Origin of the sequence: Streptosporangium sp. NPDC000239 (genome assembly GCF_040300765.1) — a bacterium.
Lineage (GTDB): Bacteria > Actinomycetota > Actinomycetes > Streptosporangiales > Streptosporangiaceae > Streptosporangium.
In genome coordinates this window covers 114,852-170,783 of sequence record NZ_JBEPEI010000003.1, presented here as the reverse complement: position 1 = coordinate 170,783, position 55,932 = coordinate 114,852, and the positions used below count along the sequence as shown (strand labels likewise).

Here is a 55,932-nt window from a genome sequence, read left to right as displayed (position 1 = left end):
GCGTGTCACCGAGACGCGCACGGGCCGGCTGGAGCAGCTCCTCCATCCGCGCGCCGAACCCGGACGGCATGGCACTGCCGCTCATCGCGTTCCTGATCGCGGCGGAGGCCCCCGCCAGGCGCACCGCCCGGTGGTCGTCCTCCTCGGCGAGGGCGAGCTGGGCGAGCGTCTCGATCCGCCGGGCGACGCCGAGCCGCTGACCGGTCCTGCGACACAGGCGCAGGCTCTCGGTCAGCCTGGCGCGGGCGGTCGTGAGGTCTCCCTGGGCCAGGGCTATCCGCCCCAGGCCGGACAGACAGGTGATGGTCTGCCAGTGGGCGGTGATGTCCTTGAGCTGGTCGAGGGCCTGTTCGTAGTGGGTACGGGCCTCCAGCAGGTCGCCCCGCGTCCAGGCGACCTGGGCCAGGCCGATGAGCGCCACCGGGGTGGCCCAGTGGTTGTCGAGACCGCGGGCGATGGCCAGCGCGGCCTCGAAGGAGCGCTGCGACTCCTTGGCCCGCCCCTCCGACAGCGCGAACGTCCCCTCCATCGAGCGGATCACCATCTCGTGCCAGGGGTCGTCGACCTTGCGCACCGCCTCCAGGGCCTCATCCAGCAGGCGCCGGGCCTTGTCGGGGCGCCGCTGGTAGATGGCGACCCAGGCCAGGATGGCCAGCGCCCCGCTGAGCGGCCCGTGCAACGCCGTCGCCCGGCACAGGTCGGCCGCCTCGGAACAGGCCTCGTACGCCTTGGCGGGGTCGCCCTGCCCGAAGGCCACCTGCCCGCGCAGGACCAGGGCGTCGCCGCGCACCTTGGGAGGGAGCGCCGCGGACTTGTCGGCGGACAGCAGGCGCTCAAGCCACTCGTCGGCGGGGGTGAACCGGCCGCCCGCGATGGTGGGCCAGCGCAGCAGCACCAGCAGCCGCAGCGCGTTCTCCGGCTCCTCCACCTCGGCCGACCAGCGGACCGCGGCCCACAGGTTGCTCTGCAGTTCGTCCAGCAGCACCAGCACCGGGCAGATCTCGGTCCAGGTCGGGCGGGGAGACCTGACGATCAGCTGGTGCACGCGGCCGGCGATCACGGCCATGTGGTCACGGTGCCGCCGCCTCAGCTCGTGCTCCTCGCCCGCGATCTCCAGCTGTTCGGCGGCGTACTGGCGGATCGTCTCCAGCATCCGGTAGCGCGTCTCGCCCGCGACCTCGGCGTCCGCCAGCACCAGGGACTTGTCCACCAGGCCGCACAGGACGCTCAGGACGTCCTCGGCCCACAGACCGTCACCGTCGCAGACCTTCTCGGCCATCTCCAGCGTCCATCCGCCGGTGAACACGGCCAGGCGCCGCAGCAGGATCCGTTCCGGCTCCTTGAGCTGCTGGTAGCTCCAGTCGACGGTGGCCCTGAGCGTCTGGTGCCTGGCGGGAGCCGTACGGTCTCCCTCGGAGAGCAGCCGGAACCTGTCCCTGAGCCTGGCGTGGATCTGCTCGACCGTCAGCACCCGGCACAGCGCGGCGGCCAGCTCGATGGCGAGCGGCATCCCGTCGAGCGCCCCGCACAGGCTGGCGATCTCGTCGGCGTTGCCCGCGTCGAGGGTGAATCCGCGCACGGCGGCTCTGGCCCTCCTGACGAAGAGCTGCACGGCCTCGCTGTCCATGGCGTACTCGTGGCCGTCCGCCTCCGGCAGCGTGAGCGGCGGCACCCGCCACACGGTCTCCCCCGCGACCCGGAGCGGCTCCCGGCTGGTGGTGAGCACCCGCACCTCGGGACAGATCGTGAGCAACGTCCTGCAGAAACGGGCGCACTCGTCGATGAGCGACTCACAGTTGTCGATCACCAGCAGCATCTGCCGGTCGGCGAGCGCGTCGAACAACGTCTCGGAGAGCGAGCGGGACGGTTCGGCCTTGATGCCGAGCACGGAGGCGACCCGGGGAGCGATCAACTCGTCGCCGGCCGCCTCGGCCAGCTCGACCAGCCACACCCCGCCGGGGAACCCCGCGGCCAACCGGCCCGCGACGTTGATCGCCAGCCTGCTCTTGCCGATGCCTCCCGCCCCGCACAGGGTCACCAGGCGGGCGACGCCCAGCAGCTCGACGAGTTCCTCGGCGTCGACCTGACGTCCGACGAAGTCGTTGGGCTCCAGGGGGAGGTTCCCGCCGGTCGGAGAAATGTGCGCGGTGTCCTGTGTCATCGGCCCTTAACGAGATCGCGGGGCAGCAGTCACAGAAAGTGTGACACTAATTACCGTGTCGTGCCCAGGCTTAGCACCATTTCAGATGCTCGGATTTCCTGACTCTCCCTATTGGGACACCGTAATGAATTCACCATCGGGCCCGCCCGCCGTATCGCCACTACTGACCGTGACCGGTCAGCGGATGGCGGATCGACGGTCGGGCGATTCACACTGCAGGCATGCCGGACACTCCCTCGGACCACGATCCAGCCTCTCCCCCCTCTCCTCGGCTCGCCCCCGACTCCCTGCCCGTTCCGCCCGCCCCCGGCCCCGCCCCCGAACCTGACGCGGCGTCCGGTCCTGGCAGGACGGCCACGCCGGTGCTCGGCGAGCTCAACCTCTCCGACTGGTACGCCCACGCCGACACGATGACCGACGTCGGCTTCCTGGCCCTCTCCAGGCGGCTGCCCGCCCTCGTCGCGCAGGCCGTACGGCTCGGCTGGCTGGCCAGTCCCCGCGACATCGTCGTCACGATCGGGCTGAGCCTGCTCGGCGGCGCGTTCACCGCGTTCGGGCTGCTGGCCACGACCGGGGTGCTCTCCGCCCTGTTCGAGGCGGGCCCGACCCCGGAGCGGGTCGTCGCCGCCCTGCCCAGCCTCGTCCTGGTCGGCGTCGCGGGCATCCTGCGCACCCTGATGCAGGCGGGCTCCGGATGGGCGCAGTCCCGGCTCGACCCGCAGGTGAGCCGGGTCGCCGAGGAACGGCTCTACGGGCTGACCGGCCAGGTGAGCCTGGCCGCGTTCGACGACTCGGACTTCCACGACTCGCTCCAGCGCGCCTCCTCACGCGGCGTGACGACGGCGGGGACGATCGTCAGCACGACCATCAACGTACTGACCGCCTTCATCGGGATCGTCTCCGCGGCCGGGGTGCTCGGGGTGCTCCATCCGGTCCTCCTGCCGCTGCTGGTGCTCGCGGTGCTGCCGGACGCCTGGGCCGCGGTGCGCACCGCGCGCATGCGCTACACCACGATGTACGCGATCATTCCCGTCTCCCGGCGCAAGTGGATCATCTCGGAGCTGCTGGCCGAGCGTGCGGCCGCCGCCGAGGTGCGCTCCTTCACGATGCGGGACTTCCTGCTGCGGATGTACGACGCGGTCGCCACCGCCGAGCAGGACGTCAGGCTCGACCTCGCCCGGCGGCAGACCTTCGCCAAGGTGGTCGGCGAGGCCCTCGGCGGGCTCGGGGCGGCCCTGGTCTACGTGGCCCTCGGGCTGCTGCTGGCCTCGGGCGCGGTGGCGCTGGCCGTGGCGGGCACCGCCGTACTGGCGATCCGGTCGGGGCAGACCTATCTGTCGAACCTGATGTTCGCCACCAACCGGCTCTACGAGGAGGGGCTGTACTTCACCGACTTCCTCGACTTCTGCGCCGAGGCGGAAAGGCGTGTCGGCCCGGCACGGCCTGACGCGGCGCCGGAGACGTTCGAGCGGATCACCGCCGAGGACGTCGTGTTCACCTACCCCGGCGCCGAGACGCCCGCGCTGCGCGGGGTCTCCGTGCACATCGACCAGGGCGAGGTGATCGCCCTGGTCGGTGAGAACGGCTCGGGCAAGACCACGCTGGCCAAACTCCTGGCCGGTCTCTACGAGCCCGACGGCGGGCGTGTGCTGTGGGACGAGACCGACCTGGCGGGAGTGGACCAGGACGGGCTCAGGCGCAACATCGCCGTCATCGCCCAGGACCACACCCGCTGGCCGCTGACCGCCAGGCACAACATCGGCATGGGGACCGACAGGGGCGAGGAGACGCTGGCCGCCGCGGCGAAGGTCGCCGGGGCCGACCAGGTCGTGGCCGAGCTACGGCACGGCTACGACACGCTGCTCGACAGGAGGTTCAAGGACGGTCAGGAGCTGTCCGGCGGGCAGTGGCAGCGGATCGCCATCGCCCGCGGCTTCCACCGGGACGCCCCGCTGCTGATCTGCGACGAGCCGACCGCCGCCCTCGACGCCCGTGCCGAGCACGCCCTCTTCGAACAGGTCAGGCGGCACGCCGACGGCCGTACGGTGCTGCTGATCACCCACAGGCTGGCCAGTGTCCGCTACGCCGACCGGATCTACGTCCTGGACCACGGCCGGGTCGTCGAGCAGGGCACCCACGGCAAGCTGATGGCCCTCGGCGGTCTCTACGCCGATCTGTACGGCCTGCAGGCCGAGGCCTACTCGGCCTGAACCTCCCGCGGTTCCTCCCCGACCTCCCGCGGTTCCTCCCCAGGGGAGGAGGGCGCGAGTACGGCCCGCATGACGGCTCTGGCGATGGGGGCCGCGACCTCGCCGCCCGAGCCGCCGTGCTCGACGAGGACGCCGACCGCGACCCTGGGCGCGGTGGCCGGGGCGAATCCGGTGAAGACGGCGTGGTCCCCTCCCGGGACCCCGTTCTCCGCGGTGCCGGTCTTCGCGGCCACCTCGACGCCGGGGATGGCGGCGGCCTCCCCGGTGCCGCCGGGCCTGGTGACCGTGACCATCATCGCGGTGAGCCGGTTGGCCTCCTCGGCGTCCAGCGTCCTGCGGTACGGCGAGGGGGCCGCCCCGTCGACCAGCGCGCCGTCCGCGAGCCGGATCTCCTCGACCAGGTAGGGACGCATCAGCGAGCCGTCGTTCGCGACCGCCGCCGACATCATGGCGATCATGAGGGGAGTCGCCCTGGTGTCGAACTGACCGAGCGCGGACATGGCGGTCTGCGCCCGGTCCATGTCCTGCGGGTAGACGCTCCGCGCGACCGGCATGGGGACGGTCAGGTCGTCGGCGTCGAAACCGAACGCCCGGGCCTGATCACGCAGTGTCTCCTGCCCCAGGGCCATGCCCAGGTTCGCGAACGGGGTGTTGCAGGAGAGCTGGAAGGCGTAGGCCAGCGGTGCCCTGCCGTTCCCGCACGGAGCACCGCCCGCGTTGCGCAGGTAGGAGGCCGTCCCCGGCAGGCGCAGGACGGCCGGCGCGCGCAGGCCGGTCGTCGGGCGGTATCTCCCCGAGCCGAGTGCGGCGGCACTGGTGACGATCTTGAAGGTCGAGCCGGGCGGGTAGCCGCGCCGGATCGCCCGGTTCAGCAGGGGTTCGCGAGGGTCGTCCCGCAGCCGCCTGTCCGCCCGCTCCAGTCCCACGGCGTCGGGGTCGGTGTAGAGGTTCGGGTCGTAGGAGGGGTAGGAGGCCATGGCCAGGATCGCGCCGGTCCCCGGTTCGATGGCGACGACCGCCCCGGGCCGTCCCGTCGCGCGCAGCCCCTCATAGGCCGCCCGCTGCGTCACGGGGTCGATGGTGAGCCTGATCGTCGCCCCCGCCCGCGTGCCGTCCAGCAGCGCGCGCAGCTTGACCCGCGGGTCGGTGCCGGACAGCACGGCGTCCTGCGCGCGTTCGAGCCCGGTGGCGCCGTAGATCGACAGATGCCCGGTGACCGGCGCGTACGGCGGCCCGCCCGGGTAGAGGCGCCGGTACCTGTGTCCCGCGGTCTCGTTCTCGACGCTGGTCGCCACGACGGTGCCGTCGCGCAGCAGGATGTCTCCCCGGAGCCCGTCGAGACGCGTGATCACCACGCGGGGGTTGCGGGGGTCCTCAGAGAGTCTGTCGCTCCGGAAGGCCTGGAGATAGGTCACGTTGGCCAGCAGCGCGAACATCATGGCTCCGCACGTCAGGGTGACGTGCCGGAGCGGAATGTTGATCCGGCGCGCGCGCGGTGCGGCCATCGCCCCTCCCCCGGTCCCGCTTCCGGTTTAACAGGCGAAGCGGAAAGAAGGGGCAGGAGCGGAGCAAAGCCGCTGTACGGCTTCGTCAGGCCCTGGAGACGAGCGGCTCGCAGGCGGGCGGCAGGTCGGCCACGTCACGGTAGTAGCCGATCTTCGCCTGGACCGCCCGCTGCTTCTCACGCAGGTTGGCCACCTGCTCCTCGACCCGCCTGTCGTGGGCTTCGAGCAGCGCGACCCGGTCGGGAATGGTGTGGTCGCCCGCCCTGACCAGTTCCGCGAAGCGGAGCATCTCGGCGATGGGCATACCGGTGTCCCGCAGGCACCGGAGCGTGCCGAGCCAGCCGACATCGTCCTGGGTGAACCTCCGCTGCCCGGCCGCGTTGCGGCCGACCCTTCCCAGCAGGCCGATCCGTTCGTAGTAGCGCAGGGTGTCGAGGCTGAAACCGGTCTCCTCGACCACCTGTCCCGGCGTGTAGACACTCACGTCCGGCAGCATCCCACCTGGAGTGCGCTCCAGGTCAAGCCGGGCCGTTCAGTCGTCCGGCAGATGGGCCGACAGATAGCGGCGCACCAGCCGCTTGCACTCGCCGATCAGCTCGGGGTCGCCACCGGGCTGGGCGCGGAAGGCGAGCTTGAGCACGGCGTCGGCCGCCTCGACCGCGACGATCAGCGCCCTGTCCAGCCCTCGGCCACCGGGAACGCCGAGCAGGTCGATGATGATCGCCTTGAGCCGGTCGGCGACGACGACGTTGTTCCTCAGCGCCGTGTCGAGCGTGCGCTCGGTCCCCTCAAGCGCCGGGCCCCCCGGAGTGAGCAGCACCTCGCCGAAGTCGACGACCGCGAACCCGGGCGTCGTGCGCTTCATCGCGACGAACTCGTCGATCGCGAGATCCACCATCTCGGTCCAGTCGGACAGCCGTACCTCGGTGAGCCTGGCCGTGACGCGGCCGAGGAAGGCGTCGAGGTTGCGCAGCGCGAGCGCGCGCGCCAGTCCCTGTTTGTCGGGAAAGAACTGGTAGAACGTGCCGATCGGCACCTCGGCCCTGCGCGCGACCTCCTTGGTGGTCAGGGCGTCGTACCCCACCTCGTCGAGGAGCCGTGCGCACTCGTCCAGCATGCGCTCGACACGTTCGAGGCTTCGGCGCTGGGCGGGACGACGGCGGAGGGTCTCCCCGGAAACGTTCGTCATCGCTCTATCATCCCTCATGACAACCGACAGTGATTGTCATGATCTTTACCTGATGTCGATCGAGAAGTGAACGTTCCCCGGGGTACGGCGACCGCCTCCCGCCGGACCCTCGATCGTCACGCACGGTGACCTCCGGCGGTCACGGGATTCACCCGGCGGACCACCTCACCCATCCCGACTTTCCCACCGGGAAACGCCTCCCAATACCGATCCCCACCGGCGTGGGAACCGCATCGCGGAATGCGAAATCCCGTTTTGCGAAAAACTCTCAGAAAAGCGGAGCCACCGCCGGTTCCCGCCGAGCTTCGGGCGACCCGGTTTCCCGGGCTTTTCCGGATGCCGAGCCCTTCGGCGTGTTCGGTTTCCCGGACGTCTCCGGGTGTCCGATGCCTCCGCCCTTGGACTCTCCGACGTGTCCGGCTCTTCCTCGGCGGCTTCGGGGCGGTCTTGGCCTCGTCCCAAGGGGATCGCCGCCTGATCCCGTCCGTCGCCGTCACCCCTCCTGCCCGGCCTCAAGGCCTGCCGCCGACAGCCGCTCGAACTGCTCCCGCGACAGCGAGACCTCCAGCGCGGCGACGTTCTCCTCCAGGTGCCCGACCGAGGTCGTGCCGGGGATCGGGATGACCGTCGGGGAGCGGTGCAGCAACCAGGCCAGCGCGGTCTGCGAGGAGGTCGCGCCGACCTCGCGCGCCACGGCCGCCACCGGGCTGTCCTGGCCCGCGTGCCCGCCCATCGCGATCGGGAAGAACGGCAGGAACGCGATGCCGTGCTCGGCCGCGTAGTCGACGACCTCGTCGTGCTGACGGGTGACGAGGTTGTACATGTTCTGCACGGCGGCGATCGGTGTGATCTCCGAGGCCTCCCTGAGCTGCTCGACCGTCACCTCCGACAGTCCGATGTGCCGGACCTTGCCCTCCTCACGCAGCTGCCTCAGCGCGCCGATCTGGTCGGCCAGCGGCACGTTGGGGTCGATCCGGTGCAGTTGGAGCAGGTCGATGCGCTCGACCCGGAGCCGTCGCAGGCTCAGCTCGGCCTGCTGCCTCAGGTAGGCGGGGTTGCCCAGCGGAATCCACTCGGCGGGGCTCGGCCGTACGACACCGATCTTGGTGGCGATCGCCACCTCTCCCGAGTAGGGGTGCAGGGCCTCGGCGACGAGTTCCTCGTTGGCCCCCAGCGCGTAGGCGTCGGCGGTGTCGACGATCCCGACCCCCAGCTCGACCGCCCTGCGCAGTACGGCCAGCGCGGCGGCGCGGTCGGCGGGAGCCGTCCAGATGGGCGCGGCCCAGGCCTCGGCGGGCTTGTCCGGCCCGTCGGCCAGCCGCATGGCGCCGTACCCGATCCGCCGCACCTCCAGATCGCCGCCCAGAGTGAAGGTGGTGGTCACTGCCGTGGTGTTCGCGTTGTTCGTCATGCCGGCAACGCTAGGAGCTCACATCGATGTGAGATTCAAGCCGATGTGAGGCAGATCACCAATGCTGGTTTGCGGCGCTTCCGGATGAGATCACTTACTTTGTGCCTTATATGGGGTGTCCTTCTGGATTGATCGACGCTCGCGTAACGCTCGTGTGAGGTGACCTCCGTGCAGACCGGCACCCTGGGCCGAACCCCCACCCCTCAGAAGCGTGGGACCGCCCTCAGGCCCTCCACCCGCAGGACCGTCTCCTCGACCGCGTCGTCCTCAGAGGCCGCACCGCCTCCGGTCGTGTCCCGTGCGGACGCCTCCGCTCTCCCGCCCCGTACGGCCTCCCCCGGCTCCGCCTCTCCCGCGAAGACGTCCTCCGAGCGTGGGATGAAGATCGGCGAACTGGCCCGCGAGACCGGCGTGAGCGTCAGGCTGCTGCGCTACTACGAGGAGCAGGGCCTGCTCACCTCACACCGCAGCGCGAGCGGCCACCGCCACTACACCGCCGAGGCTCCCACCGTCGTCGGCCACATCCGTGTCCTGCTGGCAGCCGGCCTGCCCACCAGGACCATCCGCGACATCCTGCCCTGCATCGAAGGTCCGGGCCCCGACATCCACCCCTGCGTGCAGAACTACCTCCGGACCCACCTCGAAGACATCGAAACCCAGATAACCACCCTCCAGCGGTCCAGGACCTCCCTCACCAACCTCCTGACCGCCACGGAGAACTTCAGGACGCCCTCATCCTGACCCGCGCCGCAAAGCCGTGAACGCCTTTCTCAGCAGGATGGACGCGAGCAGCAGGGGAAGCGGGGCATAAAGCAGAAAGACCCAGATGTCGTCGCGGTACCCGTTCAACGTGATCAGCAGGTAGACCAGAAACAGGACTTCGACCTGCCATGAGTCCCAGAGAGACTCCTTGGCCTCGGCGGTTTTCTCCTCTGCTTCCCCCTTCTCGCGGTCGGAGAGCCTGCCGAAGCGCCATCTCCTGTACAGCCAGAACAGACAGTAGGAAACGCTGGCCGCGACGCAGACGAGCAGGGCCACCACCAGCACGGGAGGACCATGGCGAAACTTCGCGGCGCCGAACGAGAAAAACCAGAGAGCCCCCAGCCCTACCCGTCCGGACATATCCGAGACACCGCGAACAGAGCTCTCATCGACCACGACGCCTCCGCGCAAGAAAACCGCCTACAACCTCGATGACTTCGACAACCGAACAGTGTGGCCGGGGCAGGCATCCACCGGAACGAGCCTAATTCACTTCACGAAGTCCCGGGCGCCGCATAAGCGACTGAAAAACAGAGCCAGACGTTCCCAGAGGCAGTCAGCAGGCCCAGGCTCTCCTCGCCTGCCGCCCGGTCAGAAAACCAAGGTGTGGACGGGCGGCAGCGGTCGGTAACCGCGCCGCCCGGGCCGTACGTCATGCACCGGCCGGCGGTCCAGAAACCTCCCCGCCGCCGCAGAGGGACGTCCTGACGTCAGACCCCATCCCATGGTTATCCGTTTCCGCCGTCTCGTCGCCCCAGCCATTTCGAGACGAAGAAAACCGACGCCCCTATCATCGTGAAGGCGAAACCCCGCTGCAGACCGAGGAAAAAGATCAGAACGGCTCCGGCCAACGAGATGGAGATGACCTCCCAGAGGACTTGGCCCTTTTCTTCGGGCTCCGAAGCGCTCTCGTTCATCCCACATCACCCCTCTCTCCCCGGGCCGTACCGTAATCCTAGGGAAAAAATCGCGATCTTCGGCCGAGACAGGAGGCGAACGAGCCGCCGATGTCGGCGTTCTCATAGGTGCGGCCTGAGTCCGGCGGCGTCGTGGAAACGGCCCTCCGGGGAGGCGAGGCCATCATCGATCGCCTTCCTCGGGAGGCGTCCGAATAAGCGTTGAGGATCATTATTCGATCCGTGAACACGTCACGCGACCTCGGCCGGCGTAAGAAGGCCGTCTCACGCCAAAGCACCGAACTCACCGTGCCTGCCCCATGGAGGTTCCAGAGACCGAGGAAGTGCTGAAGCGGAACCCGGCCTACGCGTGCGGAGAAGTCCGGCCGCCGGTCCGGGCAGGCCGCCAAGAGAGTAGCCGAGTCACCGCCGACACCCATACAGTCCAGCCCAGGAACAATATGGAAAAACGACGATAATTCACCCCACACTGGTCAGAAGACTGAGATGTGGACGTGGTCGTAGTGGTTGGCGGTTATGCCACCTCGGTCGGACATCATTCGCCAGCCGGTGCCGGTGCGGATGTCGTAGTAGCGCTGCCGCCAGATGATGTACATGATCCCGAGGTCGCGGCCGTGGTCGATGGCCCACTGGGCGAGGCGGTCGCCGCGTTCCCTGGCCTCGGCCGTCGGCATGCGGCCACCGGTGCTCATCATGAAGTCGCAGGCTCGGCCGCTGCCGTGTTCACCGGGGTCACCGCGGCGCAGGCAGCCGACCGAGTAGGGCATCGGAAAGCTCCGCATGATCGTGTTGCGCACGTTGACCATGCGGGAGGTCAGGCCCTCGCTGCCGCCGGGTTGCTGGAAGCCGTACTTGGCGAGCAGGGCCTCGATGCGGACGCGGTCCTTCTTGAGCTTGGTGATGTCGTCCCTGAGCTTGACGACCTTCGCCGTGGCCGCCTCCTCCGCGTCCTTGGCCTCCTTGACGAGTTGTTTCAGGCGGCTGAGCCGGCCTGCGCGCTGGCCCGCGAGGTAGGACAGCGTCGAGACGCCGTCGAGGACGGCGCCCGGGTCCCCCTGGAAGGACAGCAGGCTGGTGCTGTCCAGATCACCGCCCATGTAGGCGGTCTGGGCGAAGCGCATGACGTCGGTCTGCGCGGTGGCCAGGCTGCGTTTCAGGCTCTTGGCCCGCTGTGTCGCCTTGCTGGCCTGGACCCGGGTCTCCTCAAGGCTCTGCACCTGCCCGCGGTAGCGCTTGTTGATCTCGTTGGCCTCGCGGGTGAGCTTGGCCAGTTCGGCTTCGGGGTTGGGCTTGGCGGCCTGCACGGTCGCGGCCCTCTCGGCGGCGGCCCCGGCCATGACCGGCGTCACGAGCAGGGTGGAGAGCATGACTCCCAGCGTGATCGAGCGACTCGATCTCACGCTTCGCTCACCTCCAGACCCCCTCACGGCCGGAGCGAAACTATAGAAGACGATCTTGAGACCTGTCAGAGAAACGATGGAACTCCCGCACCATTGACGAACTATCTACCAGTCTGCGGGGATTTAGACAATTGCCCCTCAGATCACAATCCCCCCTCCCGTCCCCCGACCTCACCTCTTGCCTTGTTCGACAGAACATGATTCGGTCTCATCAACGGCGGCCGAAACCCGCGCCGCTCACGCATCCATCGCGTGCCTGGGCCGACGGGCCCCGGCGCTCCTGAAGCCCCTGACGCCTGATCCGTTCCCCCGGTCCGTCCCGGTGCGGGAGAGGCGTCAAGGGGCCGACGCGTGCTTGTACGGCCCCGCGAAGCCGTACAGGCGGAGCCGTACAAGCACGCCCGCGGACGGATGAACGGCCCAGCACGCCCCCGCGACGCTGGGCCACCACCGGTGAGCGCGTCCCACGACCCCCGCCGAGGGCGGAGGGCCGAGTCCCATGGACCGCTCGGGGCGGATCTCATCCATCTGACTTAGGTAGACGTGGTTTATGGGTGTTTGGTTCGAGGCAAAACCGCAAGAGTTTGCCGGGCGATCTCCAGCTCCTCGTTCGTGGGGATCACGACGACCCGCACGGCCGTCCCGTCAGGGGAGATGACCCGCTCTCCCCGCTCGTTGCGGCCCGGGTCGACGGCGATGCCCAGCGCCTCAAGACCGTCCAGCGCCGTCTGCCTGACCAGCGGGGAGTTCTCCCCCACCCCGCCGGTGAAGGCGATCACGTCGACCGTGCCGAGCACGGCGTAGTAGGCGCCGACGTACTTGCGCAGCCGGTGGCAGTAGACGGAGAAGGCCAGTTCCGCGTCGGGGTCCCCGGCCGCGAGGCGCTCCTGTACGGCCCGCATGTCGTTGTCCCCGCACAGGCCGCGCATGCCGCCGCCCCGGTTGAGCATCGTGTCGATCTCCTCGAAGGACATCCCCCCGGTCCTGGCGAGGTAGGTCAGGACGCCGGGGTCCAGGTCCCCGGAACGGGTTCCCATGACGAGGCCCTCAAGCGGGGTCATGCCCATCGAGGTCTCCAGGCAGCGTCCGCCGGAGACGGCCGAGGCGCTGGCCCCGTTGCCCAGGTGCAGCACGATCACGTTTCCGTCCGGCCTGCCGGCCTCCGCGGCGGCCTCCCGGGAGACGTAGGCGTGCGAGGTGCCGTGGAAGCCGTAGCGGCGGATTCTCAGCCGTTCCGCCACCTCCCTGTCGATCGCGTACGTCGCCGCGGCCGGGGAGATCGTGGAGTGGAAGGCGGTGTCGAAGACGGCGACCTGCGGCAGGTCGGGACGCAGCCGCCGGGTGACCTCGATGCCCGCCAGGTTGCCCGGATTGTGCAGCGGGGCCAGCGGGACCAGTTCCTCGATCATCGCCGTCACCTCGTCGGTGATCAACGTCGGCTCGGTGAAGTCCGTACCGCCGTGCACCACCCGGTGCCCGATCGCGGTCAGCTCGGGAGAATCGATTCCCAGGCCCTGACCCGCCAGTTCGTCGGCGACGATGTCGAGGGCCGCTCCGTGGTCGGCGACCGGGGAGCCCGGCTCGCCGATCCGCTCCACGATGCCGGAGGCCAGCCGGTCCTCACCGGCGAGCAGGGCGTACTTCACCGAGGACGACCCGCTGTTGATCACCAGGACACGCTTCACGGTCACCCCTGTTCCTGCGCCTGGATGGCGGTGATGGCCACGGTGCTCACGATGTCGGTGACCAGTGCGCCCCGCGACAGGTCGTTGACCGGCCTGCGGAGTCCCTGGAGCACCGGCCCGACCGCCACGGCCCCGGCCGAGCGCTGCACGGCCTTGTAGGTGTTGTTGCCGGTGTTCAGGTCCGGGAAGATCAGTACGGTCGCCCGGCCCGCGACCGGGGAGCCCGGCAGTTTGGCGGCGGCGACCCTGGCGTCCACCGCCGCGTCGTACTGGATCGGCCCCTCGACCAGCAGGTCGGGTGCCCGCTCGGCGACCAGGGCGGTGGCCTGGCGCACCTTGTCGACGTCCGCGCCGCTGCCCGAGTGCCCCGTCGAGTACGACAGCATCGCGACCCTGGGCTCGATGCCGAAGCGCCGTGCCGTACGGGCCGAGGAGATCGCGATGTCGGCGAGCCGTTCGGCGTCGGGGTCGGGGTTGATCGCGCAGTCGCCGTAGACGAGCACCCTGTCGGCCAGACACATGAAGAACACCGAGGAGACGACCGAGGTGCCCGGGACCGTCTTGATGATCTGGAAGGCCGGCAGGATCGTCGCGGCCGTGGTGTGCGCGGCGCCGGAGACCATGCCGTGCACCTCGCCGCGGTGCAACATCATCGTGCCGAAGAAGTTGACGTCGGCCATCAGTTCCTCCGCCCGTTCCTGCGTCACGCCCTTGTGCGCCCGCAGCGCGGCGTACTCGCGGGCGAAGGGACCGCGCATCGGGGAGGTCACGGGGTCGACGACGGTCACGCCGGACAGGTCGAGACCGAGGTCGCCGATCCTCCTGCGGATCACCTCCTGCCTGCCGAGCAGGGTGAGGTCGACGATGCCACGCCGCATGAGGATGTCGGCGGCCCGCAGGACGCGGTCCTCCTCGCCCTCGGGCAGCACGATGTGCCTCCGCTGGGCGCGGGCCCGCTCCAGCAGGGTGTGCTCGAACATCATCGGGGTGACCCGCTCAGGACGGGCCAGTTCGATCCGGTCCGCGAGGTCGGCGGTGTTCACGTGGGCCTCGAAGTGGCCGAGCGCGGTGTCGATCTTGCGAGGGTTGTCGGCCGTCAGCCGCCCTTCGAGCCCGGCCAGGGTCGTGGCGACGGTGAAGCTGTCCGCCGCGGCGGAGAGCACCGGCACCCCGGGGGCCAGACGGGCGGTGAGGTCCCGCACGGTCTTCGTCGGCTCCTGGCCGAGCGTCAGAACCACGCCGGACGGCCTGACGGTGCCCGCCGCCTCCGTCGCGAGGGAGGCAAGCAGCAGGTCGGCCCGGTCTCCCGGGGTGATCACCAGGGCCCCGTCCGTCAGGTGTTCGAGGAAGACCGGCAACGTGGCCCCGCCGAACACGAACCCCAGCACGTCCCTGCGCAGCGCGTCCTCGTCGCCCTGCAGCCCTCTGGCGTCGACGGCCCGCATCACCTGCCCGACCGTCGGCGCCGAGAGCGAGGGATGCTCAGGGATGACGTAGCAGGGCACGGGAAGAACGGGATCGACGCTCATCCCGGCCGGCACCCGGTTGGCGACGACCGCGAGCACCGTGCTGCCGAGGTCGGAGAAGACCTGGTAGCCGGTGCGCATCTCCATTGCGATCTCCTCGGCCCGTTCGCCGTGCGCGCCGACCACCACGATCACCGGGGCGCCGAACTCCGCGGCGAGCCGGGCGTTGAACGCCAGTTCCCTGGGCAGGTCGTCGGTGGCGAAGGAACTGCCGAGCACGAGCAGCGCGTCGCACTCCCGTTCGAGCGCGTGGAAACGGGTGACCAGCCGGGAGATCAGCTCCTCGGTGCCGTGACCGGCGTAGATCTCCGCGGCGGCCTCGGCCGTGACGCCGGACTGGGCGGCGGCGGGCCGGTATCTCATGCCGAGCAGTTCGAGCGTGCGGTCGTCTCCCCTGGTGATCGGCCGGAAGACCCCCGTCCTGTGGGCCCGGCGGGCGAGCAGCTCCATCAGGCCCAGTTCGACGATCTGCCTGCCGTCCCCCCGCCCGAGACCCGCCACGTAGATGCTGCGCATACGCCCTCCTGTGCCGCGAGACCAGGTCACGAAACCAGGCCCGACCAAAAGACGCAGAGCAGTCAACACCCTCGGGGCGTCGCCCGGGTGAACCAGGGTGGTCAGGAGTTGGCCACGACCCACCTGCCGATCCTGCGGACCAGGTCGGGGGTCGCCGCCGACTCGGCGTGGCCGTAGCCCGGCTCGATCCACAGCTCCTTCGGCTCCCCCGCCGCGTCGTGGAGCTGGTGGGCGTGGTCGAGGGGGAAGAAGGAGTCGGCGTCGCCGTGGACGATCAGCAGCGGGGTCGGCGAGATGTCCACGACCGCCTCGTGGGGGGCCGAGGGCACCGGGTCCCATCCCCTGCTCCTGATCCGCGTCCGCTTGCCGACCCGCGCGGCCAGGCGTCCCAGAGGGCGCTCGATCGCCCAGTGCACCTGCCGCATGGGCCTGGTCCCTCGGTAGTACCACCGCGCGGGCGCGCTGACCGTGACCACGGCGCCGATCTCGCCGTCCCGCCCGGCCCGCCCGTCCCTGCCTGCCGCCCGCCGTCCGGCGTACCGTACGGCCACCGCCCCGCCCATGGAGAAGCCGACGACGGCGACCCTGGCGTAGCCGATCGCCCTGGCGTGCCGTACCGCCGCGTCCATGTCGAGGATCTCCAGGTCCCCGACGGTCGACTCGCCGCCGGAGCGGCCGTGGCCGCGGAAGTCGAAGGAGACGACGCCGCCGAACCCGCTGAGCACGTGGGTGATGCGGCGGGCCGGGCGTTCCCTGAGCGAGCCGGTGAAGCCGTGGGCGAGCACGATGCCCAGGTCGGCAGGACCGCGTGACGGGGTGTGCGCGGCCTCGATCCGCACGTTGTCCTCGGTCCTGAGCATCACGGCGAACGACGGCGCTAGCGGCATGCCCACGAGCTTATGACCGAACACGGCGGGCCGGGGGGACGGCTCGTCATATCGGAGAAAGGCCCGCTCCGCAGGCCTGCGGGGTGTCCCGGAGGTGAACATATGACCGCGTTCGGCGGCGGCGTGAAAGCGATTGTTGCGGATCAACTAAAATAGGGAGGCCGCACGGTCCGCGGCCAGCCTCCACGATCACAGAGTGAGACTCAAACATGCCTTTGAACAGCCGCGATGACCTGCGGAACATCGCGATCATCGCGCACGTCGACCACGGCAAGACCACTCTCGTGGATGCCATGCTCTGGCAGTCCGGAGCGTTCCGCGCGAACCAGGACGTGGACGACCGTGTCATGGACTCCAACGACCTCGAACGCGAGAAGGGCATCACCATTCTCGCGAAGAACACCGCCGTCAAGCACGGCGGCATGACCCTCAACATCATCGACACCCCGGGCCACGCCGACTTCGGCGGCGAGGTCGAGCGCGGTCTGTCGATGGTCGACGGCGTCGTGCTGCTGGTCGACGCCTCGGAGGGTCCGCTGCCGCAGACCCGGTTCGTGCTGCGCAAGGCGTTCGCCGCCAAGATGCCGGTCATCCTGTGCATCAACAAGGTCGACCGCCCCGACGCCCGGATCAAGGAGGTCGTGGACGAGGTCTACGAGCTCTTCATGGATCTCGACGCCACCGAGGAGCAGATCGACTTCCCGATCGTCTACGCCTCGGCCAAGGCGGGCCGCGCCTCGCTGAACCGCCCCGAGGACGGCGGGATGCCCGACTCCGACGATCTCGAACCGCTCTTCGAGGTCATCAAGGAGACCATCCCCGCGCCGACCTACGACCCGGACGCCCCGCTGCAGGCGCACGTCACCAACCTCGACGCCTCCTCCTACCTCGGCAGGATCGCGCTGTGCCGCGTCCACCAGGGCACCATCAGGAAGAGCCAGCAGGTCGCCTGGTGCCGCACCGACGGCAGCATCCAGAAGGTGAAGATCACCGAGCTGCTGATGACCGAGGCTCTTGAGCGCAAGCCCGCCGAGGAGGCCGGTCCCGGCGACATCATCGCGATCGCCGGCATCCCGGACATCATGATCGGCGAGACGCTGGCCGACCCGGAGGACCCGCGTCCGCTGCCGCTGATCACCGTGGACGAGCCCGCGATCTCGATGACCATCGGCACCAACACCTCGCCGCTGGTCGGCAAGGTGAAGGGCTCGAAGGTCACCGCCCGCATGGTCAAGGACCGCCTCGACAAGGAGCTGATCGGCAACGTCTCGCTGCGCGTCCTGCCGACCGACCGGCCCGACGCCTGGGAGGTGCAGGGCCGTGGTGAGCTGGCGCTGGCCATCCTCGTCGAGCAGATGCGCCGCGAGGGTTACGAGCTGACCGTCGGCAAGCCCCAGGTCGTCACCAAGACCATCGACGGCAAGGTGCACGAGCCGGTCGAGCGGCTGACCGTCGACTGCCCCGAGGAGTACCTCGGCGCGGTGACGCAGCTGCTGGCCGTGCGCAAGGGCCGGATGGAGCACATGACCAACCACGGCACCGGCTGGATCCGGATGGAGTTCGTGGTCCCGGCTCGTGGTCTGATCGGCTTCAGGACCGAGTTCCTCACCGAGACCCGGGGCACCGGCCTGGTTCACCACGTCTTCGACTCCTACGAGCCCTGGTTCGGCGAGTTGCGCACCCGCAACAACGGCTCCCTGGTCGCCGACCGGCCCGGCCCGGTGACCGCGTTCGCGATGCTGAACCTCCAGGAGCGCGGCGTGCTGTTCGTCTCGCCGACCACCGAGGTCTACGAGGGCATGATCATCGGCGAGAACTCCCGCTCGGATGACATGGACGTGAACATCACCAAGGAGAAGAAGCTCACCAACATGCGCTCCTCGACGGCGGACGAGACCGAGAAGGTCATCCCGCCGCGTCAGCTCTCCCTTGAGCAGGCGCTGGAGTTCATCCGCGAGGACGAGTGCGTGGAGATCACTCCGGAGAACGTGCGCATCCGCAAGGTCGTCCTCGACGCGGCCACCCGGGGCAGGAGCGCGGCCCGCGCCAAGCGCGGCAACTGAGAACCCCGGAAAACCCCGAAAAAAGGGCGTCCGTCGTACGGCGGGCGCTCTTTTTGCGTTTCACGGCCCTCACCGTTCCCAGAAAGGAACACGCGTCACTCCTTCAACGGAGTCTCCGAAGCGGTTCCCGCGCCACCACGCCGAATACATCCGAGAATTCCGTTACCCGAATGGCCCATTAACGGGAGTCCCAGGTAACCGTTCGACAACGGGCCGGTCGGCACGGGAAGTGATCGGTTACCCACATCGTGTTTTTCACGGGAAATCCATGTCACCGGATCCGCCCACGAGGCCGTACCTGCTCGAACGGTGAATACCGCCGTCCCCGTCGGCGAAACCGGGGTAACGTGTTGAGAAACGGCGTCTGCGACCGCATCATCATTGAACCGTCCGAAGGACCCCGGGGGCAGTGCGGTCATTTGAGGCTGCCCTCCTCCCGTTTTATCACCGGCATGCCAGAGGACAGCATCAAGAGAATGGTAGAGGAGAAATGGACCTGAGCAATCTCCCGTGGCGGAAGTCGAGTTTCAGCAGCCCCAACGGAGGCGACTGCGTCGAGGTCGCCGAACTCGGCTCCGCCGCACACCGCCCCGAGCACAAGCGGGACGCCACCCATGCCGTTCGTGACAGCAAGGACCCGCTGGGTCCCGTCCTCTACTTCACCTCTCCCGGATGGCACGCCTTCGTCAACGGCGTGAAGTCCTCCGCGTTCGACCGCTGACCGTCGCCCGCGGCTCTCCAGGCGGTCCGTGACCACAGGCCGGCCCATGGAGACCTGGACGCGCGGAGAGTCCCCCGGCCCCATCGCCAGAGGACTCTCCCGCGGAGGGAAGCCCCCTCCGGTCATCGGGTCAGGACGAGACCGCGCACTGTCCCCGCTTCTGCTTGACGGGCCCCTCCTTGTTCGGGCGCACGTCGAAGTCGAAGATCTCCGTGGGCAGGTAGAGCGAGCAGCAGGCGTTGGGAATGTCGACGACGCCGCTGATCCGGCCCTCGATGGGCGCCGAGCCGAGCAGCAGGTAGGCCTGCTCTCCGGTGTAGCCCCACCTCTTGAGGTACTCGACGGCGTTGAGGCACGCCCTGCGGTAGGCCACCGTCGCGTCGAGGTAGTAGTTGGTGTTGGTGTCGTGGTCGACCGAGATGCCGATGAACGAGATGAACTCCGAATAGCGCGGCTCGACGTTGCCGGGCATGAAGACGGGGTTGGTGCTGACGCCGTACTTCTCCATGCCTCCCTTGATGAGGTCCACGTGGAAGTCGATGAAGCCCCCCATCTCGATCGCCCCGCAGAAGGTGATCTCGCCGTCGCCCTGGCTGAAGTGCAGGTCACCCCCGGAGAGCTTGGCGTCCTTCACGTGGACGGGGTAGAAGACGCGTGCGCCGCGGGTGAAGTTCTTGATGTCGTGGTTGCCGCCGTTCTCCCGCGCGGGCACGGTACGGGCCCCCTCACGGGCGATCCTGGCCTCCACCTCGCCGGTCGCCTGACCGGCCAGGGTGTTCTCGGCCAGCGGCGGCAGGCCGAGCGCCGGAACCCGGTCGGGGTCGGTGTCGATGAGCGCCTGTTCCCGCCGGTTCCAGTCGGCGAGCAGTTCGGCCGACGGCGCCGTGCCGAACAGGCCGGGGTGGGTGATCCCCGCGTATCTAATACCGGGCAAATGGCGAGATGTCGCATATATGCCGTTGAAGTCCCAGATCGCCTTGTACGCGTCGGGGAAGTAGTCGGTCAGGAAGCCACCGCCGTTCGCCTTGGCGAATATGCCGGTGTACCCCCAGCCCTGTCCCGGCGCCTCACCGGTCTCCTGGGGGACCGGGCCCAGGTCCAGGATGTCGACCACCAGCAGGTCTCCCGGTTCGGCCCCCTCGACCCCGATGGGGCCGCTGAGCATGTGCGCGAGGGACAGGTCGACGTCCCGCACGTCGTTCGCCGAGTCGCTGTTGTGTATCTGGGAGTCGGTCCACTCACGGCATTCGACGCGGAACACCTCCCCCGGCCTGACCATGGCCGCCACGGGGATGTCCGGGTGCCACCGGTTGTGCCCCGGCACCTGCTGATCACGCATCGGCTTCGACTGATCCACGCTGAAGACGACCTTCGGCATGGCAACTCCTTTCTCGGGATGTGTGTGCCGACCGGATGCCCAGGCCACATCACCTCCTCCGGATCGCACGCCGTACGGGCACGCACGGATCTAGTGCGCCGCGGCCGTCGTCCCGCCCGCCGGGCCGGTGCCGCCGGGAAGTGACCGCCGCCCCCTCGTCAGCAGCCACAGCCCGCCGAAGACGACCACGCCGAACACCGCCAGCAGTACGGCCAGCAGGTCCTGGTTCCAGTTCTGCCAGTAGCCGGTGAGCAGCAGGAAGGCCGGGATGGCCGCGGTCACCCACCCCTCGATCGCCGTCACCCAGCCCGTGTAGACGGTCAGATGCTCGCGCTTGAGCCCGAGCAGCAGGAAGAACAGCAGCCACAGGAACGCCCAGTAGAGCCAGATGACGCCGAAGGGCTTGTCACCGAGGATCCTGAAGTTCGCGTAGGAGAAACCGAGCGCCGTGATCGCCACGAACAGCGAGAAGTAGCCGACCCCCGTGGTGTCGAACCCGCCGAGCAGGCCGATGCCCACGTAGAGATAGGTGAAGCCGAACAGGAAGAGTCCCGAGGCCCCGAGGATCGCACCCGCCCTGTCGCCCGCGGCGATGATCAGCACGGTGGGCGTGATCACCTGCAGCGCCCCGACGAAGAGGTTGAAGACGGCCGCCGCCCGCGCGTCGACCTTTCCCAGCAGCATCATTCCGTTGATGAAGAGCACCGCACCGACATAAAGCAGTCCCACGGTCGCCATCGCCGGACCTCCCTCACAGGCTCATGGCCGGGGCAGGCGCGCCAGCGCGGGGTGCGGCGGCCGGGGCGGTCGCCGTCCCGGCGGCGTGGTGACGACCTCGGGCGCCTCCCGGCTCTGTTCCTCACGGCCGAACGCGGCCGCGAGCGCCGGAGGAACCCAGGAGACGTTCGGCGGGGAGTAGACGCGACGGGCGTCGTGTCCGCAGGTGGCGCAGCCGTACTCGGACGGCGCGGTTCCCATCGGAAGACGAACGTCGAAGTATCCACAGTCCCGGCAGACATACTCGTAGGTCGCCATTGGCGCCTCCCCCGCTCCGGCTGGTGGTGTCGCGAATCAGCAGCGACTCGGACCCATGCCTCCGGACTATCCGAAACCCGAGCGGAGTGTCAAGGTTCCTGTCAGGATGGCGGGCCGTCCCGAAAACACGAAACGCCAGGTGACCGGTCGAAGACGGTCAGGGCCGTCAACGAACCGTGACCGGGGGCATACGAAGCCCTGACCCGGGTCAGTCGGCGGGAAGGTGGTCGGCGAGCCACTCGACCAGCGGGGTGAGGTCGCGCCAGACCTCCCGCACCCGCTCCACGACCTGCGGGGTGTGGATCCACCCCTCCGGCTCGAAACGGCGGCTCGCGTGCAGCGACCTGTGACGGAGCAGGTCGAGACGGGGGTGGTCCTCGGGGACGCCCCTCGGCCGCGTCTTGAGACGGTCGCCCTCGATGGCGTAGCCCGCGACGCGCGCCTCGGTGACGATCTTCTCCAGCGGCGTCCCGCTGATCTCCTCGTCGACCGCCTGGCGGTAACGGGCCAGCTGTTCGCCCTGCGCGGCGTAGAGTCCTCCGCCGACGAGCAGCCCGGCCGCGTCGAGCTGGACGTAGAAGCCGATCGCCTCGCCCTTCGGGACGTAGGACCCCTGGTGCGTCTTGTAGGGGGACTTGTCCTTGGAGAAGCGGACGTCGCGGTTGGGACGGAACATGCGCGCCTGCCCGAACTCCTCGGCGAGCTCCTCGCCGAGGGCCGCCATCGGAGCCCGGACCGCCTCCTCGTAGACCCGCTTGTTGCGCGTCCAGTAGGTCTTCGAGTTGTCCGCCTCAAGGCCCTCGTAGAACAGGAGCCCCTCGTCGGGAAAGCCGCTGAAACCCATGCGGCCCATCGTGCCATCGGCCACCGACGGTTAGGGAATCTCCGTGGCCGCGGTCCCCCTGGCTCCGTCGCCCATGCTGGTGTAGGCCCTGCCGGGCACCAGGCGGGGCACGCCGTACAGCTCCGACAGCGTCACGAACGTGTAGCCCCGCTGGACGAACTGGTTCAGGACGGCGGGCACGGCCTCGACGGTCGTCGGGTGGATGTCGTGCATGAGCACGATGGCCCCCGGGGTGGCCTGGGCCGCGCGCTGGGCGACCAGCCTGGAGTCGCGGTCACGCCAGTCGAGGGTGTCGACGCTCCACATGACCTGGGCGAGCCCGAGACGGGAGGCCTCCGCCGCGACCCGCCTGCCCGTCGAGCCGTACGGCGGCCGCATCATCGTCATCTTGACCCCGGACAGCCGTCTGACGATCTTCTGGGTGCTGGCCAGCTCGAACCTGATCGACTTCTCCGAGAGCTGAGGGAGCGGAAGGTGGTCCCAGGTGTGGTTGCCGATCTCATGTCCCTCGACGACCATCCTGCGGAGGTTCTCCCCCCGGTCCTCGGCGACCATCCTGCCCAGTACGAAGAAGGTGGCCCTCGCCTGGTGCCTGGCGAGGATGTCGAGCAGCCTGCCGGTGTACGGCCCGGGCCCGTCGTCGAAGGTCAGCGCGACGCACCTGATCCTGGCGCAGTTCACCCCGCGCGCGCCGGGCGGCTTCGGAAGGCTGTTCCTCGGCCACTGCCGCTGGATCGCGACCAGCCTTTCGGCGAGTTCCTCCGGGTCGAAGAGCGGGGATGCCTCGGGGGACGGCGAGACGGACGGGGACGGGTCGCTCTCGATGCTCAGGATCGCGACAGGGGGCTCACAGCCCGCGACTCCCAGCAGGACGGCCATGGTGAAAACCATCCATCGCCACACGTCTGCCCCCCGCCAGGCCGGCCGGGGTCACAGATGGTCATGGATAGTCTCCGGCCACGTCCCCCCGCAGACTCCTGGCCAGTTCGTCCCACCAGGATGGGACATCTGCCTGGAGTTCCGCATAGCGACGCGCTACCCGAATGGCGCATCCTTTCGAATCCGTGCCCAGATGCCGACGTTTCACCTGGCCCTCCTGCCACCGGTAGAAACCATCTCGGAAGCGAACGACGAGCCCGATCCACACCGAGAGAGTGCCGTCGTCGTCGACCTCGTAGGCGCCGGTGACCCCGAGCCCGGCCAGGTCCGCGCGGAGCCTGGCGATCGCCTCCCCCGCCTCGACACGCTCGTTCACCCGTCACCTCCCCGGCGGACGGAGGGACCGCTCCCCGACGGAGGGACGGACCGCGCGGCCGGGACACAGGCCCCGCCACCGGCGGGTGACAGCGAAAGCGACATGGGGTAATGATGCGGTCACGCGTCGCCTGGTGACACCCGTTCCCCACTATTGGTCAGGTGTCTCCTTCGGCTCGGTCACCACCATCGTGAACCTGAGCGGGACCTGCCCGTTGTTGGAGTAGCGGTGCGGCCGGTCGGCGCGGAACACCACGGCGTCGTCCACGCCCACGACGTGGCTGCCGCCGTACACCGAGAGGGTGAGCTCCCCCTCGATGACGGTCAGCATCTCCCTGGTGCCCGGAGGGTGGGCGTCACCGTCGTGGTGGTCGCCGGGGGCGAGCCGCCAGTCCCACAGCTCCAGGATCGACGGGGCGTCGGTGCCGACCAGCAGCCGTGCCGAACTGGCCTTCCCGTGCGGGAAGGTGACGACGCTGGCCGCGGGGACGACCCGCACCACGGGCACGTCCGAGACCTCGACCAGGCGCGCGACCGTCACCCCGAGGGCGTCGGCGATGCGGGTGAGCGTGTTGATGCTGGGGTTGGTCCGTCCCTGCTCGACCTGGACGAGCATGCCGCGGCTCACCCCGGAGCGGGTGGCCAGTTCGTCGAGCGTCATCTGCCGGTGCGCCCGCTGGGCCCGCACGTTGTTGGCGACCGCCGCGTTGATCGTCTCGGGATCCATCAGTCCAGTGTAGTGAACCTGATTTGCAGTATTTTGCACCTCATATATTGTTCCAACGGTGCAATCCATTGAACTGAGGTGAAGGATGATCGCGGTGGCGCTGGCCACACTCTGCGCCGTGGTCTACGGCACGGCCGACTTCTTCGGCGGTCTGGCCACCCGCAGGTCGCGGGTGATGGCGGTGGTCGTGCTCTCCCAGGGCGCCGGGCTCGCCCTGGTGGTCGCGCTGATGCCGCTGCTGCCCGGCGCCCCGACGGCGGGCGCGTTCGCCTGGGGCACGGCGGCGGGTGTCTCCGGCGCCGCCGGGCTGGTGCTCTTCTACCGGGCGCTGGCCACCGGCGTGATGTCCGTCGTCGCCCCGACCACCGCGACCACCTCCGCGGCCCTGCCCGTCCTGTACGGCCTGGCCACCGGGGAGCGGCCCGAGCCGCCGGCGCTCTGCGGTGTGGTGCTGGCACTGGTCGCGGTGCTGCTGGTCAGCCGTGATCCCTCGCGGAGCGCGTCCGGGAACGGCCGGGGGCCGCTGGTGGCCGCGCTGGTGGCGGGCGTGGGGTTCGGCGGCTTCTTCGTCCTGCTGGCGCAGTCGCCCGCCGAGACCGGGATGTGGCCGCTGTTCGGCGCGCGCCTCTCCTCAATCGCCCTCATCGCCCTGCTGGCCCTGGCCACCGGCCGTACGCTGCGGCCGGGCGCGGGCGCGCTGCGGATCATCCTGGCGGCCGGGGTTCTCGACATGCTGGCCAACGTGCTGTTCATGTTCGCCCAGCAGCGCGGCATGCTGAGCCTCGTCGGCGTGCTGGTCTCCCTCTACCCGGCGAGCACGCTGGTGCTGGCCAGATACGTCCTGAAGGAGCGGCTCAACGTCGTGCAGATGACGGGCATCGGCTTCACCCTCGCGGCGGTCGCGCTGATCGCCGCGGGCTGAGCCCCGGATCGGGCATGAGCCGCCGGTCAGGCGGCCTGGCGCTGCTCGGGCAGGCGGACGGCGCCCTCCTCGCGGGCGTAGTCCTCAAGCATCGTCCTGAGCTGACGGCGGCCACGGTGCAGCCGGGACATGACGGTGCCGATGGGCGTGCCCATGCGCTCGGCGATCTCCTTGTAGGCGAAGCCCTCGACGTCGGCCAGATAGACCGCGACGCGGAAGTCCTCGGGCAGGGAGCGCAGCGCGTTCATCACGGCGCTGTCGGGCAGCTGTTCGAGCGCCTCGGTCTCGGCGGACTTCAGCCCGGAGGACATGTGGGACTCGGCGGCGGCGAGCTGCCAGTCCTCGATCTCCTCGGTCGCCGAGAGCTTGGGCGAACGCTGCTTCTTGCGGTACTCGTTGATGAAGTTGTTGGTGAGGATCCGGTGCAGCCACGCCTTGAGGTTGGTCCCCTCCCGGAACTGGTGGTAAGAGGTGAACGCCTTGGCCACCGTCTCCTGCACGAGGTCCTCGGCGTCGGCGGAGTTGCGGGTCAAACGCATCGCGGACGCGTAGAGCTGGGTGGTGACCGGAACGACGTCGCGCTCGAACCAGTCCTGGCGCTGCTCTTCGGTCATCGTGATCACGTGTTCTTCCCCCTTGTACTGATTCCCCCCACCACCGTCCGGCACAGGCACGACACGCCCTTTCCGGCGGCTTGTCGAATGCTCGCAGGCGGCTCGTAAGCGGGCCGTTAAGAGCTCTTCCGCCTGGTCAGGAGGTTGGTCGTCGGCTGCTTCGAAGGCGGGTACGACACGCCCTACAGCCGGACAAGTCTCATTATCGTAACATCTCCCTCTGAAGATGGTAGAGGTTGTGTCCATCATCACATAACCCCAGCTCGCGCTACTTTTGGGTGCATGGAATACGTGGACAGGCATGACCCCTATACCCGCTCCTGGGTGGCCGAGGCCATCCGTCACGTCGAGGCCGACGCCCACCGAAGCTGCGATACCCATCTCCACGTCTTCCCGCTTCCCACGCACTGGGGGGTAAACCTCTACCTCAAAGACGAGTCCGTCCACCCAACCGGTTCACTCAAGCACCGCCTGGCCCGATCCCTGTTCCTGTACGGCCTGGCCAACGGCTGGATCGGCCCCTCGACCACGGTCGTCGAGGCCTCCAGCGGCTCGACCGCGGTGAGTGAGGCCTACTTCGCCAGGCTGGTCGGCCTGCCGTTCGTCGCGGTGATGCCCGCCTCGACGTCCCCCGAGAAGATCGCCCTGATCGAGTTCTACGGCGGCAGGTGTCACCTCGTTCAGGACCCCGGGACCATCTACGAGGAGTCCCGCCGGGTCGCGGCCGAGACCGGCGGCCACTTCATGGACCAGTTCACCTACGCCGAGCGGGCCACCGACTGGCGCGGCAACAACAACATCGCCGAGAGCATCTTCCAGCAGATGGAGATGGAACCCCACCCCGAGCCGACCTGGATCGTGGTCGGCGCCGGCACCGGCGGCACGTCCTCGACCATCGGCCGCTACATCCGCTACCGGCGGCACCAGACCAGGCTCGCGGTGGTCGACCCGGAGGGGTCCGCCTTCTACCCGGGCTGGCGCGCCGGCGACGACACCGTCACCGCCCCCGGCTCCCGCATCGAGGGCATCGGCCGCCCCCGGGTCGAACCGTCGTTCATGCCCACCGTGATCGACCGCATGATCCAGGTCCCGGACGCCCTGTCCATCGCGGCGATGCGCTGGGTCCGCGAGGTCACCGGCCGCGACGTCGGCGGCTCGACGGGCACCAACGTCGCGGCCGCCGTACGGATCCTGCGGGAGATGCGCCAGGCGGGCGAGCGGGGCAGCGTCGTCACCCTGATCTGCGACGGCGGCGAACGCTACCGCTGCACCTACGGCGACGACGCCTGGCTCGCCGAGCGCGGCCTGGACATCGCCCCTCACCTGGAGGAACTGAGGTCCTTCCTGGCCGAGCCCTGACATCCCACCCGAAGGGACCCGCTCAGGAGGCCCTGGCGGGATCGACCCCGAAGACCTTCGCGACGTCGTCGAGGATGGCGTGGGCGCCCTGGATGCCGACCGCGCTCATCCAGATGACGTCGGCGACGTCGTGCTTGGCGCCCTTGAGCCTGCCCCAGAGCGGGTTGGCCTGGAACTCCTTCTTGATCGGCTCGGCCGCCGGGTCGGGGTAGGCCGCCACGAAGATGTGCTCGGCGTCGAGCTGGGAGATGTTCTCCTGGCTGATGTTCACCGCGATCGTCTCGGTCGTGGTCGGCTGGTCCTTCGGCCGGACGAAGCCGACGTCCTTCAGCACCAGCCCCGAGTAGGAGTTCTCCACGTACAGGCGCACGGTCGGCTCCCCGGCGAACCGGACGACCGAGACGGTCGGCATTCCGCCGTTCTTCTTGTCGATGGAGGCGCCGAGCGCGGCGGCGCGGTCCTGGTAGTCCTTGAGCCTGGTCTCCGCCAGGTCCTCCTTGCCCAGGGCCCGCCCCATGAGCCTGAGGTTCTCCTTCCAGATCGCGCCGGTGGTCTCACTGAACACCGTCGGAGCGATCTTCGACAGCTTGTCGTACAGCGCCTCGTGCCGGACCTTCGCCGAGACGATCAGGTCGGGCTTGAGGGCGATGATCCGCTCCAGGCTCGGCTGTTCGAGCGTGCCGACGGAGACGGCGTCCTTGGCGTGCCCGAGGACCGGGGTCAGATAGTCGGGGAGCTTGTCGTCGATCGCCCGGTAGGTGGTGAACCCGACGACGTCGGTGTCCAGGGTGAGCACCGCGTCGACGAAACTCTGGTCGAGGGTCACGACCCGCACCGGCCTGGCCGGGATCACGGTCTCGCCCATGGCGTGCTTCACCGTGCGGGGGAAGCCCTCCGCGGTCGCCGCCCCGGCCGAGGGATCCGCCCCCGTCCCGGTTTCCGCGGCGGGCTTCGCGGTGGTCGGCGTACTCGTGCCGCAGGCGGCCAGCCCCGCCGACAGTACGGCCGTCGCCATCCCGAGCGCCACGGCGCGCAATGTTCTCATCAGGACTTCCTCCAAGGTAAGGCACGCCTAAATTAGATTAGGCATGCCTAAACTGTCATACTCGTTCGGAGCCCGACAATCGGGGTCCCGGTCCGCGGGACGGTGTCCGGTCTCCGGCAGGCGAGAGGAGCGCGCGTGAGCACGACGGCGGTCATCGCGCGGTCCCCCTCGCCCAGGGGCGTTCTCACGGCCCTGCGTACCCGCAGGTCGATCGTGGTCGCCGGGCTGTTCGCCCTGCTGCTGACCGCCGTCCTGCTGAGCCTCGCGGTCGGCGCGAAACCGGTCCCGCCCGGCGACGTGTGGCACGCCCTGACCGGCCCGTCGGGCACCGAGAACGACATCGTCGTGCGGTCGCTGCGCGTGCCCAGGACCGCCATCGGGGTCATGGCCGGGATCGCCCTGGGCGTCGCGGGCGCCCTCATGCAGGGGCACACCCGCAACCCGCTGGCCGACCCCGGTCTGCTCGGCGTCACCCAGGGCGCGGCGTTCGCGATGGTGCTCGCCATCATGACGCTCGGCGTCACCGGCCTGTACGGCTACATCTGGTTCGGCCTGGCCGGGGCCCTCGTCGCCAGCGCCGGAGTCTTCGCCCTCGGCATGGTCGGCGGACGGTCCGGCCCGACCCCGCTGACCCTGGCCCTGGCCGGCACGGCGGTCAGCTCCTTCCTCTACGCGCTCACCTCGGCCCTGGTCCTGATGGACGAGCAGGCGATGGACGTCTTCCGGTTCTGGCAGACCGGCTCGATCGCGGGCCGGGGCGCGGAGACCGTCACCCAGGTGCTGCCGTTCGTCGTCGTCGGGCTCCTGCTCGCCCTGGTCAACGCCCCCGGCCTCAACGCGCTCGCCCTCGGCGAGGACGTGGCCAGGGCACTGGGCCAGAACGTCACCCTGACCCGCGCCGTCGGCATCTGCGCGATCACGCTGCTCACCGGCGCCTCGGTCGCGGCCTGCGGCTCGCTGGCCTTCCTCGGCCTGATGGTCCCCCACCTGGCCCGCCCGCTCTCCGGCCCCGACAACCGGTGGCTGCTGCCGTACGCGGGGCTGATCGGCGCGGTGGCGCTGCTGCTCGCCGACGTGACGGGACGGGTGGTCGCCCGGCCCGGCGAGCTGGAGGCAGGAGTGGTCCTCGCCCTGCTCGGCGCGCCGTTCTTCGTCGCCCTGGTCCGCCGCAGGAAGCCGGTCCGCCTGTGAACCCCACCCCCGTGTACGGCCTGCGCCCCTCTGAGACGAAGGCCCCGACAAGGGCACAGACAAAGGCGCTGCGGGCCGGTCCCGCCTCCTGGCCGCTGCGGCCACGCCCCGTCCTGACGGCACTGGTCCTGCTGGCCGCCGCCGTACTGCTGACCGGGCTCGGCATGCGGATCGGCGACATCCCGATGAGCCTGGCCGAGGTGGGCCGGGCCGTCGTGGGGGACGGCCCCGACCACCTCGTGGTGATGGAGCTGCGGCTGCCCCGGGCGCTCACCGGCGTCCTGGTCGGCGCGGCGCTCGCCCTGGCCGGGGCGATCACCCAGGCCATCGCGCGCAACCCGCTGGCCAGCCCCGACATCCTCGGGGTGACGCCGGGCGCCAGCGTGTGCGTGGTCGCGGCCATCGTGGCCACGTCGAGCGCCGCGGGCGGGGCGGGAGGCATGCTGGCCTCGGTCGGGATTCCGCTGCTCGCCCTGCTCGGCGGCGCGGCCGGGGCGCTGGCCGTCTACACGCTCGCCTGGCGGGGCGGCCTGGACGGCTACCGCCTGGTGCTCGTCGGCATCGGCGTCTCGGTGATGTGCGTCAACGTCAAGTACTGGCTGCTGACCATCGGCGACGTCAACGACAGCGGGCGCGCCATCGTCTGGATCACCGGCTCACTGAACGGCAGGGGCTGGGAACACGTCGTTCCCGTCGCGGTTGCGCTGGCCGTACTGGTCCCGGCGACCCTGGTCGGCGCCCGCTCACTCGGCGCGCTGCGCTTCGGCGAGGAGACCGTCACCGGGCTCGGGGTGCGCCCCGACCTCACCAGGAGCCTGATGATCCTGGCCGCCGTGCTGCTGGCCGCGCTCGCGACCGCCGCGGCGGGCCCCATCGCCTTCGTCGCGCTGGCCGCGCCACAGATCGCGTTGCGCCTGGCCGGAGCGGCCCAGCCTCCGCTCGTGGTGTCCGCGCTCACCGGTGCCGTCCTCACCAGCGCCTCCGACCTGGTCGCGCGGACCGCGTTCAGCCCCGTCGAACTTCCCGTCGGCGTGGTCACCGCGGTCCTCGGCGCCCCCTATCTGATCTATCTCCTCGTCCGCGCGCGAAGAAAGGCACGACCTTGAGACTACGGGCCGTCGACGTCAAGCTCGGGTACGGCGACCGCGTCATCGTCGACGGGCTCGACCTCGGGATCGAGGCCGGGACGGTGACGACGATCATCGGCCCCAACGGATGCGGCAAGTCCACGCTGCTGCGCGCGCTGGGACGCCTGCTGAAGCCCTCCGGCGGCGAGGTGCTGCTGGACGGCAAACGCATCGACAGGATGCCGACCAGGGAGGTCGCGAAGATCCTGGGAGTGCTGCCGCAGGCCCCCACGGCCCCCGAGGGACTGACCGTGGCCGACCTGGTGGCCAGGGGACGGCACCCGCACCAGACGTGGTACCGGCAGTGGTCCTCCGGCGACGAGACGGCCGTCAACGAGGCCCTGTCCATGACGGGCCTGCTCGACCTGGGAGAACGCCCGCTCGACGAGCTGTCCGGCGGGCAACGTCAGCGCGCCTGGATCTCGATGGCCCTGGCCCAGGGCACCGACCTGCTGCTGCTCGACGAGCCGACGACCTTCCTCGACCTGGCGCACCAGATCGAGGTCCTCGAACTCGTCCGCCGCCTGCACGGGGAGCTCGGCCGTACGGTGGTGATGGTCCTGCACGACCTCAACCTCGCCGCCCGCTACACCGACCACCTGGTCGCCATGCGCTCGGGCAAGGTCGTCGCCGCCGGGCCTCCCGCCGAGGTCCTCACCGAGGAGTTGCTCGCGAAGGTCTTCGACCTGGCCGCCCGGGTCATCGAGGACCCGGTGGCGGGCACCCCCATGGTCGTGCCCGTCGGGCCACTGCCCTCCGCCGGAGACCGCGCCCGGCGCAACGGGGCGCTCCTTCGGGACTGACGTCCCCACCGGGACGCGGCGTTCACCGCGTCCCGGTTCCCGGTGGCTCTCTCAGTCGCCGAGCAGGGCGTCCACGAAGACCTCGGGGTCGAACGGGGCCAGGTCGTCCGGCCCCTCACCGAGGCCGACCAGCTTGACCGGCACTCCGAGCTCACGCTGGACGGAGATGATGATGCCGCCCTTGGCGGTGCCGTCGAGCTTGGTCAGGGCGATACCGGTGACGTCGACGACCTCGGCGAACACCTGGGCCTGGCGCATGCCGTTCTGACCCGTGGTCGCGTCCAGGACGAGCAGGACCTCGTCGACCGTCGCCTTCTTCTCGATGACGCGCTTGACCTTGCCCAGCTCGTCCATCAGGCCGGTCTTGGTGTGCAGACGGCCCGCCGTGTCGACGATGACCACGTCCACCTTGTCCTCGATGCCCTTGGCCACGGCGTCGAAGGCCACCGAGGCCGGGTCGCCGCCCTCGGGACCACGCACGACCTCGGCGCCGACCCGGTCGCCCCAGGTCTGGAGCTGGTCGGCCGCGGCGGCGCGGAAGGTGTCGGCGGCGCCGAGCACGACCTTGTTTCCGTCGCCGATGAGGGAACGCGCCAGCTTGCCGGTCGTCGTGGTCTTGCCGGTGCCGTTGACGCCGACGACGAGCACGACCGCGGGACGCTCCCCGTGCGGCTTGACGTGCAGGGTGCGGTCGGTGTCGGCGCCGATCTGGGTCAGCAGCTGCTCCTTGAGCAGTCCGCGCACCTCGGCGGGCGTCCTGCTGCCCAGCACCTTCACCTTGGTCCGCAACTCCTCGACCATCGCCTGGGTCGGGGCGACGCCGACGTCCGCGGTGATCAGGGTCTCCTCGATCTCGTCCCAGGTGTCGTCGTCGAGACGGTCACGCGAGAGCAGGTCGAGCAGGCCCTTGCCGAGGGTGCTCTGGGACCGGGCGAGCCTGGCGCGCAGCCGTACCATGCGGCCCGCCGAGGGCGGCGGGATCTCGACGGCCGGGGGAACGACCATGGGCTCGGCGGGCTTGGCCGGCGGCGGAAGAGTGGTGGTCGCCGCGTCGTCGTCCTGCGCGGCCCCCACGGGAGGCGCCTGTTCCTCCCCGGGAACGGGCCGCACCTCGGGCGGCTCCACCGGAGGAGCCGACTTGCCCCGCGGCCTGAGCAACAGGAACATGCCGCCCGCCGCCAGCAGGGCGACAACGACGATGATCGCGATTATGCCGAGATAGCCTTCCACAAGAGCACAGTTTTCCAGACCCCCCGGAATGCTCCGACCCCCCGGGTCAAGTCACCCCCCATCGATCTTGACTGCTCACCCTTCCCACCACGACGACACAGACGTCCCCCGCACCTGCCTGCGTGGACTTTCCACCTCCGAAGCGAGGGGTCGGCCGACACCCCCGGCGCCAAGTGTGAGGAGTTTCGGCTTGGGCGCGTCGGTGTCTGGACTGAGGAGCGAAGGAGCGAAGCGGATGAGTGACGAGGGAAGACACCGACCCGAAGCGCCCAAGCCCGCGACGCCGCCAAGCGGAGCAAAGAAACACGGCTTGTGCTTTACCGGCGCCAAGTGTGAAGAGTTTCGGCTTGGGCGCGTCGGTGCTTGGACTGAGGAGCGAAGGAGCGCAGCGGATGAGCGACGAGGGAAAGCACCGACCCGAGGCGCCCAAGCCCGCGACGCCGAAGGCGGAGCAAAGAGACACAGCCCGCGACGCCGCCAGGCGGAGCAAAGAGACACAGCCCGCGACGCCGAAGGCGGAGCAAAGAGACACAACTAACTTTCTCGAAGCCGCTGACTGATCACCTGGCTGACCCCGTCCCCCCGCATCGAGACCCCGTACAGCGCGTCGGCGATCTCCATCGTGCGTTTCTGGTGGGTGATGACGATGAGCTGTGACGTCTGCCGCAGTTCCTCGAACAGGGTCAGCAGCCGTTGGGTGTTGGTGTCGTCGAGCGCCGCCTCGACCTCGTCCATCACGTAGAACGGCGAGGGCCGCGCCTTGAAGATGGCGACGAGGAAGGCGACGGCGGTCAGCGACCGTTCCCCTCCGGACAGCAGCGACAGGCGCTTGACCTTCTTGCCCGGCGGTCTGGCCTCGACCTCGACGCCGGTGGTCAGCATGTCCTCCGGGTCGGTGAGCAGCAGCCTGCCCTCACCGCCGGGGAAGACCCGCCCGAAGATCTGCTCGAACTCGCGGGCGACGTCGGCGTAGGCGGCGCCGAACACCTGCTCGACCCGCTCGTCCACCTCCTTGACGACGAGCAGCAGGTCACGTCTGGTCTTCTTGAGGTCCTCAAGCTGGGAGGTGAGGAAGGCGTGCCGTTCCTCAAGGGCGGCGAACTCCTCAAGGGCCAGCGGGTTGACCTTGCCGAGCTGCGCCATCTGCCGGTCGGCGGCCCTGGCCCGCTTCTCCTGTTCCTCACGCACGTAGGGAACGGGGTCGCCGTCGACGGTCGGGACGGGTTCGGCCGGGCCGTACTCGGCGATGAGCGTGTCGGGTTCGACGCCGTACTCGTCGACGGCCTTGGCCTCCAGCTGTTCCAGGCGCAGGCGCCGTTCGGTTCTGGCGACCTCGCTGCCGTGCGCCCTGTTGATCAGCTTGTCCAGTTCGCCGGACAGTTCCCTGACGCGGAGCCTGATCGACTTGAGCGACTGGTCGATCTGCCCGCGCGCCTGTTCGGCCTCGTCGCGTTCCTCGGCCGCCACGGTGAGAGAGGTCTCCAGGCGGGCCAGGGTCAGCTCGGTGCCGCGGACCACGGCCTGGGCGACCAGTGCCTGCCTGCGCCGCCGTTCCCGCAGCTCGGCGGCCCTGGCGCGTTCCTCGCGCTCCCGTTCGGCGGCGCGCAGCAGTTCGTCGGCCCGGCCCGTGAGGCCCTTGACCCGCTCCTCGGCCGTCCGTACGGCCAGGCGGGCCTCCATCTCCGTCTGTCTCGCCGAGGCGCAGATCTCCGCGAGCTCGTCGCGCATCTCGGTGGTCGGTTCGGGTTCGGCCTCCACCTCGGCGGTGGCGGCGGCGAGCCGTTCCTCGATCTCGGCGAGCCCCGCGGCGTCCCGGTCGCGGGCCTCCTCGGCGGCCCGTACGGCCCTGGCGAGCCGTTCACACTCGGCGGCGGCGGCCTCGGCCGCGGCGCCGAGCTGGGCCAGTCGCCGCGCGGTCGCGGCGGCCCGCTGGTCGGCGTCACGCTGTCTGGCCCTGATCTGGTCGAGCGCGGCCTGGGCGGCGTTCACCCCGGCCTGGGCGGTCTGCACGCCTGTCTGCGCCTCGCCCACGCCCGCCTGGGCGGTCTCGACGGCGAACTGCGCCTGCGCCTCGGCTTCGGCGGCCTCCTCCATGGCGAGGCCCGCCTGTTCGGCGGCCTGCCTGGCCGTGGCCAGGTCCGCGACGGCCTCGTCGAGAGCGGCCCGCATCTGGAGGGCGGAGGCCGCGCCCGTTGAGCCTCCCCTGGCGGCGTAGGAGCCGACCAGGTCGCCGGAGCGGGTGACGGCTCGCAGCTCGGGCCACTGCTCGACGGCCTTCCTGGCCGTCTCAAGGTCGTCGACGACCAGGACGTCGGCCAGCAGGTGCGTGACGGCGGCCCGCAGCGCGTCGGGCACGGTGACCAGGTCCGCCGCCCACCGGCCGCCCGCGACGGGCATGTCGGCCCTCCGCGGGACCTGCCCGCCCGTGGCGACGAGCAGGGCCGCCCGGCCCCCGTCCTGGCGGCTGAGGAAGTCGATGGCGTCCGCGGCGGCCTGCAGCGACTCCACGGCCACCGCCTCGGCGTAGGCGCCGAGCACGGCGGCCACGGCCGTCTCCGCGCCGGGGCTGACGGTCAGCATGGTGGCCACCGGGCCGAGCACCCCGGCCAGGTCGGCGGCCAGCAGCGCCGCGGCGCCGTCCGTGCCGCTCGCCAGGCTCAGCTGGAGCGCCTCGAACCTGGCTTCGAGCGCGGCGACCTGACGCTGGGCCTCCTGGTCGGCCTTGCGGGCGACGCCCACGGCGGCCTTGGCCGAGGACAGGGCCGCGTTGGGGCCCGCGACCGAGGCCTTGGCCTCCTCGGCGACGGCCTTGGCCTCCTCGACGGCCTCCCTTGCCTGTGCCACGGCCTCAAGGGCGATTTCCAGCTCTTCGGCGAGGGCGGGGTCGATCTCCGGCTCAGAGCGTTCCTGGCCCTCGTGGTCGGCGCGGGCGCGCTCGGCGCGCTGTTCGGCCTCTTCGAGGGAGAGCCTCAGCCGCCCGATCTCCTCCTCGGCCGCGCCCGCCCTGCTGTGCGCCGCGCCGGCCTGCCCCCTGAGCTTGGCCAGCCCTTCGCGCCGGTCCGCGACGGCCTTGGCCTCCGCGGCCAGGCGGCGTTCCTCGGCGGCGAGCGCCGCCTCGCTCTCCGAGCGTCCCGCGACGGCCTGTGCCAGGGTCTCCCGCTCCTGGTCGAGGAGTTCCTCAAGGACGCGTTCCTGCTCCTGGATCTCCTCGGCCTCGCGCTCGTAGTCCTCCGGGTCGCGTCCTCTGCGCTCGACCGTGGTGTCGGTCGCGTTGCGGTGCCGTTCGGCGGCCAGCCCGGCCAGGCCCCTGAGGCGCTCGCGGAGGGACGAAAGCCGGAAGTAGGTCTCCTGGGCGGCGGCCAGTCGCGGCTGTGCCTCGGCCTCCGCGGCCTCAAGCTCGGCCTCGGCGACCTGGCCCTGTTCCAGCTCGGTCTCCACCACCGTACGGCGGGCCAGCACGGCGGCCTCGTCGGCGGTCTCCCGCTCCAGGGTGACGCGCAGGGTGAGCACGTCGTCGGCGAGCAGCCTGAGCCTGGCGTCACGCAGGTCGGCCTGGATGACCGCGGCCTTGCGGGCGATCTCCGCCTGGCGGCCGAGGGGTTTGAGCTGTCTGCGCAGCTCGGTGGTGAGGTCCTGGACCCGGGTCATGTTGGCCTGCATCGCGTCGAGCTTCCGCAGCGCCTTCTCCTTGCGCTTGCGGTGCTTCAGAACGCCCGCGGCCTCCTCGATGAAGGCCCTGCGGTCCTCCGGGCCCGCGTGCAGCACCTGGTCGAGCTGGCCCTGCCCGACGATGACGTGCATCTCACGGCCGATGCCCGAGTCGGACAGGAGTTCCTGGATGTCGAGCAGGCGGCAGGTGTCGCCGTTGATGGCGTACTCGCTCTGTCCCGCCCTGAACATCAGGCGGCTGATCGTGACCTCGGTGTAGTCGATGGGCAGCGCGCCGTCGGTGTTGTCGATGGTGAGCGTGACCTCGGCACGGCCGAGCGGGGCCCGTGAGGACGTCCCGGCGAAGATGACGTCCTCCATCTTGCCGCCGCGCAGCGACTTGGCGCTGTGCTCGCCCATCACCCAGGCCAGGGCGTCGACCACGTTGGACTTGCCCGAGCCGTTCGGGCCGACGACGGCGGTGATGCCGGGTTCGAACCTGAGGGTGGTGGCCGAGGCGAAGGACTTGAATCCGCGCAGAGTCAGGGTTTTCAGATACATGTCACCCCTCGTCCGCCGCGTTCACCCGTGTTCACTCGCGCTTTCCCAGGCCGCCCTGTCGCTCTCGCCTGGGAAGACTACCGTTCTTCGCCCGCGCCCGCCTGTCCAGCGCCTAGGGTGCCCTGCATGGATGCGGAACGCGGCGAGGGCTCCCCGCACGGCGGGGACGGCCGTCTCAGACGGCGGGCTTTCCTGGTCGGCGGCGGGCTGGCCGCGCTCGGCCTGGGCGGTACCGCGCTCGCGATCGGTCCGGACGGTTTCCGGAACGCCTACGCCCGCGTCGTCTGCGGAGGCGTCCCCGACCCTCCCGTCGCCCGTCCCGGGGCCCGGCGGCTGAGCGAGGTCGAGGGCCGTACGGTGATCGTCTCACTGCCGCCGGGGCCACGCGACCGGACCGCCGTCGTGATCATGTTTCCCGAGGGCACGGAGAACGCCCGCGCGTCGCTCGACCTCTGTTCCGCGGACCGTTACCTGGCGGCGAGCGGAGGGCGGTTCGCGGTCGCCGCGATCGACGACTGGCCCTCGGCCGACGTCGTGGGGACCGTGCTCCCGCATCTGGAGACCCAGGGGTTCGACACCGGAAGGATCGGGCTGCTCGGCTGGGCGGCGGGCGGGGCGGAGGCCCTCAGGCTGGCCGCGCAGCTGGGTTCCGGCCGGGTCGCCGCGGTGGCCGCGGCCTCACCCGCCGTCACGGCGGCACGGGCTCCGCTGCGTGACCTGGTGGACATCCCGGTCTGGCTGGGCTGCGGCGAGCGCGACGACAGGGCTCCGCAGACGGAGACGATGCTGAAGGGGTTGAAGGCGCTCGGCGCGACGACGGAGGGAGGGATCTCCTCGGGGTGCCAGGACACGGCGTACCGGGTCCGTGTGCTCCCCGAGCAGTTCGCCTTCTTCTCACGTCATCTGTGAGCGATCTCGTCGTACGGCGGTGCGCCGGGCGTACCGTGTGGTCCGCCCGCCGTACATGGGTCGTTCGCCATGCGTGGCCCCGCACGTGACAGGGGTCGGCATGGCAAGGGACGCCCCGGCGAGGCGCCCCTGGACAGTGGTGTTTCGTCCCGGTCTCTAAGTGAGAACCGGCTCACGATCCTGCAGGCGGGTGAACGCCTCGTCGCGGGTGCCGGCCGCGAGTTCGTCGTTCTGGGCCTGGAGCCGGGTGAGCTCTGCCTCCAGATCACGGATACGCTGCTGAAGACGGCGCATCTCCGAGACCATACGAGGGTCAGGACCGCCGACGTGGCCGAGTAGAGCCTTCGCCATGGTAAAGGGTCCTCCACGCTGAGTGACCAGACTGGTTCGCGCACTTCTTGCCGCGGGAGGGGTGCGCGTGGTTCTTATCAAGAGTCGCACCGGCGGAAGGGGCGGTCAAGTTGAACGCTCCGTGTGGATGCACCAGTGGGCACTCTCGACAGTAAAATATACCTTATTTTGGGCGGTTTAAGGAAGCATCAGCGCTCAACGAAACCGCCAAGATTTCCTTTGGCCTCGCTCCAGCGTTCCACGACCGCGTCAACCTTTCCCGGGGTCGCACCCGCCCTGAGCTGGGAGAGCAGGTTCTCGCACGCCTCACGACCGCCCTCGGCGACGACCTCGACCCGGCCGTCCTCGGTGTTCCTCGCCCATCCGGAAAGTCCGAGCTCCAGCGCTCTGGCCCGCGTCCACCAGCGGAAACCGACCCCCTGGACACGCCCTCTGACCCAGGCGGTCAGCCGTACGGCCGTCATGCCGCCGTCCCTCTCGGGCGGGGCTGGCAGCGGGGGCAGCTGTAGGAGGAACGGTTCATGAACGACTCCCTGACGATCGGCGCGCCGCAGCGCGGGCAGGGTTCGTCCCGCCTGCCGTACACGGCCAGTGAGCGCTCGAAGTAGCCGCTCTCACCGTTGACGTTGACGTAGAGGCTGTCGAAGGACGTGCCGCCCTGCGCCAGGGCCTCGGTCATCACCTCGCGGGCCGCGCCGACCAGCTGGGAGATCTTCGGCCCGGTCAGCGCCCCGGCCGGCCTGGTGCCGTGCAGGCGGGCCCGCCAGAGCGCCTCGTCGGCGTAGATGTTGCCGACCCCGCTGATCAGCGACTGGTCCAGGAGCGCCCGCTTGATCTCGGTCCGCCGGGCTCGCAGACGGCGGGCGAAGAGCGCCTCGTCGAAGTGCTCCTCGAACGGGTCGGCCGCGATGTGGGTGATCGGCTCGGGCACCTGCCTGCCGCCGGCCTCGGCCAGCGGTGTCACCAGCACGTGCCCGAAGGTCCGCTGGTCGACGAAGCGCAGGTCGGGGCCGCCGTCGGCGAAGGTGATCCGGATCCGCAGGTGTTTCTCCAGGGCCGTGTCCGGCTCGACGACCAGCAGCTGGCCGCTCATGCCGAGATGGGCCAGGATCGCGTCCGTCCCGTCGAGGGGCAGCCAGAGGTACTTGCCCCTGCGTTCGGCGGTGCCGATCGTGCGCCCCTTGAGCTGGGCGGCGAACTCCTCGGCGCCGGGGACGTGCCTCCTGATCGCTCTCGGGTGCAGCACCTCGGCCCGCGCGACGACGCGTCCGCGGACCCAGCGTTCCAGGCCGCGCCGTACGACCTCGACCTCGGGCAGTTCGGGCATGCCCCCTCCTTCGGTTCGTGCCGTACGGCTCGCGGGTCAGCCGGCCTCGCGCTTGTCGCGGTCCTCACGGATGCGGGTCCATGCGGTCTCGGCCGCCTGCTGCTCGGCCTCCTTCTTCGAACGGCCCGAGCCGGAGCCGTACTCCTCGCCGCCGACCCTGACGATCGCGGTGAAGGACTTGGCGTGGTCGGGGCCGCTCTCCTCCACGTGGTACTCGGGCACGCCGAGCGACTCGGAGGCGGTCAGCTCCTGCAACGAGGTCTTCCAGTCGAGACCGGCGCCCAGCGAGGCGGAGCGGGTGATGAGCGGGTCGAACAGCAGGTGGACGACGCGGAAGGCCTCGTCGAGGCCCTTGTCCACGTAGACCGAGCCGATCAGCGCCTCAAGGGTGTCGGCGAGGATCGAGGACTTGTCACGCCCCCCGGTGCCCTCCTCGCCCCTGCCGAGGCGCAGGAAGCGCCCGAGGCCGAGGGTGCGGGCGACGCCCGCGAGGGCGCGCATGTTGACCACCGCGGCCCTGAGCTTGGCGAGCTGCCCCTCGGGCAGGTCGGGGTGGTTGCGGTACAGGGTGTCGGTGACGACCAGGCCGAGCACGGAGTCGCCGAGGAACTCAAGGCGCTCGTTGGTCGGCAGGCCGCCGTTCTCGTAGGCGTAGGAGCGGTGCGTCAGCGCCCGCTCCAGGATCGCCGCGTCCAGTCGCACGGAGAGGACCTTGTCGAGCTCGTCACTGACGACCTCGACGGCTACCGGCTTGACACTGCTCATCCCCATGGTTTCTTCTCCTCGCACGCTTGCGGTGAAATGCGCGATGGCGAGGAAGGGAATGAGAGATGCCCGAAGATGTGGTGGGCGCCGGGAGGGTACGCGTCACCGCGTAACCCGGCGTCCACCACAGCCGCGGGCCGACCGCCATCGCATGTGGATCGCGAACGGTGGCACCGGCCGGAGAGACCCGGCCGGTGTCCGTCGGTCAGACTGCGATCAGGCGGAGGGCTCGATCACCTGACGGCGGTTGTAGGTGCCGCAGGAGGGGCACGCCACGTGCGGACGCTTCGGCGAGCGGCACTGGGGGCAGCTCACGAGCGAGACCGCGGCGGCCTTCCACTGCGACCTGCGGGAGCGAGTGTTGCTCCGCGACATCTTGCGCTTGGGGACAGCCACGTCAGCTCTCCTGATCGTTGTTATGTTCTGGAACCAGACCCTGCAGCTTGGCCCAGCGGGCGTCGACGACCTCGTGTCCGTGATCAGGCTCGGCGTCGGCCAGCCTGATCCCGCACTCCGAGCAGAGCCCGGAGCAGTCTTCGCTGCACACCGGGCTCAACGGCAGTGTGAGCACCACCGCGTCACGGAACGCAGGTTCGAGGTCGAGCAGTTCTCCGTCGAGAAGCGAGTCGTCCTCGGCGGCATCCTCCGCCGAGTAGAAGAACAGCTCCTGGAAGCTCACCTCGGTATCCGAGACGATCTCCTCCAGGCAGCGTGCGCACTCCCCCCGCAGCGGGGCCCGCGCCGTGCCCGTGACGAGCACACCTTCCATGACCGCTTCAAGCCGGATGTCCAGCTCGACGTCGGTGTCCCTGGGGACACCGATCATGTCAACACCGATGTTCGCCGGCGCCGGGAGGGTGAGACTCATCCGAAGCATCGCCCCCGGTCTCCGCCCCAGGTCATGGGTGGAGATCACCCACGGGGCGCGGGGGTCAAGGCTGTGCGGAGTCATTCCACTCTCATCAGGCATGGCGAATCAACGCCGTCGTGCAAGGCAGAAACAAGAGGATACCAGGGGTCAGCCCCTGAGCCGTTCGACCAGGAGTTCCTGGACGAGATCGGGTACCAGACCGGCCACGCTCCCGCCGTAACGGACGATCTCCTTGATGCGACTCGACGACAGGAACGACACCTCGGGACCGGTGGCCATGAACAGTGTCTCGACCCCGGACATCCGGTAGTTGAGCTGGGCCATCTGCAACTCGTAGTCGAAGTCGCTGATCGCCCGCAGGCCCTTGACGATGGCCGGGATCTGCTGCTGCCTGCAGTAGTCCACCAGCAGACCGTGGAACTTGTCCACGCGCACGTTGCCGTACTCCTTGGTCACGTTCTGGAGCATCTCGATGCGCTCCTCGACCGTGAACAGGCTCTTCTTCTCGATGTTGATCAGGACGGCGACCACGACCTCGTCGTACTGCCGGCAGGCCCGGCCGATGATGTCCAGATGGCCGTTGGTAACGGGATCGAACGATCCCGGACAGACAACGCGACGCAAGGCGAAACCCCCTGCCCTATGGATTCCCGGCGGCGCGACCGTACCAAACGGCCGCTTCCCCGTAACGACGGACCCTGTCCTCCTCGTACCCCTCGGGCCACACCAGGTCTGTGCCCCGGCTCTCGCGTTCCACGACCACCAGGGCGTCCCGTTCCAGCCAGCCGCCGTCCCTCAGCCCCCTGAGCACGGCGTCGACCGCCTCGGCGCCCAGTGTGTACGGCGGGTCGGCGAACACCAGGTCGTACGGCTGCGCCGTTCCCCGTTCGAGCACCCGCTCGACGCGGTCGGCGGCCAGTTCCGCACCGGGCAGCCCGAGGGAGGCGATGTTGGCCCTGATCGTCCTGATCGCCTTGGCGTCCGACTCGACGAGCAGGGCGTGCTCCGCGCCCCGGGACAGCGCCTCAAGCCCGAGGGCCCCCGACCCCGAGTAGAGGTCGAGCACCCGGGCGCCGTCCAGGGGGCCGAACAACGACCCGACGGTTGCGAAGATCCCCTCTCTGGCCCGGTCGCTCGTGGGGCGGGTCCCCCGCCCCGGCGGCACGGCCAGCCGTCGTCCTCCTGCGCTTCCCGCGATGACTCGACTCACCGGCCCATTGTCCCAGCGGCGGCGCGGACCACGGCCCGGCGTGTCGCGACGCATCACATAACCGCAGGTCAAAAGGGTTCGGGTAGGTGATCTAGGTCAAGAGTGGGCAAGGAGTGGCGACGAAAGCGCAAGGGTCGTTCCCCCGGGTCACGACTGCTTGCATGATGAGTCCTGCGGCCTTCGGCGACCCAGGAGAAGGCCGACCGGCGTGATCGTGAGCCCTTCCGCACGCCGGTGCTCTCGGCACCTGACCCGAGGGCGGGCCCAGGCGGGGACGGCATTCGGGGGGAGGCCGTCCCCGCCTTCGGGCGTCTCCTGACCTTTCCCGCCCCGGCCCCTCCGTGCCGCCCCAGGCCTTCCCTCTCCCGTCGGCGGACGCCGAGGGCCCCGGACGCCCAAGGACCGTCTCCCGACGGGCTCAGGTCTTCTCCAGGTATTCGGCGCGCTCGTCGGCCAGCAGCCTGTCGATCTCCATGCGCAGCATCGGGTGCCCCGACAGCTCCGGATCGCTCTCCAGCACGCCCTCGGCGTCGAGGCGGGCCGAGTGGATGACCTCCTCGTCCCGCAGGAGCTGCAGCAGCTTCAGCGACGACCTGCGGCCCGACTGCGCGACGCCCAGCACGTCACCCTCGCGGCGCTGTTCGAGGTCGACCCGGGACAGCTCGAAGCCGTCGAGGGTCGCGGCCACCGCGTCGAGCCGCTGCCTGGCCGGGGTGCCGCCGGGGGCGTCGGTCACCAGCAGGCACAACCCGGGCAGCCCGCCCCGGCCGACCCGGCCGCGCAGCTGGTGGAGCTGGGAGACGCCGAACCGGTCGGCGTCCATGATGACCATGACGGAGGAGTTGGGCACGTCGACGCCGACCTCGATGACCGTGGTGGCCACCAGGACGTCCGTCTCGCCGCGGCTGAAGGCCCGCATCACGGCGTCCTTCTCCTCCGGGGGCAGCTTGCCGTGCAGCACCGCCGTACGCAGGCCGTGCAGCGGGCCCTGGGAGAGCGTCTCGGCCACGTCGAGCACCGCGAGCGGGGGGCGGCGCTCGTCGTCGTCCTTGGACAGGTCGCCCTCGTCGCCCTCTAGGTCGCCGATGCGCGGGCAGACGATGTAGGCCTGCCGTCCCAGCTCGACCTCCTCGCGCAGCCTGCTCCAGGCCCGGTCGAGGAAGTGCGGTTTCTCCGCGGCGGGGACCACGTGCGTGGTGATCGGTGCGCGCCCCGAGGGGAGCTGGGAGAGCGTGGAGACCGTCAGGTCGCCGAAGACGGTCATGGCGACCGTGCGCGGGATCGGGGTCGCGGTCATGACCAGCACGTGCGGACGGCCTCCCCCGGCCTTCTCCCTGAGCGCGTCGCGCTGCTCGACGCCGAAGCGGTGCTGCTCGTCGACCACGACCAGCCCCAGGTCGGCGAACTGCACGCGCTCCTGCAGGACCGCGTGGGTGCCGACGACGATCCCGGCCGCGCCCGAGGCGGCGTCGAGCATGGCCGTACGGCGGGCCGCCGCGCCGAGCGAACCGGTCAGCAGGGCGACCGCCGTACCGCCGAACATGCCGCCCGTCGCCAGGTCGCCGAGCATGGCCGTGATCGACCTGTGGTGCTGCTGGGCGAGCACCTCCGTCGGGGCGAGCAGTACGGCCTGGCCTCCTGCGTCGACCACCTGGAGCATGGCGCGCAGCGCGACGACGGTCTTGCCCGCGCCGACCTCGCCCTGCAGGAGCCTGTGCATGGGGTGGGCCAGGGCCAGGTCGGCGGCGATCTCCTCGCCCACGCTCCGCTGCCCCTCGGTGAGCTGGAACGGCAGGCGCGCGTCGAAGTCGGCCAGCAGCCCGTCCGCGCGGGCGGGCCTGGGGGCGGCGGGCCAGGAGGCCGCGGCCGCGCGGCGCTGCAGCAGCACCGCCTGGAGCAGGAAGGCCTCGTCGTACTTCAGCCGCTTGCGCGCCCTGGAGACGTCGGCGTGGTCGCGGGGCCGGTGGACGGCCGTGAGCGCCTCGGCCAGCCCGGGAAGCTCACGTCTGCTCCGGAGGTCGGCGGGGAGCGGGTCCTCAAGGGGCTCCAGGGTGTCGAGCAGGACGCCGAGCGCCCTGCGGATCGCCCAGGGGGTCACGTCCTTGCCCGCCGGATAGATCGGCACCAGCGCGGCGGCGAACCTCTCGGCGCCCTCCTGGCTCTCGTCGAACATCTCGAACTCGGGGTGGGAGAGCTGCCACCTGCGTTTGTCGCCCTGGCCGAACGCGCCGACCTTGCCCGCGAACATGCCCCTGACGCCGGGCCGCAGCCGGGTCTCCGCGATGTGGGAGGCCCTGCCGAAGAAGGACAGGTAGATCTTGCCCCGGCGGCCGTCGACGATCTCGACCTCCAGCCAGGTGCCGCCCTTGTTGCGCATCGGCCTGCGCATGGCCCTGGTGACCTCGCCGACGACCGTGGCGTGCTCGTCGGCCTGAAGGTCCTCGAAGTCGGTCAGCTCACCGCGCTCGGCGTAGCGGCGGGGGTAGTGCCGCAGCAGGTCGCCCACGGTGCGCAGATCGAGGACGCTCTCCAGCAGCTTGGCGGTCTTGGGGTCAAGCGCCTTGGTCAGCGGCTCGTCGAAGCTCGTCACCCCAGAGTTTCTACCGTGTCCGTGCGACAGAATCGCCTCGACACCACGCGGGCGGGCCCGGCACGGCCGTCCGGCGGCCCCCGGGAATGCGCTACCGTTGACCCTTGGGACTATCCCCGTTCGGCCAGTCATGGCGGTCCGTGTTGTCATGTGAGGCCGGGCGTCGGGTATTCTCGTCTGGCCAGCCGGTCGTCCCGGCACGCCCGATGACCGCCGCCGACGCGGCGGATCGAGCCTCTCGACTGATCTAAGGAGCGAACCGTGGCTTCCGTCTGCGATGTTTGCGCTAAGAAGCCGACCTTCGGCAACAACGTCTCCCACTCGCACCGCCGCACCCGCCGCCGCTGGAACCCGAACATCCAGCCCGTGCGCGCAGTGGTGAACGGCACGCCGAAGCGGCTGAACGTTTGCACCTCCTGCATCAAGGCCGGCAAGGTCACCCGCTAGCCAGACGCACCCGCGGCCCGGCGCCCCCTCGTGGGGCGCCGGGCCGCGTCGTGCTGCCAGGAGTCTTTTCTGGACATCTCCTCTGAATCACCATCTTGACTGGTTAATGTCAGATGGTGAGCACCTCTCCCGCACCACTCAAACTGAGCGCCGGAGCGAGCACGGGCTCCAAGATCATCATGTCGGTTCTCGCCCTCCCCTTCGTGGCGCTTCCGCTGTTCGTGATCCTCATGGTGCGTGACCAGCACACGTCGACGGACTATCCGTACTACCCCCCGGACCACTCCCCGTTCCGGATCGAGTACCTGGTCCTGCTGATATTCGCGCTGGTCGGGACGGTCTTCCTGGGCGGCCTCGTCGCCGCCTTCCGTTTCAGGGCGACCCTCACCGGGAGTGTGCTGGAGGTCCGGCGCACGTTCAGGACACGCCGGGCCGACCTCGCCACGGCCCGCGTCTGGCTCGGCTCGACCCCCGAGTACGAGGGAAGCGGCGAGCACAGGCACCAGACCGGGCGCACCATCCCTCACCTGACGGCCCGGGACTACACCGGCCCCAAGGTACGGCTCCACCTGCGCACCGTGAACGGTTTCCTGCCGCCGCACGAGCTGGTCGCGCTGGCCGACGCCGTCGAGTCGGGCCACAGGGAGGGCCCGGACGCCGAGCAGGCATCCAGGACCGCCGAGGTCCTGCGCCGCCTGGGCACCGACCCCATGATCGGACTTCTGTGAACGGTGCCGGAGATCGGGCTCCGGCCGGACGTCACACGGGCTGAGACCCAGAAGGGCTAACGCCAGCGCCAGGCGTGGTCCACGGGGCCTATGCCGGAGCCGAGGGCGAAACCGTGGGCGATGGCCCCGGTGACGTACGCCTTGGCCTTCTCAACGGCGGCGGGGACGTCCTCGCCGAGCGCCAGGTAGGAGGCGACGGCCGAGGCCAGGGTGCAGCCGGTGCCGTGGGTGTGGCGGTTGTCGTGACGTTCGGCGTGGAAGCGGAACTCACGGGTGCCGTCGGTGAGCAGGTCGACCGGCTCTCCCGGCAGGTGACCGCCCTTGATCAGCGCCCAGGCCGGGCCGAGCGCGAGGACGGCGTCGGCGGCCTTGCGCATGTCCCGGTCGTCCTCGACCTTGACGCCGGTCAGCTGCGCGACCTCCCAGAGGTTGGGGGTCACGACGGTCGCGACCGGCAGCAGCCGTGTCCTGACGGTCTCGACCGCCTCCGGCGCGAGCAGCGTGTCCCCGTGCTTGGAGACCCCGACCGGGTCGACCACGACCGGCGCCCCCGCCCCGGCGAGCGCCTCGGCGACCGTCTCGACCAGTACCGGCGAGGCCAGCATCCCGGTCTTGATCGCCTGTGCGCCGATGTCGCCGAGCACCGAGTCGAGCTGGGCGCGGACCGCCTCCGCGGGCAGCTCCCAGTAGCCCTGGACGCCCAGCGAGTTCTGGGCGGTCACCGCGGCGATGACGCTCATGCCGTGGACGCCGAGGGCCAGCATCGTCTTCAGGTCGGCCTGGATGCCCGCGCCGCCGCCGGAGTCGGATCCGGCGACGGTCAGCACGCGGGGAGGGGCGGAATCGGTCATGAGCCCCATCCAACCAGCTCTCGGGCATGCCCGCCGTACCGGATCAGATGACGACGCAGTCAGCCTGGGGGCTCTGGCAGGTCTTGGGGGTACTCGACTGGCCGTCCGCGCTGAAGGTGACGACCAGGTTCTCCCCCGGGTCCAGGTTCTGCCCCGAGTCGAGGACGAGGATTCCGCCCTCCTGCTTCCAGTCGGCACCGTGCAGCGAGGTGATCTCGCCACCGACCGGCACCTTCAGCGTCAGGCCGTCGAGCTTGCCGTCCGCGGCGATGACGAGCTGGGCGGTGTAGGCCTGGGTCTTCTCCTTGACCAGGCCGAATCCGACGGTGACCCCGGAGGCCGCGGGGGTGGTCGGGGTGGGCGCCGGGGTCGCGGAGGTCTCGGGGACGCCCGGCGACTCGCCGGGCGTGTGCGGCCGTTCGCCGGTGACGAGCGCCTCCCCGGTCGGTTCCGGTGTGGGCTCGGGGTCGTCGCTCGGCTGCGCCTGCTCGGTGCGGCGCGGGGTGTGCCCGGTCTTCGGGGTCGGGCGCGCCTTCGCCTCTGGGGTCTCGGGGGTCTCGGGGGTACGGTCCGCGCGGTGCGCAGTGGCGACGGGCGCCGGGGTCCGCGTCTCCGTCCCGCCGGGCTTGCCCGTCGCTTCCCCGGTCGGCTCCTCCGCGGGCTCCTCCGCCTCCTCTCCCGGCGGCGTGGGGTCCTCGGGATCGGTGAGCGAGTCCTCGGGGGCGGGCCGTTCCGAGGAGGCGGCCGCGCAGCCGCCGGGCGGGCAGGCGGTGGTCGAGTCGACGGAGCCGCTGGTCAGCTGGATGGCCGCGGCGCTTCCGCCGAGGACGGCGACGACCGCGACCGCGGTGAGCAGCATCGTCCTGACGCGCCGTCTCGGCTTGCGCTCCTCTCCCGGCCAGACGGGCTCGGACAGTTCGGTCGTGGCCGACCAGCCTGATCCGAGGAACCCCTTGGCGGGTTCGGTGATCGCGGACTCCTCTGGACGGAGCCGGCGCCCGATCAACTCGTCATTGGTCCCGGACTGTTGGGGGGGCTCCGGAGCTGACTCCGGCTCACGTTTCCCCCGGTTGCGGGGGACGTCTTCCCCATGTCCACCATGGCGGCCCATGTCGCCCCTTCCTCTAGGGAATCTCGGCCGCCAAACTTCATACCATTTCAATAACCGTTTGTCGCAATTTTCACGAATGTCACAGGAAGTGGGAAAATTCACTCCCTGAAGTGATCCCACCCCTCATAGGCCATCGAACGGCCGTTGACCTGCACGCCCTTACCCGCCTCGGCCCGGCCGACCACGGTCCACTCCTGCGGCAGCCGTACGCTCTGAGGGAACGTCGCCGCGAGCGCGTGATCGTCCCCGCCGGACAGGATCCACCCGAGCGGGTCCACCCCGAGCCGCCCGGCGGCCTCCTCAAGGGGCTCGGAGATCACGAAGGCCTCCGGCAGGAGCACGATCCCCACCTCGCTCGCCTCGGCGACGTGACCGAGGTCCTGGAGGAGCCCGTCGCTGACGTCGAGCATCGAGGTGGCGCCGAGCGCGGCCGCCCGGGGACCGCAGGCGTACGGAGGCGCGGGGCGGCGATGGGCGTCGAGCAGTTCGGCGGGGCCCTTCTCGCCGGCGGCGAGCAGCGCGAGCCCCGCCGCGGCGTGCCCGAGCCGTCCGGTGACCGCGACCACGTCGCCGGGGCGCGCGCCGGAGCGGGTGACCGGGGCACGCCCGCCGAGGTCTCCCAGCGCGGTCACCCCGAGCACGACCAGGTCGCAGCGGGTGACGTCGCCGCCGACCACACTCGCGCCGACCAGGTCGCACTCGTCGCGGAAGCCGTCGGTGAGGTCGTCGAGCCAGCCGGTGGCGGCGTCGGCGGGCAGGCCGAGACCGACCACGATGCCGGTGGGGTCGGCCCCCATGGCAACGATGTCTGAAAGATTCTGGGCCGCAGCTTTACGCCCGATGTCGTAGCCACTGGACCAATCGCGACGGAAATGCCTACCCTCGATCAGTAAGTCTGTCGTCACGACGACCCGTCCGTCAGGAGACCTCACCATCGCGGCGTCGTCCCCGGGACCGAGAAGCACGGTCCCACCTTGTGGCAAGCGTTCGGCTATACGTGCGACAACTCCGAATTCGCCGAGATCTCCGACTGTGATGACACACCTCCCGTTCATCACAGGGTACGGTGGCCCTTCGGCACTGATCCAATCGCCCGGGAGGACGTTATGGTGCAGGCCTACATCCTGATCCAGACCGAGGTCGGCAAGGCCGCGAACGTGGCCGGGCAGATCTCCTCGATCACCGGTGTCACCCAGGCCGAGGACGTGACCGGACCCTACGACGTGATCGTCCGCGCCGAGGCCCGCAACGTGGACGAACTCGGCAAGATGGTGGTGGCCCAGATTCAGGCGGTGGAGGGCATCACACGTACTCTTACGTGTCCCATCGTCCATATCTGACCTCACCGGGAGACTCCATGTCACTCCGGTTCGCCCGCTGGGCCGCGCTCGCCTGCCTCCCTCTGCTCCTGGCGGGATGCGGCGGCGCGGTCCGCGTGGACCCGCCCGTTCCCGAGGGAGCGGCCGCCGCCGCGTGCAAGGCTCTCGGCGGACGGCTGCCCAAGACCCTCGACGGTGTGGACCGGGTCGAGTCGTCGCCCGCCTCGCCGTACGTCGCGGTGTGGGGGCAGGCGCGGATCGCGCTGCGCTGCGGGGTGACCCGGCCGTCGACGATGGCCGCCACCGACGAGGTGCCGGAGATCAACGGGGTCGCGTGGTTCAACGACCCCGCCAGGCCCGCCCTGTTCACCGCGATCGGCAGGCAGGCCTACGTCGAGGTGACGATCTCCCGCGAGCACGTCCCGGGGAACGTCCTGGTCGACCTCTCCGGGCCGATCAAGGCGGCGCTCCCCCAGACGGGCTGACCTACCTGAGCCCCGGCGCGCGGTTCAGCGCCAGCTGGATCAGCCGGTCGACGAGCTCCCCGTACGGCACGCCGGTCGCGGCCCACAGCTGCGGCGCGACCGAGACCGAGGTGAAGCCGGGCATCGTGTTGATCTCGTTGAGGATCAGCCGGCCGTCCTCGGTGTAGAAGAAGTCCACCCGGGACAGGCCCTCACAGCCGAGCGCCTCGAAGGCGCGCACGGCCATCGCGCGCAGCTCCTCGGCGACCTCGGCGGGAATGTCGGCGGGCACGGCCAGGGACATCTCGTCGCCGATGTACTTGGCCTCGAAGTCGAAGAACTCGTGGTCGCCGTGGACCAGCACCTCACCGGGCAGGCTGGCCCTGGGCGCCTCGTCACCGGGGGACTCCAGCACGGCGCACTCGATCTCGCGGCCCACGATGGCGGCCTCGACCAGCACCTTGGGGTCGTGCTCGCGGGCGAACTCCACGGCCCTTTCGAGCTCCTCGCGGTCGTTGGCCTTGGAGATGCCCTGGCTCGACCCGGCGCGGGCGGGCTTGACGAAGACCGGCCAGCCGAGCTCCTCGACCTCCTTGAGGACCCGCTCGCGGGCGGTGCGCCAGTCACGGTCGCGCACGACGACGTACGGCCCGACCGGCAGGCCCGCGGCGGCCAGCACCGTCTTCATGTAGCCCTTGTCCATACCGACCGCGCTGGCCAGCACCCCGGAGCCGACGTAGCGGACCCCGGCCATCTCCAGCAGCCCCTGGATCGTGCCGTCCTCGGCGAAGGGGCCGTGCATCACCGGGAAGACGACGTCCACCTGGCCGAACTCGACCGGGATGCTGCCCGCTTCGTAGACGACCAGCGCGTCGCCGCCGGTCGGCAGCGCGAGCGCCGTTCCCGTGGCGTCGACGACCGGCATCTCGCCGTTCTCGATCGCGTAGCGCTGCTCGCCGGAGGCGAGCACCCACCGCCCGTCCTGGGCGATGCCCACGGGGAGAACCTCGTACTTGGACCGGTCGATGGCCTCAAGGACGCTCCCGGCCCCGAGGAGGGAGACGCCGTGCTCGGAGTTGCGGCCACCGAAGACGATTGCAACCCGCGGGCGGGTTTCGCGCTGCTCGCTCATGATGACCGAATGTACCCCCTCTGGGCCGTCATCCCGGCTGTCAGACGCGCCTATCGTCCCGATCCGGGGCCCTTTCCGCTGTCCGGGGCCACCCCTTGGTCGAGGAGGGCGTCCAAAGCCCTCGTCACGTCCATGATGAGGTCCTCCGCGTCCTCCAGTCCGATCGAGAAGCGGACCGCCCCGGCGTCGATCCCGGCGGCCCCGCCGAGCTGCGGATGGCTGGTCGAGGCGACGTGCGCCGCCTTGGTCCTGGTGCCGCCGACCGAGGTGGCGATCGAGGCGATCCTGAGGCCGTCGGCCAGCGCGACGCCCGCGTCGTAGCCGCCGTGCGGGGTGACCGTCACGCAGGCGCCGTACCTCGTCCCCTCAGGGCCCGAGTCGAACAGGTGCCTGGCCAGCTGGTGGCCGGGGTGTCCCGGCAGGCCCGGGTAGTCGACCCGGCGCACCGCGGGGTGCTTGGCCACCGCGGCGGCGAAGACCATCGCGGTCGCGCACATCCTGCGCACCCGGAGCGGGAGGGTCGCCAGCCCCCTGCGGAGCAGGAAGGCGTCGTCGGGGGAGAGCGTGCCGCCGGTGTCGAGACGGACCTCGCCGAGCTGCGCGATCAGGTCGGGACGGCCGACCGCGACACCGCCCTCGCAGTCGTCGTGGCCGCCGAGATACCGGGTCGCCGAGTGGACGACCAGGTCGGCGCCGTGTTCGAGCGGGCGGCAGACGACCGGGGTCGCGAAGGTCGAGTCGACGACAAGCAGCGCCCCGGCCCTGCGGGCGATGCGGTACAGGCCCCGGATGTCGGAGACGGCCATGGCCGGGTTGGACAGGGTCTCCGCGTAGATGATCTTCGTGTTCGACCTGACCTCGGCGTTCACCCGGCTGAGATCGCCGTAGTCCGCGAAGCCCGCCGAAACACCGAACCTGGAGAGCACGTTGGTGATCAGCGAGTAGGTCCCGCCGTGCACGGGGATCGGGGCGACGATGTGCGCTCCGGCCCGCAGGAAGGTCATCAGGACGGCGGTGATCGCGGCCATCCCCGAGGAGAAGGCCTGCCCGGCGACGTCCTTGGGCGCCGCGGCCCCTTCGAGCGAGGCGACCGCGGCGGCGAAGGCGGCGGTCGTCGGGTTGTCCACCCCGCCGTGGGCGAAGCCCGAGCTCTTCTCGTCGCACATCTCGGCGTACTCGGCCGAGTCGGCGAAGCCCCAGGCGGAGCTGCGCCACACCGGCAGGCCGAGCGGGCTCTGCCGGGGGTCGGCCAAGGGGGGCAGGTGGACCGCGCGGGTGTTCTCACCGTTGGGTCTGCGCATTCGTCGGCTCACCGGATTCGCGCCGGGGGTACTCCGATCCCGGGGCGGGGTGACGGCGCTTCCCTCCCTCGCGGTGTCGGCGGGATCGTACGGCCGACGCCTCCGGGCTCCCTCTCCCGTGTCCTCGGCGGCGAGGACGACAGGGAGGTCAAACGCCGTACCGTTCTGGTTTGAGGGTTCGCGACATCAGCAGATTCCCGGCCTCGGCGGGAGGCAACCCGTCGTGCACGACGGCCACAACCACCTCCGTGATCGGCATCTCGACATCGTGCTTCCTGGCCAGTTCCAGAACCGACTCGCAGGATTTGACTCCTTCGGCGGTCTGCTTCGTCGCGGCGACGACCTCGGCCAGGGTCATCCCCCGGCCAAGATTCTCACCGAAGGTACGGTTCCTGGACAATGGGGAGGTGCAGGTCGCTATGAGATCGCCCATTCCGGCCAGCCCGGCGAAGGTGTGCGGATCGGCGCCGAGCGCCTCGCCCAGCCGGGAGATCTCCGCGAGTCCCCTGGTCATCAGCATCGCGCTGACGTTGTCGCCGAGCCCCATCCCCGCCGAGACGCCGACGGCGAGGGCGATCACGTTCTTGACGGCGCCGCCGAGTTCCACCCCGACGACGTCCGGGTTGGTGTAGGGGCGAAACCACGGCGGCAGGTGGCAGGCCTCCTGGAGGCGTTCCATGGCGCGCCGGTCGGCGCAGGCGACCACGGTCGCCGCGGGCTGGCCCCTGACGATCTCACCGACCAGGTTGGGGCCCGAGACGACCGCGACCCGCTCCTTCGGCACCTCGGCGACCTCGCAGATCACCTCGCTCATCCGCTTCGTCGTGCCGAGCTCGATGCCCTTCATCAGGCTGACCAGCACCGCCTCCGGCGGGAGGTACGGCTTCCACCCGGTCAGGTTCACCCGCAACGTCTGGGACGGCACGGCCAGCACCACGAAGTCCGCCCCGTCCAGGGCCTCGGCAGGGTCGGTCGTCGCGCGCAGGGTCTCGGGCAGCCGTACGCCCGGCAGGTAGTCGGGGTTCTCGTGGCGGCGGTCGATCGCCTCGACGACCTCGGGGCGCCTGCCCCACAGAACGGTCTTGCCTCCCGCGCCCGCGAGGATCATCGCGAATGTGGTGCCCCACGAGCCCGTGCCGAATACAGCCGCCTTGGTCATTTCATCACCGTACGTCGAAGTCAATGGTCCGAGGGCCGCTTGAACGGTGCCGGCGGCGCCTTCTCCCCCCGCAGCTCGGCGAGCTGAGCGGTGACCGCCGCCATGATGTCCGCGGTCGCCGCGCGCAGCACGTCGGCGTGCAGGGGCCGCCCCTCGTACTTCGACAGGTCGACCGGTGGCCCCGCCAGCACGTGGAAGGTCTTACGCGGCCAGAGTCTTGGCCGTTTACCGCCGTAGGGCAGGATCTCCTGGGCGCCCCAGTGCGCCACCGGGATCACCGGCGCGCCGGTCGCCAGCGCCAGCCTGGCCGCGCCGGTCTTGCCCTCCATCGGCCAGAAGTCGGGGTCGCGGGTGCAGGTGCCCTCGGGATAGAACATCACGCACGCGCCCTCGGCGATCCTGCGCTCCGACTCGGCGAGCGATCGGGAGGCCTCCGCGCTGCCCCGGTGGACCGGGATGGCCATCAGCCCGCGCACCGCGCGCCCGAGCAGCGGCACCGAGAACAGTCCGGCCTTGGCCAGGATCGTCGGCCAGCGGCCGTTGTTGTAGAGGTAGTGGGCGACCAGGACCGGGTCGAGCCACGACAGGTGGTTGACGGCCAGGATGACCCCGCCGGTCGGCGGCAGCCGCTCGGCCCCGCGCCAGTCCTTCCTGACCAGGAGCCACGAGATCGGCTTGACGATCGTGACGGCCAGGGCGACCCAGAACCGGGAAGGCCATCCAGGACGTCTCATGAACTCCTCCGTAAGCAGTGATGCGCCCCAAGTGTCCCGGTTGGCCGTACAGGATGTCGAGGCGCGATGCTTAAGGCTATGCCTGCTCCGCAGAGTTCAGCCTGGACCCTCGTCGTGCCGGTCAAGACGTTGGTCGCCGCCAAGACGCGGCTGTCGAGGGCGGCGGGCCCGCACCGGGCCGCCCTGGCCGTCGCGTTCGCCTGCGACACCGTCGAGGCCGCGCTGGCCTGCGCGACGGTCGCGCGTGTCGTGGTCGTGACGAGTGATCCCGTGGCCGCGCCCGCGCTCGCCGGGATCGGCGCCCATGTGGTGGGCGACCCCGAGGCCGGCCTGAACGCGGCGTTGCGGCACGGCGCCACCGAGGCCGTACGGCTGGCGCCCGCCGGCTCCGTGGGCGCGCTCCAGGCCGACCTGCCCGCGCTGCGGCCCGCCGAACTCGCCCTGGTGCTGGCCGCGGCCGGCGAGTTCGACCAGGCGTTCCTGCCCGACGCGGCCGAGATCGGCACGACCTTCTACGGCGTACGGCCCGGCGTCCCGTTCACCCCGGGCTTCAGCGGCGAGTCGCGTGAGCGTCATCTGCGGTACGGCGCCAAGGAGCTCTGTCTTGAGGGGGTCGCCTCGGTACGCCGGGACGTGGACACCCCGGACGACCTGCGCAGCGCCCTGTCCCTCGGGGTCGGTCCCCGCACCCTCGCCGTGGTGGAGAAGATCGAAAGGGAGTCCCCCGCCGGGGGGACTCCCTCTTCCTCCTGACCCGCCCGTGCCCGCCGTGTCCGCCGTTCCGGGCCGGAGGCGCTCCGGCTCCGAACGGCGGGCCCCCGCGGGCGGGGCGCCGTGGCGGGGTCAGTGCCCGGCGTTCTCCCCCTCCCTGGCCTGCTTGGGCAGCAGGAAGGCCGTGACGAAGGTCAGCAGGAGCATCCCCGCGACCACCCACAGGACCGTGCCCGCCGCGCCGACGAAGTCGGGTCTGAGGGTGGCCGCGGCCTGGTCGAAGAAGACCGTGCCGAGCAGGGCGACACCGACGGCGCCACCGAGCTGCTGGATCGCGGTCAGCGTGCCCGAGGCCGAGCCGGTCTCGTGCTGCTCGACGCCGGCCAGGATGATGTCGAAGAAGGGCGCCATCAGCAGGCCCATGCCGAGCCCGGTGACCGCCAGGGAGGGAACGAACTGCCAGGCGGTCACACCGGTGCCGGCCTGGGCGATCGTCAGCAGGACTCCGACGACGCCGAGCGCCATGACGAGGATGCCGCCCTGCAGGACCTTGCGGCCGAACTTCGCGACCGCCTGCGCCACCCCGAACCCGGCGACCATGCCCAGCGACCAGGGGATCATCACCAGGGCCGCCTGGAGCGTGGAGTAGCCCAGGCCGATCTGGGTGTAGAGGTTGAACACCAGCGCGAAACCGGACATGGCGGAGAAGAAGACCAGGCCCGTCGCCAAACCGCCGGTGAAGGCGCGCTTGCGGAAGAGGCTGGGGACGACCAGCGGGTCACCGCCCGTCCGGCTCTTCCTGGCCTCGAACCAGCCGAAGAGCACGAAGAGCACGGCGGAGGCGCCCATCATCAGGAAGGCCCAGGCGGGCCAGTCGCTCTCCCTGCCCTGGACCAGGGGGAAGACCAGCAGGAGACCGGCCAGGGAGGCCAGCAGCACGCCGGGGACGTCGAGCTTGAGCGGGTGCGGCGAACGGGACTCGGGCAGGAAGCGCATCCCCATCAGGACGGCGGCCAGGCCGAGCGGCAGGTTGATCAGGAAGATCATGCGCCAGCCGGTGCCGAAGAAGTCGGCGTCGACCAGCCATCCGGCCAGGATCGGGCCACCGACCGTGGACAGGCCCATGACCGGCCCGAACAGGCCGAACGCCGCGCCCATCTCCTTCGGCGGGAACATCTCCTTGATCATGCCGAGCCCCTGCGGCAGCATGACGGCGCCGAACAGGCCCTGCAGGACCCGCGCGCCGATGAGCAGTTCGGGT

Annotated in this window: 54 protein-coding genes (2 of these 54 running past the window's edge); 15 read left to right on the top strand and 39 right to left on the bottom strand. The window is 70.2% G+C overall.

Annotation, left to right across the window (positions count from 1 at the left end):
• Window positions 1-2,161, bottom strand: the 5' portion of a protein-coding gene (locus ABT340_RS09940) for an ATP-binding protein (RefSeq protein WP_352010322.1). The gene continues 320 nt to the left of window position 1, outside the view; the window shows 2,161 of its 2,481 coding nt (coding positions 1-2,161); the start codon lies at window positions 2,159-2,161; its stop codon lies off the left edge, out of view.
• A 221-nt stretch (window positions 2,162-2,382) separates the two neighbouring features.
• On the opposite strand from ABT340_RS09940, the gene ABT340_RS09935 reads away from it, so the two are divergent.
• Window positions 2,383-4,371 carry an ABC transporter ATP-binding protein gene (locus ABT340_RS09935; protein ID WP_352010321.1) on the top strand — a complete coding sequence of 663 codons (1,989 nt, stop codon included), beginning with the start codon at window positions 2,383-2,385 and terminating at the stop codon, window positions 4,369-4,371.
• Here the strand turns inward: ABT340_RS09935 and ABT340_RS09930 are convergent.
• The 4 genes from ABT340_RS09930 to ABT340_RS09915 form a co-directional block, all read right to left on the bottom strand.
• The gene (locus ABT340_RS09930; protein ID WP_352010320.1) at window positions 4,359-5,876 is read right to left on the bottom strand and encodes a peptidoglycan D,D-transpeptidase FtsI family protein; all 1,518 of its coding nucleotides are present in this window, start codon (window positions 5,874-5,876) and stop codon (window positions 4,359-4,361) included. The two genes, ABT340_RS09935 and ABT340_RS09930, sit on opposite strands and share 13 nt — an antisense overlap.
• 85 nt (window positions 5,877-5,961) lie before the next feature.
• On the bottom strand, window positions 5,962-6,372 hold the full coding sequence (locus tag ABT340_RS09925) for a MerR family transcriptional regulator (RefSeq protein ID WP_352010319.1): 411 nt from the start codon (window positions 6,370-6,372) through the stop codon (window positions 5,962-5,964).
• Window positions 6,373-6,408: 36 nt separating this feature from the next.
• Window positions 6,409-7,065: a TetR/AcrR family transcriptional regulator gene (locus tag ABT340_RS09920; RefSeq protein ID WP_352010318.1), complete on the bottom strand. Its 657-nt coding sequence runs from the start codon at window positions 7,063-7,065 to the stop codon at window positions 6,409-6,411.
• A gap of 493 nt (window positions 7,066-7,558) precedes the next feature.
• Entirely contained in the window at window positions 7,559-8,476 is a 918-nt protein-coding gene (locus ABT340_RS09915) for an aldo/keto reductase (protein WP_352010317.1), read from the bottom strand.
• Window positions 8,477-8,644: 168 nt separating this feature from the next.
• Between ABT340_RS09915 and ABT340_RS09910 the strand changes: the two genes are divergently transcribed.
• Complete coding sequence (locus tag ABT340_RS09910) at window positions 8,645-9,217, top strand: MerR family transcriptional regulator (protein WP_352010316.1); 573 nt, start codon at window positions 8,645-8,647, stop codon at window positions 9,215-9,217.
• On the opposite strand, the gene ABT340_RS09905 is transcribed toward ABT340_RS09910, so the two are convergent.
• From ABT340_RS09905 to ABT340_RS09880, 6 genes are all read right to left on the bottom strand, one after another.
• The gene (locus ABT340_RS09905) at window positions 9,209-9,634 is read right to left on the bottom strand and encodes a hypothetical protein (RefSeq protein WP_352010315.1); all 426 of its coding nucleotides are present in this window, start codon (window positions 9,632-9,634) and stop codon (window positions 9,209-9,211) included. The two genes, ABT340_RS09910 and ABT340_RS09905, sit on opposite strands and share 9 nt — an antisense overlap.
• 994 nt (window positions 9,635-10,628) lie before the next feature.
• Entirely contained in the window at window positions 10,629-11,555 is a 927-nt protein-coding gene (locus ABT340_RS09900; protein ID WP_352010314.1) for a coiled-coil domain-containing protein, read from the bottom strand.
• Window positions 11,556-11,891: 336 nt separating this feature from the next.
• Window positions 11,892-12,083: a hypothetical protein gene (locus tag ABT340_RS09895; protein ID WP_352010313.1), complete on the bottom strand. Its 192-nt coding sequence runs from the start codon at window positions 12,081-12,083 to the stop codon at window positions 11,892-11,894.
• 20 nt (window positions 12,084-12,103) lie between these two features.
• Entirely contained in the window at window positions 12,104-13,246 is a 1,143-nt protein-coding gene (locus ABT340_RS09890; RefSeq protein ID WP_352010312.1) for an acetate kinase, read from the bottom strand.
• Window positions 13,243-15,282, bottom strand: coding sequence for a phosphate acetyltransferase (gene pta, locus ABT340_RS09885; RefSeq protein ID WP_352010311.1), 2,040 nt, complete (start codon window positions 15,280-15,282; stop codon window positions 13,243-13,245). Before pta ends, ABT340_RS09890 begins: the two co-directional genes overlap by 4 nt.
• A 101-nt stretch (window positions 15,283-15,383) precedes the next feature.
• Complete coding sequence (locus tag ABT340_RS09880; protein WP_352010310.1) at window positions 15,384-16,169, bottom strand: alpha/beta hydrolase; 786 nt, start codon at window positions 16,167-16,169, stop codon at window positions 15,384-15,386.
• Window positions 16,170-16,378: 209 nt separating this feature from the next.
• Here ABT340_RS09880 and typA point away from each other — a divergent pair, with 209 nt between their 5' ends.
• The gene (typA, locus tag ABT340_RS09875; RefSeq protein ID WP_352010309.1) at window positions 16,379-18,232 is read left to right on the top strand and encodes a translational GTPase TypA; all 1,854 of its coding nucleotides are present in this window, start codon (window positions 16,379-16,381) and stop codon (window positions 18,230-18,232) included.
• A 490-nt stretch (window positions 18,233-18,722) separates the two neighbouring features.
• The gene (locus ABT340_RS09870; protein ID WP_352010308.1) at window positions 18,723-18,953 is read left to right on the top strand and encodes a DUF397 domain-containing protein; all 231 of its coding nucleotides are present in this window, start codon (window positions 18,723-18,725) and stop codon (window positions 18,951-18,953) included.
• A 130-nt stretch (window positions 18,954-19,083) separates the two neighbouring features.
• Here ABT340_RS09870 and fmdA read toward each other — a convergent pair whose 3' ends face one another.
• The 7 genes from fmdA to ABT340_RS09835 all read right to left on the bottom strand — a co-directional run bounded on the left by fmdA (window position 19,084) and on the right by ABT340_RS09835 (window position 24,191).
• Window positions 19,084-20,331 carry a formamidase gene (gene fmdA / locus ABT340_RS09865; protein WP_352010307.1) on the bottom strand — a complete coding sequence of 416 codons (1,248 nt, stop codon included), beginning with the start codon at window positions 20,329-20,331 and terminating at the stop codon, window positions 19,084-19,086.
• Window positions 20,332-20,421: 90 nt separating this feature from the next.
• A complete protein-coding gene (locus ABT340_RS09860; protein WP_352010306.1) occupies window positions 20,422-21,069 on the bottom strand; it encodes an AmiS/UreI family transporter in 648 nt (215 codons plus the stop codon).
• A gap of 21 nt (window positions 21,070-21,090) precedes the next feature.
• Window positions 21,091-21,366, bottom strand: coding sequence for an FmdB family zinc ribbon protein (locus ABT340_RS09855; protein WP_352010305.1), 276 nt, complete (start codon window positions 21,364-21,366; stop codon window positions 21,091-21,093).
• A 208-nt stretch (window positions 21,367-21,574) separates the two neighbouring features.
• A complete protein-coding gene (locus tag ABT340_RS09850; protein WP_352010304.1) occupies window positions 21,575-22,210 on the bottom strand; it encodes a DUF2461 domain-containing protein in 636 nt (211 codons plus the stop codon).
• Between the two features lie 30 nt (window positions 22,211-22,240).
• Window positions 22,241-23,089 (bottom strand): polysaccharide deacetylase family protein, encoded by an 849-nt coding sequence (locus tag ABT340_RS09845; RefSeq protein WP_352010303.1) that lies wholly within the window; start codon window positions 23,087-23,089, stop codon window positions 22,241-22,243.
• A gap of 61 nt (window positions 23,090-23,150) precedes the next feature.
• Entirely contained in the window at window positions 23,151-23,465 is a 315-nt protein-coding gene (locus tag ABT340_RS09840) for a hypothetical protein (RefSeq protein ID WP_352010302.1), read from the bottom strand.
• A 150-nt stretch (window positions 23,466-23,615) separates the two neighbouring features.
• Window positions 23,616-24,191, bottom strand: coding sequence for a helix-turn-helix domain-containing protein (locus ABT340_RS09835; RefSeq protein WP_352010301.1), 576 nt, complete (start codon window positions 24,189-24,191; stop codon window positions 23,616-23,618).
• A gap of 85 nt (window positions 24,192-24,276) precedes the next feature.
• Between ABT340_RS09835 and ABT340_RS09830 the strand changes: the two genes are divergently transcribed.
• The gene (locus ABT340_RS09830; RefSeq protein WP_352010300.1) at window positions 24,277-25,113 is read left to right on the top strand and encodes an EamA family transporter; all 837 of its coding nucleotides are present in this window, start codon (window positions 24,277-24,279) and stop codon (window positions 25,111-25,113) included.
• Window positions 25,114-25,139: 26 nt separating this feature from the next.
• Here ABT340_RS09830 and ABT340_RS09825 read toward each other — a convergent pair whose 3' ends face one another.
• Window positions 25,140-25,727, bottom strand: coding sequence for a sigma-70 family RNA polymerase sigma factor (locus ABT340_RS09825; protein WP_352010731.1), 588 nt, complete (start codon window positions 25,725-25,727; stop codon window positions 25,140-25,142).
• Window positions 25,728-26,009: 282 nt separating this feature from the next.
• Here ABT340_RS09825 and cds1 point away from each other — a divergent pair, with 282 nt between their 5' ends.
• On the top strand, window positions 26,010-27,086 hold the full coding sequence (gene cds1, locus ABT340_RS09820) for an L-cysteine desulfhydrase Cds1 (RefSeq protein ID WP_352010299.1): 1,077 nt from the start codon (window positions 26,010-26,012) through the stop codon (window positions 27,084-27,086).
• Between the two features lie 22 nt (window positions 27,087-27,108).
• On the opposite strand, the gene ABT340_RS09815 is transcribed toward cds1, so the two are convergent.
• On the bottom strand, window positions 27,109-28,131 hold the full coding sequence (locus tag ABT340_RS09815; protein ID WP_352010298.1) for an ABC transporter substrate-binding protein: 1,023 nt from the start codon (window positions 28,129-28,131) through the stop codon (window positions 27,109-27,111).
• Window positions 28,132-28,266: 135 nt separating this feature from the next.
• Between ABT340_RS09815 and ABT340_RS09810 the strand changes: the two genes are divergently transcribed.
• From ABT340_RS09810 to ABT340_RS09800, 3 genes are read left to right on the top strand one after another with little or no spacing between them, the layout of a single operon-like run.
• Window positions 28,267-29,322 (top strand): FecCD family ABC transporter permease, encoded by a 1,056-nt coding sequence (locus ABT340_RS09810; RefSeq protein WP_352010297.1) that lies wholly within the window; start codon window positions 28,267-28,269, stop codon window positions 29,320-29,322.
• Entirely contained in the window at window positions 29,319-30,428 is a 1,110-nt protein-coding gene (locus ABT340_RS09805; protein WP_352010296.1) for a FecCD family ABC transporter permease, read from the top strand. Before ABT340_RS09810 ends, ABT340_RS09805 begins: the two co-directional genes overlap by 4 nt.
• The gene (locus tag ABT340_RS09800) at window positions 30,425-31,252 is read left to right on the top strand and encodes an ABC transporter ATP-binding protein (RefSeq protein WP_352010295.1); all 828 of its coding nucleotides are present in this window, start codon (window positions 30,425-30,427) and stop codon (window positions 31,250-31,252) included. Before ABT340_RS09805 ends, ABT340_RS09800 begins: the two co-directional genes overlap by 4 nt.
• Window positions 31,253-31,303: 51 nt before the next feature.
• Here the strand turns inward: ABT340_RS09800 and ftsY are convergent, their stop codons facing one another.
• Together ftsY and smc are read right to left on the bottom strand one after the other, a co-directional pair.
• A complete protein-coding gene (gene ftsY, locus ABT340_RS09795; RefSeq protein WP_352010294.1) occupies window positions 31,304-32,482 on the bottom strand; it encodes a signal recognition particle-docking protein FtsY in 1,179 nt (392 codons plus the stop codon).
• 534 nt (window positions 32,483-33,016) lie between these two features.
• A complete protein-coding gene (smc, locus tag ABT340_RS09790; protein ID WP_352010293.1) occupies window positions 33,017-36,691 on the bottom strand; it encodes a chromosome segregation protein SMC in 3,675 nt (1,224 codons plus the stop codon).
• Window positions 36,692-36,817: 126 nt separating this feature from the next.
• Here smc and ABT340_RS09785 point away from each other — a divergent pair, with 126 nt between their 5' ends.
• Window positions 36,818-37,600 (top strand): alpha/beta hydrolase, encoded by a 783-nt coding sequence (locus ABT340_RS09785; protein WP_352010292.1) that lies wholly within the window; start codon window positions 36,818-36,820, stop codon window positions 37,598-37,600.
• Window positions 37,601-37,756: 156 nt separating this feature from the next.
• On the opposite strand, the gene ABT340_RS09780 is transcribed toward ABT340_RS09785, so the two are convergent.
• From ABT340_RS09780 to recG, 9 genes are all read right to left on the bottom strand, one after another.
• Window positions 37,757-37,951: a hypothetical protein gene (locus tag ABT340_RS09780; RefSeq protein ID WP_184719995.1), complete on the bottom strand. Its 195-nt coding sequence runs from the start codon at window positions 37,949-37,951 to the stop codon at window positions 37,757-37,759.
• A 188-nt stretch (window positions 37,952-38,139) separates the two neighbouring features.
• A complete protein-coding gene (locus ABT340_RS09775; protein ID WP_352010291.1) occupies window positions 38,140-38,415 on the bottom strand; it encodes an acylphosphatase in 276 nt (91 codons plus the stop codon).
• Window positions 38,412-39,278 (bottom strand): bifunctional DNA-formamidopyrimidine glycosylase/DNA-(apurinic or apyrimidinic site) lyase, encoded by an 867-nt coding sequence (mutM, locus tag ABT340_RS09770; RefSeq protein WP_352010290.1) that lies wholly within the window; start codon window positions 39,276-39,278, stop codon window positions 38,412-38,414. The genes ABT340_RS09775 and mutM overlap by 4 nt, the downstream gene beginning before the upstream one ends.
• A gap of 36 nt (window positions 39,279-39,314) precedes the next feature.
• Window positions 39,315-40,049, bottom strand: coding sequence for a ribonuclease III (gene rnc / locus ABT340_RS09765; protein WP_352010289.1), 735 nt, complete (start codon window positions 40,047-40,049; stop codon window positions 39,315-39,317).
• 210 nt (window positions 40,050-40,259) lie between these two features.
• A complete protein-coding gene (gene rpmF / locus ABT340_RS09760) occupies window positions 40,260-40,439 on the bottom strand; it encodes a 50S ribosomal protein L32 (RefSeq protein ID WP_179824792.1) in 180 nt (59 codons plus the stop codon).
• 1 nt (window position 40,440) lies between these two features.
• The gene (locus ABT340_RS09755; RefSeq protein ID WP_352010288.1) at window positions 40,441-40,869 is read right to left on the bottom strand and encodes a YceD family protein; all 429 of its coding nucleotides are present in this window, start codon (window positions 40,867-40,869) and stop codon (window positions 40,441-40,443) included.
• Between the two features lie 192 nt (window positions 40,870-41,061).
• Window positions 41,062-41,538: a pantetheine-phosphate adenylyltransferase gene (gene coaD / locus ABT340_RS09750; protein WP_352010287.1), complete on the bottom strand. Its 477-nt coding sequence runs from the start codon at window positions 41,536-41,538 to the stop codon at window positions 41,062-41,064.
• A 16-nt stretch (window positions 41,539-41,554) separates the two neighbouring features.
• Complete coding sequence (rsmD, locus tag ABT340_RS09745; RefSeq protein ID WP_352010286.1) at window positions 41,555-42,124, bottom strand: 16S rRNA (guanine(966)-N(2))-methyltransferase RsmD; 570 nt, start codon at window positions 42,122-42,124, stop codon at window positions 41,555-41,557.
• Between the two features lie 418 nt (window positions 42,125-42,542).
• Window positions 42,543-44,714 carry an ATP-dependent DNA helicase RecG gene (gene recG / locus ABT340_RS09740; RefSeq protein ID WP_352010285.1) on the bottom strand — a complete coding sequence of 724 codons (2,172 nt, stop codon included), beginning with the start codon at window positions 44,712-44,714 and terminating at the stop codon, window positions 42,543-42,545.
• A 261-nt stretch (window positions 44,715-44,975) separates the two neighbouring features.
• Here recG and rpmB point away from each other — a divergent pair, with 261 nt between their 5' ends.
• The gene (rpmB, locus tag ABT340_RS09735) at window positions 44,976-45,161 is read left to right on the top strand and encodes a 50S ribosomal protein L28 (protein ID WP_012894387.1); all 186 of its coding nucleotides are present in this window, start codon (window positions 44,976-44,978) and stop codon (window positions 45,159-45,161) included.
• Between the two features lie 116 nt (window positions 45,162-45,277).
• Window positions 45,278-45,889: a hypothetical protein gene (locus ABT340_RS09730; protein WP_352010284.1), complete on the top strand. Its 612-nt coding sequence runs from the start codon at window positions 45,278-45,280 to the stop codon at window positions 45,887-45,889.
• 56 nt (window positions 45,890-45,945) lie between these two features.
• Here ABT340_RS09730 and thiD read toward each other — a convergent pair whose 3' ends face one another.
• The 3 genes from thiD to ABT340_RS09715 form a co-directional block, all read right to left on the bottom strand.
• The gene (gene thiD / locus ABT340_RS09725; protein ID WP_352010283.1) at window positions 45,946-46,749 is read right to left on the bottom strand and encodes a bifunctional hydroxymethylpyrimidine kinase/phosphomethylpyrimidine kinase; all 804 of its coding nucleotides are present in this window, start codon (window positions 46,747-46,749) and stop codon (window positions 45,946-45,948) included.
• A gap of 34 nt (window positions 46,750-46,783) precedes the next feature.
• The gene (locus tag ABT340_RS09720) at window positions 46,784-47,746 is read right to left on the bottom strand and encodes a hypothetical protein (protein ID WP_352010282.1); all 963 of its coding nucleotides are present in this window, start codon (window positions 47,744-47,746) and stop codon (window positions 46,784-46,786) included.
• 203 nt (window positions 47,747-47,949) lie between these two features.
• Window positions 47,950-48,906, bottom strand: a complete 957-nt coding sequence (locus ABT340_RS09715; protein WP_352010281.1) for a thiamine-phosphate kinase — start codon at window positions 48,904-48,906, stop codon at window positions 47,950-47,952.
• Window positions 48,907-48,957: 51 nt separating this feature from the next.
• Between ABT340_RS09715 and ABT340_RS09710 the strand changes: the two genes are divergently transcribed.
• Window positions 48,958-49,191: an Lrp/AsnC ligand binding domain-containing protein gene (locus ABT340_RS09710; RefSeq protein WP_352010280.1), complete on the top strand. Its 234-nt coding sequence runs from the start codon at window positions 48,958-48,960 to the stop codon at window positions 49,189-49,191.
• A 17-nt stretch (window positions 49,192-49,208) separates the two neighbouring features.
• On the top strand, window positions 49,209-49,655 hold the full coding sequence (locus ABT340_RS09705; RefSeq protein WP_352010279.1) for a DUF3515 domain-containing protein: 447 nt from the start codon (window positions 49,209-49,211) through the stop codon (window positions 49,653-49,655).
• Between the two features lies 1 nt (window position 49,656).
• Here the strand turns inward: ABT340_RS09705 and ABT340_RS09700 are convergent, their stop codons facing one another.
• The 4 genes from ABT340_RS09700 to ABT340_RS09685 form a co-directional block, all read right to left on the bottom strand.
• Window positions 49,657-50,766: a D-alanine--D-alanine ligase family protein gene (locus ABT340_RS09700; protein ID WP_352010278.1), complete on the bottom strand. Its 1,110-nt coding sequence runs from the start codon at window positions 50,764-50,766 to the stop codon at window positions 49,657-49,659.
• 50 nt (window positions 50,767-50,816) lie between these two features.
• On the bottom strand, window positions 50,817-52,067 hold the full coding sequence (locus ABT340_RS09695) for a trans-sulfuration enzyme family protein (protein ID WP_352010277.1): 1,251 nt from the start codon (window positions 52,065-52,067) through the stop codon (window positions 50,817-50,819).
• A 148-nt stretch (window positions 52,068-52,215) separates the two neighbouring features.
• Window positions 52,216-53,226, bottom strand: coding sequence for an NAD(P)H-dependent glycerol-3-phosphate dehydrogenase (locus ABT340_RS09690; protein ID WP_352010276.1), 1,011 nt, complete (start codon window positions 53,224-53,226; stop codon window positions 52,216-52,218).
• 20 nt (window positions 53,227-53,246) lie between these two features.
• Window positions 53,247-53,960, bottom strand: coding sequence for a lysophospholipid acyltransferase family protein (locus tag ABT340_RS09685; RefSeq protein ID WP_352010275.1), 714 nt, complete (start codon window positions 53,958-53,960; stop codon window positions 53,247-53,249).
• A gap of 66 nt (window positions 53,961-54,026) precedes the next feature.
• Here ABT340_RS09685 and cofC point away from each other — a divergent pair, with 66 nt between their 5' ends.
• Window positions 54,027-54,713, top strand: a complete 687-nt coding sequence (gene cofC, locus ABT340_RS09680) for a 2-phospho-L-lactate guanylyltransferase (protein WP_352010274.1) — start codon at window positions 54,027-54,029, stop codon at window positions 54,711-54,713.
• Between the two features lie 90 nt (window positions 54,714-54,803).
• Here the strand turns inward: cofC and ABT340_RS09675 are convergent, their stop codons facing one another.
• Window positions 54,804-55,932, bottom strand: the 3' portion of a protein-coding gene (locus ABT340_RS09675) for an MFS transporter (protein ID WP_352010273.1). The gene runs 329 nt beyond the window's last position; 1,129 of the gene's 1,458 nt are visible here — the last part of the coding sequence; the start codon falls outside the window, past its right edge; the stop codon is at window positions 54,804-54,806.

Coding starts and splice junctions, on each gene's coding strand:
- ABT340_RS09935 (WP_352010321.1), top strand. CDS start 2,383: ATGCCGGACACTCCCTCGGACCACGATCCAGCCTCTCCCCCCTCTCCT.
- ABT340_RS09930 (WP_352010320.1), bottom strand. CDS start 5,876: ATGGCCGCACCGCGCGCGCGCCGGATCAACATTCCGCTCCGGCACGTC.
- ABT340_RS09925 (WP_352010319.1), bottom strand. CDS start 6,372: ATGCTGCCGGACGTGAGTGTCTACACGCCGGGACAGGTGGTCGAGGAG.
- ABT340_RS09920 (WP_352010318.1), bottom strand. CDS start 7,065: ATGACGAACGTTTCCGGGGAGACCCTCCGCCGTCGTCCCGCCCAGCGC.
- ABT340_RS09915 (WP_352010317.1), bottom strand. CDS start 8,476: ATGACGAACAACGCGAACACCACGGCAGTGACCACCACCTTCACTCTG.
- ABT340_RS09895 (WP_352010313.1), bottom strand. CDS start 12,083: ATGGATGAGATCCGCCCCGAGCGGTCCATGGGACTCGGCCCTCCGCCC.
- pta (WP_352010311.1), bottom strand. CDS start 15,282: ATGCGCAGCATCTACGTGGCGGGTCTCGGGCGGGGGGACGGCAGGCAG.
- ABT340_RS09880 (WP_352010310.1), bottom strand. CDS start 16,169: ATGCCGCTAGCGCCGTCGTTCGCCGTGATGCTCAGGACCGAGGACAAC.
- typA (WP_352010309.1), top strand. CDS start 16,379: ATGCCTTTGAACAGCCGCGATGACCTGCGGAACATCGCGATCATCGCG.
- ABT340_RS09870 (WP_352010308.1), top strand. CDS start 18,723: ATGGACCTGAGCAATCTCCCGTGGCGGAAGTCGAGTTTCAGCAGCCCC.
- fmdA (WP_352010307.1), bottom strand. CDS start 20,331: ATGCCGAAGGTCGTCTTCAGCGTGGATCAGTCGAAGCCGATGCGTGAT.
- ABT340_RS09860 (WP_352010306.1), bottom strand. CDS start 21,069: ATGGCGACCGTGGGACTGCTTTATGTCGGTGCGGTGCTCTTCATCAAC.
- ABT340_RS09855 (WP_352010305.1), bottom strand. CDS start 21,366: ATGGCGACCTACGAGTATGTCTGCCGGGACTGTGGATACTTCGACGTT.
- ABT340_RS09850 (WP_352010304.1), bottom strand. CDS start 22,210: ATGGGTTTCAGCGGCTTTCCCGACGAGGGGCTCCTGTTCTACGAGGGC.
- ABT340_RS09845 (WP_352010303.1), bottom strand. CDS start 23,089: ATGGCCGTCCTGCTGGGAGTCGCGGGCTGTGAGCCCCCTGTCGCGATC.
- ABT340_RS09835 (WP_352010301.1), bottom strand. CDS start 24,191: ATGGATCCCGAGACGATCAACGCGGCGGTCGCCAACAACGTGCGGGCC.
- ABT340_RS09830 (WP_352010300.1), top strand. CDS start 24,277: ATGATCGCGGTGGCGCTGGCCACACTCTGCGCCGTGGTCTACGGCACG.
- ABT340_RS09825 (WP_352010731.1), bottom strand. CDS start 25,727: ATGACCGAAGAGCAGCGCCAGGACTGGTTCGAGCGCGACGTCGTTCCG.
- cds1 (WP_352010299.1), top strand. CDS start 26,010: ATGGAATACGTGGACAGGCATGACCCCTATACCCGCTCCTGGGTGGCC.
- ABT340_RS09815 (WP_352010298.1), bottom strand. CDS start 28,131: ATGAGAACATTGCGCGCCGTGGCGCTCGGGATGGCGACGGCCGTACTG.
- smc (WP_352010293.1), bottom strand. CDS start 36,691: ATGTATCTGAAAACCCTGACTCTGCGCGGATTCAAGTCCTTCGCCTCG.
- ABT340_RS09785 (WP_352010292.1), top strand. CDS start 36,818: ATGGATGCGGAACGCGGCGAGGGCTCCCCGCACGGCGGGGACGGCCGT.
- ABT340_RS09780 (WP_184719995.1), bottom strand. CDS start 37,951: ATGGCGAAGGCTCTACTCGGCCACGTCGGCGGTCCTGACCCTCGTATG.
- ABT340_RS09775 (WP_352010291.1), bottom strand. CDS start 38,415: ATGACGGCCGTACGGCTGACCGCCTGGGTCAGAGGGCGTGTCCAGGGG.
- mutM (WP_352010290.1), bottom strand. CDS start 39,278: ATGCCCGAACTGCCCGAGGTCGAGGTCGTACGGCGCGGCCTGGAACGC.
- rnc (WP_352010289.1), bottom strand. CDS start 40,049: ATGGGGATGAGCAGTGTCAAGCCGGTAGCCGTCGAGGTCGTCAGTGAC.
- ABT340_RS09755 (WP_352010288.1), bottom strand. CDS start 40,869: ATGATCGGTGTCCCCAGGGACACCGACGTCGAGCTGGACATCCGGCTT.
- thiD (WP_352010283.1), bottom strand. CDS start 46,749: ATGGGGCTCATGACCGATTCCGCCCCTCCCCGCGTGCTGACCGTCGCC.
- ABT340_RS09715 (WP_352010281.1), bottom strand. CDS start 48,906: ATGAACGGGAGGTGTGTCATCACAGTCGGAGATCTCGGCGAATTCGGA.
- ABT340_RS09710 (WP_352010280.1), top strand. CDS start 48,958: ATGGTGCAGGCCTACATCCTGATCCAGACCGAGGTCGGCAAGGCCGCG.
- ABT340_RS09705 (WP_352010279.1), top strand. CDS start 49,209: ATGTCACTCCGGTTCGCCCGCTGGGCCGCGCTCGCCTGCCTCCCTCTG.
- ABT340_RS09700 (WP_352010278.1), bottom strand. CDS start 50,766: ATGAGCGAGCAGCGCGAAACCCGCCCGCGGGTTGCAATCGTCTTCGGT.
- ABT340_RS09695 (WP_352010277.1), bottom strand. CDS start 52,067: ATGCGCAGACCCAACGGTGAGAACACCCGCGCGGTCCACCTGCCCCCC.
- ABT340_RS09690 (WP_352010276.1), bottom strand. CDS start 53,226: ATGACCAAGGCGGCTGTATTCGGCACGGGCTCGTGGGGCACCACATTC.
- ABT340_RS09685 (WP_352010275.1), bottom strand. CDS start 53,960: ATGAGACGTCCTGGATGGCCTTCCCGGTTCTGGGTCGCCCTGGCCGTC.
- cofC (WP_352010274.1), top strand. CDS start 54,027: ATGCTTAAGGCTATGCCTGCTCCGCAGAGTTCAGCCTGGACCCTCGTC.